At 53.0% G+C, this 56266-nt stretch carries 63 protein-coding genes and 2 pseudogenes (1 of these 65 cut by a window edge); 13 read left to right on the top strand and 52 right to left on the bottom strand.

Translation table 11 applies throughout. The features are described 5' to 3' along the window. A protein-coding gene (traG, locus tag V2154_RS23850) for a conjugal transfer mating-pair stabilization protein TraG (RefSeq protein WP_353504324.1) crosses the window boundary here: on the bottom strand, positions 1-2446 show its 5' portion. The gene continues 809 nt to the left of window position 1, outside the view; 2446 of the gene's 3255 nt are visible here — the first part of the coding sequence; the start codon lies at positions 2444-2446; its stop codon lies off the left edge, out of view. Beyond that, the gene (gene traH, locus V2154_RS23845) at positions 2439-3806 is read right to left on the bottom strand and encodes a conjugal transfer pilus assembly protein TraH (protein ID WP_353504323.1); all 1368 of its coding nucleotides are present in this window, start codon (positions 3804-3806) and stop codon (positions 2439-2441) included. Before traH ends, traG begins: the two co-directional genes overlap by 8 nt. A 212-nt stretch (positions 3807-4018) precedes the next feature. Between traH and V2154_RS23840 the strand changes: the two genes are divergently transcribed. Further along, positions 4019-5179: a hypothetical protein gene (locus V2154_RS23840; RefSeq protein ID WP_353504322.1), complete on the top strand. Its 1161-nt coding sequence runs from the start codon at positions 4019-4021 to the stop codon at positions 5177-5179. A 431-nt stretch (positions 5180-5610) separates the two neighbouring features. Here the strand turns inward: V2154_RS23840 and trbB are convergent, their stop codons facing one another. From trbB to V2154_RS23715, 25 genes are all read right to left on the bottom strand, one after another. Next, the gene (trbB, locus tag V2154_RS23835) at positions 5611-6252 is read right to left on the bottom strand and encodes an F-type conjugal transfer protein TrbB (protein WP_353504321.1); all 642 of its coding nucleotides are present in this window, start codon (positions 6250-6252) and stop codon (positions 5611-5613) included. Further along, positions 6249-6461, bottom strand: coding sequence for a hypothetical protein (locus tag V2154_RS23830; protein ID WP_353504320.1), 213 nt, complete (start codon positions 6459-6461; stop codon positions 6249-6251). The genes trbB and V2154_RS23830 overlap by 4 nt, the downstream gene beginning before the upstream one ends. Further along, complete coding sequence (locus V2154_RS23825) at positions 6454-6930, bottom strand: hypothetical protein (protein WP_353504319.1); 477 nt, start codon at positions 6928-6930, stop codon at positions 6454-6456. The genes V2154_RS23830 and V2154_RS23825 overlap by 8 nt, the downstream gene beginning before the upstream one ends. 39 nt (positions 6931-6969) lie before the next feature. After that, entirely contained in the window at positions 6970-7230 is a 261-nt protein-coding gene (locus V2154_RS23820; protein ID WP_353504318.1) for a hypothetical protein, read from the bottom strand. 13 nt (positions 7231-7243) lie between these two features. After that, a complete protein-coding gene (traF, locus tag V2154_RS23815; protein WP_353504350.1) occupies positions 7244-8041 on the bottom strand; it encodes a type-F conjugative transfer system pilin assembly protein TraF in 798 nt (265 codons plus the stop codon). Next, positions 8041-9879: a type-F conjugative transfer system mating-pair stabilization protein TraN gene (gene traN / locus V2154_RS23810; protein WP_353504317.1), complete on the bottom strand. Its 1839-nt coding sequence runs from the start codon at positions 9877-9879 to the stop codon at positions 8041-8043. Before traN ends, traF begins: the two co-directional genes overlap by 1 nt. Continuing rightward, positions 9879-10505 carry a type-F conjugative transfer system pilin assembly protein TrbC gene (gene trbC / locus V2154_RS23805; RefSeq protein WP_353504316.1) on the bottom strand — a complete coding sequence of 209 codons (627 nt, stop codon included), beginning with the start codon at positions 10503-10505 and terminating at the stop codon, positions 9879-9881. The genes traN and trbC overlap by 1 nt, the downstream gene beginning before the upstream one ends. A gap of 9 nt (positions 10506-10514) precedes the next feature. After that, entirely contained in the window at positions 10515-11507 is a 993-nt protein-coding gene (gene traU / locus V2154_RS23800) for a conjugal transfer pilus assembly protein TraU (protein WP_437342053.1), read from the bottom strand. Next, positions 11477-12040 (bottom strand): hypothetical protein, encoded by a 564-nt coding sequence (locus V2154_RS23795; protein ID WP_353504315.1) that lies wholly within the window; start codon positions 12038-12040, stop codon positions 11477-11479. The genes traU and V2154_RS23795 overlap by 31 nt, the downstream gene beginning before the upstream one ends. A 2-nt stretch (positions 12041-12042) precedes the next feature. Then, positions 12043-12438: a hypothetical protein gene (locus V2154_RS23790; protein WP_353504314.1), complete on the bottom strand. Its 396-nt coding sequence runs from the start codon at positions 12436-12438 to the stop codon at positions 12043-12045. Further along, positions 12425-13138, bottom strand: a complete 714-nt coding sequence (locus V2154_RS23785; protein WP_353504313.1) for a hypothetical protein — start codon at positions 13136-13138, stop codon at positions 12425-12427. The genes V2154_RS23790 and V2154_RS23785 overlap by 14 nt, the downstream gene beginning before the upstream one ends. Further along, entirely contained in the window at positions 13138-13413 is a 276-nt protein-coding gene (locus V2154_RS23780) for a hypothetical protein (protein ID WP_014695883.1), read from the bottom strand. Before V2154_RS23780 ends, V2154_RS23785 begins: the two co-directional genes overlap by 1 nt. After that, on the bottom strand, positions 13410-14030 hold the full coding sequence (gene traW, locus V2154_RS23775; RefSeq protein WP_213053023.1) for a type-F conjugative transfer system protein TraW: 621 nt from the start codon (positions 14028-14030) through the stop codon (positions 13410-13412). Before traW ends, V2154_RS23780 begins: the two co-directional genes overlap by 4 nt. Beyond that, positions 14027-14461: a type-F conjugative transfer system protein TrbI gene (gene trbI / locus V2154_RS23770; RefSeq protein ID WP_213053024.1), complete on the bottom strand. Its 435-nt coding sequence runs from the start codon at positions 14459-14461 to the stop codon at positions 14027-14029. Before trbI ends, traW begins: the two co-directional genes overlap by 4 nt. Beyond that, positions 14454-17123, bottom strand: a complete 2670-nt coding sequence (gene traC / locus V2154_RS23765; protein WP_213053025.1) for a type IV secretion system protein TraC — start codon at positions 17121-17123, stop codon at positions 14454-14456. Before traC ends, trbI begins: the two co-directional genes overlap by 8 nt. Before the next feature lie 109 nt (positions 17124-17232). After that, complete coding sequence (gene traV / locus V2154_RS23760) at positions 17233-17799, bottom strand: type IV conjugative transfer system lipoprotein TraV (protein ID WP_014695879.1); 567 nt, start codon at positions 17797-17799, stop codon at positions 17233-17235. A gap of 116 nt (positions 17800-17915) precedes the next feature. Continuing rightward, positions 17916-18590, bottom strand: coding sequence for an adenylosuccinate synthase (locus V2154_RS23755; protein ID WP_213053026.1), 675 nt, complete (start codon positions 18588-18590; stop codon positions 17916-17918). Continuing rightward, entirely contained in the window at positions 18587-18976 is a 390-nt protein-coding gene (locus tag V2154_RS23750; RefSeq protein WP_213053027.1) for a hypothetical protein, read from the bottom strand. The genes V2154_RS23755 and V2154_RS23750 overlap by 4 nt, the downstream gene beginning before the upstream one ends. A gap of 7 nt (positions 18977-18983) precedes the next feature. Beyond that, complete coding sequence (locus V2154_RS23745) at positions 18984-19187, bottom strand: hypothetical protein (RefSeq protein WP_213053028.1); 204 nt, start codon at positions 19185-19187, stop codon at positions 18984-18986. Positions 19188-19199: 12 nt separating this feature from the next. Then, positions 19200-19739, bottom strand: coding sequence for a transcription/translation regulatory transformer protein RfaH (rfaH, locus tag V2154_RS23740; RefSeq protein ID WP_353504312.1), 540 nt, complete (start codon positions 19737-19739; stop codon positions 19200-19202). A 14-nt stretch (positions 19740-19753) separates the two neighbouring features. Continuing rightward, complete coding sequence (traB, locus tag V2154_RS23735; protein ID WP_213053030.1) at positions 19754-21148, bottom strand: F-type conjugal transfer pilus assembly protein TraB; 1395 nt, start codon at positions 21146-21148, stop codon at positions 19754-19756. Next, a complete protein-coding gene (gene traK / locus V2154_RS23730) occupies positions 21145-21876 on the bottom strand; it encodes an F-type conjugal transfer protein TraK (RefSeq protein WP_353504311.1) in 732 nt (243 codons plus the stop codon). The genes traB and traK overlap by 4 nt, the downstream gene beginning before the upstream one ends. A 4-nt stretch (positions 21877-21880) precedes the next feature. Continuing rightward, positions 21881-22480, bottom strand: coding sequence for a TraE/TraK family type IV conjugative transfer system protein (locus tag V2154_RS23725; protein WP_213053032.1), 600 nt, complete (start codon positions 22478-22480; stop codon positions 21881-21883). Between the two features lie 51 nt (positions 22481-22531). Further along, positions 22532-22834: a type IV conjugative transfer system protein TraL gene (traL, locus tag V2154_RS23720; protein ID WP_037035618.1), complete on the bottom strand. Its 303-nt coding sequence runs from the start codon at positions 22832-22834 to the stop codon at positions 22532-22534. Positions 22835-22842: 8 nt separating this feature from the next. Then, the gene (locus tag V2154_RS23715) at positions 22843-23268 is read right to left on the bottom strand and encodes a type IV conjugative transfer system pilin TraA (protein ID WP_353504310.1); all 426 of its coding nucleotides are present in this window, start codon (positions 23266-23268) and stop codon (positions 22843-22845) included. Positions 23269-23467: 199 nt separating this feature from the next. Here V2154_RS23715 and V2154_RS23710 point away from each other — a divergent pair, with 199 nt between their 5' ends. Continuing rightward, positions 23468-24082 (top strand): Arc family DNA-binding protein, encoded by a 615-nt coding sequence (locus tag V2154_RS23710; RefSeq protein WP_014695869.1) that lies wholly within the window; start codon positions 23468-23470, stop codon positions 24080-24082. Between the two features lie 43 nt (positions 24083-24125). On the opposite strand, the gene V2154_RS23705 is transcribed toward V2154_RS23710, so the two are convergent. Then, the gene (locus tag V2154_RS23705; protein WP_213053052.1) at positions 24126-24515 is read right to left on the bottom strand and encodes a relaxosome protein TraM; all 390 of its coding nucleotides are present in this window, start codon (positions 24513-24515) and stop codon (positions 24126-24128) included. Positions 24516-25319: 804 nt separating this feature from the next. Between V2154_RS23705 and V2154_RS23700 the strand changes: the two genes are divergently transcribed. Then, a complete protein-coding gene (locus V2154_RS23700; protein ID WP_353504309.1) occupies positions 25320-25862 on the top strand; it encodes a lytic transglycosylase domain-containing protein in 543 nt (180 codons plus the stop codon). 127 nt (positions 25863-25989) lie between these two features. On the opposite strand, the gene V2154_RS23695 is transcribed toward V2154_RS23700, so the two are convergent. The 18 genes from V2154_RS23695 to parM all read right to left on the bottom strand — a co-directional run bounded on the left by V2154_RS23695 (position 25990) and on the right by parM (position 39253). Next, positions 25990-26280, bottom strand: a complete 291-nt coding sequence (locus tag V2154_RS23695; RefSeq protein ID WP_353504308.1) for a DUF5983 family protein — start codon at positions 26278-26280, stop codon at positions 25990-25992. Positions 26281-26337: 57 nt separating this feature from the next. Next, entirely contained in the window at positions 26338-27162 is an 825-nt protein-coding gene (locus tag V2154_RS23690) for a DUF932 domain-containing protein (RefSeq protein ID WP_213053036.1), read from the bottom strand. A 92-nt stretch (positions 27163-27254) separates the two neighbouring features. After that, the gene (locus V2154_RS23685) at positions 27255-27626 is read right to left on the bottom strand and encodes a hypothetical protein (protein WP_353504307.1); all 372 of its coding nucleotides are present in this window, start codon (positions 27624-27626) and stop codon (positions 27255-27257) included. Positions 27627-28317: 691 nt separating this feature from the next. Next, the gene (locus tag V2154_RS23680) at positions 28318-29118 is read right to left on the bottom strand and encodes an N-6 DNA methylase (RefSeq protein ID WP_353504306.1); all 801 of its coding nucleotides are present in this window, start codon (positions 29116-29118) and stop codon (positions 28318-28320) included. Then, a complete protein-coding gene (locus V2154_RS23675; protein ID WP_353504305.1) occupies positions 29115-29489 on the bottom strand; it encodes a hypothetical protein in 375 nt (124 codons plus the stop codon). The genes V2154_RS23680 and V2154_RS23675 overlap by 4 nt, the downstream gene beginning before the upstream one ends. Before the next feature lie 50 nt (positions 29490-29539). Next, a complete protein-coding gene (locus V2154_RS23670) occupies positions 29540-29785 on the bottom strand; it encodes a hypothetical protein (protein ID WP_353504304.1) in 246 nt (81 codons plus the stop codon). 88 nt (positions 29786-29873) lie between these two features. Then, the gene (locus V2154_RS23665; protein WP_353504303.1) at positions 29874-30230 is read right to left on the bottom strand and encodes a hypothetical protein; all 357 of its coding nucleotides are present in this window, start codon (positions 30228-30230) and stop codon (positions 29874-29876) included. A gap of 47 nt (positions 30231-30277) precedes the next feature. After that, complete coding sequence (locus V2154_RS23660; protein ID WP_353504302.1) at positions 30278-30652, bottom strand: hypothetical protein; 375 nt, start codon at positions 30650-30652, stop codon at positions 30278-30280. A 630-nt stretch (positions 30653-31282) separates the two neighbouring features. Continuing rightward, positions 31283-31963 (bottom strand): plasmid SOS inhibition protein A, encoded by a 681-nt coding sequence (locus V2154_RS23655; protein WP_353504301.1) that lies wholly within the window; start codon positions 31961-31963, stop codon positions 31283-31285. Between the two features lie 50 nt (positions 31964-32013). After that, positions 32014-32460, bottom strand: coding sequence for a conjugation system SOS inhibitor PsiB family protein (locus V2154_RS23650; RefSeq protein WP_353504300.1), 447 nt, complete (start codon positions 32458-32460; stop codon positions 32014-32016). 40 nt (positions 32461-32500) lie between these two features. Next, positions 32501-34549: a ParB/RepB/Spo0J family partition protein gene (locus tag V2154_RS23645; protein ID WP_353504299.1), complete on the bottom strand. Its 2049-nt coding sequence runs from the start codon at positions 34547-34549 to the stop codon at positions 32501-32503. Between the two features lie 72 nt (positions 34550-34621). Continuing rightward, positions 34622-34903, bottom strand: coding sequence for a DUF905 family protein (locus V2154_RS23640; protein ID WP_250981638.1), 282 nt, complete (start codon positions 34901-34903; stop codon positions 34622-34624). 727 nt (positions 34904-35630) lie between these two features. Continuing rightward, on the bottom strand, positions 35631-35855 hold the full coding sequence (locus V2154_RS23635; RefSeq protein ID WP_353504298.1) for a YubE family protein: 225 nt from the start codon (positions 35853-35855) through the stop codon (positions 35631-35633). Then, positions 35852-36535 (bottom strand): DNA methyltransferase, encoded by a 684-nt coding sequence (locus V2154_RS23630; RefSeq protein WP_353504297.1) that lies wholly within the window; start codon positions 36533-36535, stop codon positions 35852-35854. Before V2154_RS23630 ends, V2154_RS23635 begins: the two co-directional genes overlap by 4 nt. Before the next feature lie 539 nt (positions 36536-37074). Next, on the bottom strand, positions 37075-37308 hold the full coding sequence (locus tag V2154_RS23625; protein ID WP_200227390.1) for a hypothetical protein: 234 nt from the start codon (positions 37306-37308) through the stop codon (positions 37075-37077). A gap of 294 nt (positions 37309-37602) precedes the next feature. After that, positions 37603-37836: a hypothetical protein gene (locus V2154_RS23620; RefSeq protein WP_353504296.1), complete on the bottom strand. Its 234-nt coding sequence runs from the start codon at positions 37834-37836 to the stop codon at positions 37603-37605. Between the two features lie 37 nt (positions 37837-37873). Further along, positions 37874-38269: a plasmid partitioning/stability family protein gene (locus V2154_RS23615; protein ID WP_353504295.1), complete on the bottom strand. Its 396-nt coding sequence runs from the start codon at positions 38267-38269 to the stop codon at positions 37874-37876. Positions 38270-38287: 18 nt separating this feature from the next. After that, a complete protein-coding gene (parM, locus tag V2154_RS23610; protein ID WP_353504294.1) occupies positions 38288-39253 on the bottom strand; it encodes a plasmid segregation protein ParM domain-containing protein in 966 nt (321 codons plus the stop codon). A 269-nt stretch (positions 39254-39522) separates the two neighbouring features. On the opposite strand from parM, the gene umuD reads away from it, so the two are divergent. Beyond that, on the top strand, positions 39523-39945 hold the full coding sequence (gene umuD / locus V2154_RS23605) for a translesion error-prone DNA polymerase V autoproteolytic subunit (RefSeq protein WP_213052957.1): 423 nt from the start codon (positions 39523-39525) through the stop codon (positions 39943-39945). After that, positions 39945-41219 carry a translesion error-prone DNA polymerase V subunit UmuC gene (gene umuC / locus V2154_RS23600; protein WP_353504349.1) on the top strand — a complete coding sequence of 425 codons (1275 nt, stop codon included), beginning with the start codon at positions 39945-39947 and terminating at the stop codon, positions 41217-41219. Before umuD ends, umuC begins: the two co-directional genes overlap by 1 nt. Before the next feature lie 92 nt (positions 41220-41311). On the opposite strand, the gene V2154_RS23595 is transcribed toward umuC, so the two are convergent. Both V2154_RS23595 and V2154_RS23590 read right to left on the bottom strand, forming a co-directional pair. Beyond that, positions 41312-41596 (bottom strand): hypothetical protein, encoded by a 285-nt coding sequence (locus tag V2154_RS23595; RefSeq protein ID WP_353504293.1) that lies wholly within the window; start codon positions 41594-41596, stop codon positions 41312-41314. Continuing rightward, positions 41587-42234 carry a division plane positioning ATPase MipZ gene (locus tag V2154_RS23590; RefSeq protein WP_353504292.1) on the bottom strand — a complete coding sequence of 216 codons (648 nt, stop codon included), beginning with the start codon at positions 42232-42234 and terminating at the stop codon, positions 41587-41589. The genes V2154_RS23595 and V2154_RS23590 overlap by 10 nt, the downstream gene beginning before the upstream one ends. A gap of 329 nt (positions 42235-42563) precedes the next feature. On the opposite strand from V2154_RS23590, the pseudogene V2154_RS23585 reads away from it, so the two are divergent. Continuing rightward, positions 42564-43677: pseudogene (locus tag V2154_RS23585) on the top strand (IS3-like element ISRaq1 family transposase). Positions 43678-43818: 141 nt separating this feature from the next. Here V2154_RS23585 and V2154_RS23580 read toward each other — a convergent pair. Next, a complete protein-coding gene (locus V2154_RS23580) occupies positions 43819-44136 on the bottom strand; it encodes a helix-turn-helix domain-containing protein (protein ID WP_353504291.1) in 318 nt (105 codons plus the stop codon). After that, complete coding sequence (locus V2154_RS23575; RefSeq protein WP_353504290.1) at positions 44120-44518, bottom strand: type II toxin-antitoxin system RelE/ParE family toxin; 399 nt, start codon at positions 44516-44518, stop codon at positions 44120-44122. Before V2154_RS23575 ends, V2154_RS23580 begins: the two co-directional genes overlap by 17 nt. Before the next feature lie 419 nt (positions 44519-44937). Here V2154_RS23575 and repE point away from each other — a divergent pair, with 419 nt between their 5' ends. Further along, entirely contained in the window at positions 44938-45681 is a 744-nt protein-coding gene (repE, locus tag V2154_RS23570; protein WP_353504289.1) for a replication initiation protein RepE, read from the top strand. Positions 45682-46091: 410 nt separating this feature from the next. Here the strand turns inward: repE and V2154_RS23565 are convergent, their stop codons facing one another. Both V2154_RS23565 and V2154_RS23560 read right to left on the bottom strand, forming a co-directional pair. After that, positions 46092-46367 (bottom strand): hypothetical protein, encoded by a 276-nt coding sequence (locus V2154_RS23565; protein WP_353504288.1) that lies wholly within the window; start codon positions 46365-46367, stop codon positions 46092-46094. Between the two features lie 161 nt (positions 46368-46528). After that, positions 46529-47815: a hypothetical protein gene (locus tag V2154_RS23560; RefSeq protein ID WP_353504287.1), complete on the bottom strand. Its 1287-nt coding sequence runs from the start codon at positions 47813-47815 to the stop codon at positions 46529-46531. 413 nt (positions 47816-48228) lie between these two features. On the opposite strand from V2154_RS23560, the gene V2154_RS23555 reads away from it, so the two are divergent. From V2154_RS23555 to V2154_RS23530, 6 genes and pseudogenes are all read left to right on the top strand, one after another. Then, positions 48229-48819, top strand: a complete 591-nt coding sequence (locus V2154_RS23555) for a recombinase family protein (RefSeq protein WP_353504286.1) — start codon at positions 48229-48231, stop codon at positions 48817-48819. An 87-nt stretch (positions 48820-48906) separates the two neighbouring features. After that, positions 48907-49257 (top strand): TonB family protein, encoded by a 351-nt coding sequence (locus V2154_RS23550; protein ID WP_353504285.1) that lies wholly within the window; start codon positions 48907-48909, stop codon positions 49255-49257. A gap of 385 nt (positions 49258-49642) precedes the next feature. Continuing rightward, positions 49643-51199: a type I restriction-modification system subunit M gene (locus tag V2154_RS23545; protein WP_353504284.1), complete on the top strand. Its 1557-nt coding sequence runs from the start codon at positions 49643-49645 to the stop codon at positions 51197-51199. Continuing rightward, positions 51196-52434: a restriction endonuclease subunit S gene (locus tag V2154_RS23540; protein WP_353504283.1), complete on the top strand. Its 1239-nt coding sequence runs from the start codon at positions 51196-51198 to the stop codon at positions 52432-52434. Before V2154_RS23545 ends, V2154_RS23540 begins: the two co-directional genes overlap by 4 nt. Positions 52435-52520: 86 nt before the next feature. Continuing rightward, positions 52521-55637, top strand: a complete 3117-nt coding sequence (locus tag V2154_RS23535) for an HsdR family type I site-specific deoxyribonuclease (protein WP_353504282.1) — start codon at positions 52521-52523, stop codon at positions 55635-55637. Positions 55638-56058: 421 nt separating this feature from the next. After that, positions 56059-56205, top strand: a pseudogene (locus tag V2154_RS23530) (IS3 family transposase); the annotation flags it as partial. Positions 56206-56266 lie beyond the last annotated feature (61 nt).

Here is a 56266-nt window from a genome sequence, read left to right as displayed (position 1 = left end):
GCATAATCTCTGGTTCCAGACGCTCCTTCATAAACTCCGTGGCCGCTTCCCGCGCTGAGTTAACGTTGGTCAGAATACCCTGGGCATTATTACCAAACTTGGCCGTCGTCCAGTCCACAAATTCCTGGTTGTAGTTGGCATCCAGGCTGGCACTTTCGTTCTGGGCCAGTGTCGCCATCCGGCTGAATTCCTGGCTTTTTGTACTGCTGTCGGTGTACTGATGATACTGACTTTTCGCATCATTCAGCGTCGCAGCATACTGCTCAACCTGAGAGTTAGACTGGTTATCCGTCTGGTTGCCAGACTCGCTTACGCGGGCTGACGTCACCATATCCATACCCTGACGGAAATCTTTAACCGTCTGGCTGTTTTCGTCATGGCGGAAATCTTTCCCTTCCGAGTGAGTATCCTGCGTACCGTGTGCACTGCCAGAGGTATGTCTCCAGTCAGTATTGATATGCGCCTCACCGCCAACACTTACACCCGAGGCCCATTTGCCCAATTTCCCGACGAGCTGATCGCCAGAATCCACCTTAACATTCGCCGACATACCTGCCCCCCCTGAACCCTGATTGGTGATGTCCATCAGCTGGTTATAGGCCTCCTGGGTAGAGATGTTATGCGCTTTACCATAGCTTTCAGCGGCCGACATCATCATGCTCGCCCCCCGTGTTGCGTTGGTGGCCTGGGTGTTTTCACTGCCCTGCGTCATGGAGGCGCTGTTACCGCTTTGGCTGGTCAGCTGGTTCAGTTGCTGGAAGCCGCTGGTGACACTGTGGTTATAGCCATCGAGCGCCGTTTGCGCCTCCTGCTGTGCCTGCCGCGACTGCTCCTGGAAACCGCTGCTCGCCAGTGAACTGAGTCGCATGTTAACCGGCAGGTTAGAGATGGCCTGAGACGTGTCATAGACGTTGTGACCGTCCGCCGTCAGGGTGCGCATCCCGCCATTTTCCATCTGGTGGCTTTGTTGACCCATACGTTGCGACAGGTTGGTGTCAAATTTGTTGGCGTTAACGTTGTCCATCGACATGTTATTAAACGACCAGTTGCCGTCAGCGGTTGTTGATGCCTGCCCGCCGGCTGAGAACGCCGCCGAACTCATCACGCCACCCACCACCTGCGACGCCACCGAAGCTGCGCCTTTCGTCAGGAAAAAGGACAGTACCGGTATCGACATGCTGAGATAGCCTGCGATATTGGCCACGTCAGAATGCTGCAGGGCAATGCGATCCTGATTCGCCAGCACCAATGCCGTTGAACCGGTTTTCGACTGGAGGTAAAAGTTGGCCAGGGAATTCAAAATCGCAAACATCACCGGCCACATCTGGAAATACAAGAACCCGCCGGCGTACAGCTTGAGGGTATTCAGCCCGAAGATGGTGTGGTTGACCAGGGCCAGCGCAATCACCAGCGGGAAAAGGCCAATCAGGATCAGCATCATCAGGGACTGGAACATCGGTAACGTTTGTGAGGCAATTGCCCCGCCCGCCGCCCAGCTCAGACGCTGTTTGGTCAGGGTCGATTCGGTGGCCAGATTCACCAGGTTTGCCGTATCCGAGGAACGGGCGGCAAATCCTTTCCAGCCGTCGCGGATGGCGGCATTGGTCACGTTGTTACGCATAATCTGTGAGGCACTCAGTCCGCCTGCATAGAAAAATCCGTAGCTGTCGTTCATGGCATTGCTCAGCAACGCATCCGCATTCACTTTACTGCCAAACACGCGGGTTGCCATATCGTGCCAGCTGACGCCGCCCACCGAGATATCACTCCCCATCAGCGTTCTGATGGTGCCGGCGGCCTGCTGGCAGGTCACAAACTGCCTCACCCCGCTCACCGTCTGATAGATCCCCCGTAAAGGACTCGGGTTATTGGTGATCAGCGTCAGCGGGTCGGTGCTGTTCAGCAACTGGTTGATGGTGTATTTGTTGTTAAGCAAAATGTCACCAATCACACAGTTTTCGACATAGTCCGTCAGCATCTGTGCCAGCTGCGGGTTTTGCGTCCGAAAATCGGAGGTTTGCGCCACGATTTGAGAACCAAACAGCATGCCGCTCTTGGTATAGGTCAGCGAGTCCGGGCGCGATAAGGTGTAATCGTACAGCTGCGCCACCCCAAATCCCGCACTGGTGGTCAGCCCCGCGATCATGGCCAGCCCCAGCGGCACATTGTCCACCTCGTACACTGCAGCAGGGTCGGTGATATCGAGGATTTGCACAGACCGTTTTGGCACCAGTAACACGGACGTAATAAACATAAATACGGCCAGCCAGTGCATAAACACGCGCGGATCACGGGTTTTGATAAAGGACACCATCACCCCCAGCACGCCAAATGTGCTGACAATGCGAAGCAAGGTATCAAACGTATCGGCACCCAGAATGGTGACGACGCCGTTTAACACCTGCCGCCACATGTCCCCACCGAATATCGTATAGATTTCAGTCATTGCTGGTCCCCCAACGGTAGTTACCCTGATATGACGTTGAAATAATGGTTGAGACCTGTTGCTGGAGGTACTGCATGTTGCGGTCAATACCGTCCAGCGCGTTCTGATCGGCCGCCGACTGCAGCTTCATGTTGGCCAGCAGCTGCTGTGCCTGAGCCACGTTCTGCCGCAGCTCTCCCGCCGCCTGTTCCGGGAAGTTTTTCCCGGCCAGCGACTGACTGGCCTGCTTCACCAACTCCTGCAGGTACTGGATCATTAAATCCTGCGCAATGTAATCCGCCACCTGGATGAGGTAGGTCGGGCTTTGCCCCATACTCTGCGAGTTGGTCAGGTATTTCAGGACGGGGACAGAGGTGGTGTTGAGAAACCCCTTTTCCTGGTCGGATAAGCCGGTGTCATCCGTCAGCTTCTGGTTCATGGACAGCATGATGTTTTGGACCAGCGTGACCAGCGCGTTGTTGCTGCTGATGGTGACGCTGGCCACCGTCGGCCCGAGGCAAAGGTCGGGTTCATCACAGCCGTAAATCTTGGCGGTGCCGCCGCGCATCAGTACGGTGATCACATCCCGGTTATCCACCATCGGCGTCAGGATAGTCACCTGCCCGGCGCTGTTGAAAATGATGGATCCGACGATACTCATCACCAGCTCTTTCAGCTGGCGGTTCCCGTCGAAAAGATGATTGCGCCCGAGCGCATCCCAGATGAGATTTTTGTTCTTCAGCACCTGGTCTTTTTCATTGGCGTTGGCCCGACTCGTGACGCTGTCACCCTGCCCGCCTACCGTGCACCCCTGCCGGGATGAGGCCCAGTCGGAGAAAATATTGTCGTCACCGGCAATGTCCTGGCAGATTTTCTGGTTGGAAAGCTGGGACACGGGCCAGAGGCCCCCGATGATCCCCTGAGCTGCCTGGCATGAACTCATGTTGGCGGAGTTCACGTCGGAGGCGATTTTTTGCAGAAAGTCTTTGGCCTGTTTCAGTTCAGGCACCATCGTCTGTAACGCCAAATCGAACGCGTAGCCCGCCGCATTACTCATGATTTGCTTGGCAAAGCGCTGAATTTCCTCACCACTGATAAACGAGAAGGCGCCCAGATAGGCATCAATGCCCCCGCAGCCGGAATTCAGGGAAGGCACCTGCATCGAGATAAGTTGTACCTGTTTTACCGGATTTCGCAGATACACCGAACCACCGGTGATGTAGCCTGCGGCCTGCCCCTGCCATGCCTGCGCTTTGGAGACGTTGCCGTCATAGCCCAGACTGCCGAAAAAACCATTCAGGTCGCCCTGTACGTCGGCCAGCGCAGGGGTACTCATACCCATTACGGTTAAAATTGACAGAAGTAGCTGCCGAAATTTCATCGTGATGCCTCCTGATGAAATAGATTAATGTCGGTTGGCTCATACCCTCTATTTTCTAAAGGGAAATCGTTCCTTTTCAGAACCATTTTTGTCTTCATGGCTTTACCCGTTCTTTATTGTTAAAAGCATTGAAAGTCCGGCCGATAACGTGAAAGCACCCGCAAATTACCTGTGCATCATTTATCAGCTTGTGACGATGAGGGGATGGAAATTTGAGAAAACTGACGGCAGCATGCTTAATGGTCTGCTTGCTTATTGCTGCAACCGTTTATCCAATGGCACAAAACGCATATGACTCAGCCAGCGCCAATAAAAGCTACAAAAAATCTGCGCTTTCCCTGGGGGAGGTAACTGGCACCTTTGACGCCAAATTTCTGTCCCACCGGTTGATTAAATTTGATGAAGAAAACGGTCTGGCAACAGCAGAAAGGGCTAGCAAGGCTTATGGGAATACTGAGGCTTATTTTAATTCCACCAGAAGGGATTGCGCCTCAAACCTGAGTAACGTGCGTTTCCTTGCCTGCGCTAACAAGCTGCTCGGTAAATCCTTTTACTACACGCCTGTTGCAGCCGTCTCGGAAGGGTGGTCTGCCCGTTTTTCAGACTGTGATTTGAATGTCTATCTTCTGATGGATGCTATGCATATGGCAGGGAAAGAGGCCGAAGTTGTTTATGCCCCACACCATGCGTTCGTGGCCTACCGTGATGAGCAAACCGGCCAAATCGCGTATTGGGAAACTACAGATAATCACAATTCAGGGAAACTTGCGGATCTACAAGAAAGCTTTTACCTGAAAACACCCAGTCATTTTTATTATCAGCCGCAACCTTTCTCTTATGCCGAAAAGCTTTACCCCGCTTTGGTTGTTGATGAAATCGAATCACCCCAACGTCGTGATGCTCTACGTCAGTTTCTCAGCGTGAATTTCGCTGATAACCCAATCGTGCAGGATGACTGGTATGAAAATAAAAAACACATAACCCGTGAAGATGCTGAGACACTGCTTTTTCTGCTGAAAACCGATATTACGTCCGTATCGAAAAGGATCTTATTGGCAAAATACCTGAATGCTCATAATCAGCAGGACAAAGCCCAGTTTTTTCTCTCGCAGATAACAGACGATAACTGTAATGATGCCTGCCTGACGCTTAAGAGCCAATACTCTTTCAAATACAACTTCGCTCGCTGGTCTTTAAAACACGTCTCGCTCTCCCTGCAAGATTTCTTTATAAGCATCAGGCAGTCGTTAAAACTTTACTTACTCATTTTCGTTTGCTCCGTTCTATACACAGCAAACCTAAAAGTAACCCTACAAATAAGTAAAAGAAATGATCGTCTCCCGACACGACATCCGGATAAACACGCTGAGTAAAAATATAAAACGCGATTGCCAAACTGACGGCGCAGTAAATCCCGTATCGGTGCAGCCAGCCTTTAATTGTGGGTAAGCCTTTATATAATTGGTGGTCTATATAAAGGCACCCAATAGGCAAGAGGGTGAACAACCACCCTGGCAGACTGAACAACCTCATGTCTGCCAGATACCGCCAGCCTGCATCGGGGGGAAACGTGGGGATGGTATCGACACGGGTGCAGAAGAAAAACCACCAGGTTGTACCGCACCAGATAATGGCGCATAGCAGCACAAGCCTTTCAGCGGGTGTTCTCTTCGTCTTTACCGGCTGTGCGCACGGATCTGTTGTCTTCATCTTTTTTCTTCCTTTGGTATAACCACGACGTCACCGCTCAGCGGGCGGCGTTCTCAGGCTCGATGTTCATCTACTATCGGTAAACGGACGTTCGTTACTGCGGGGTAACGGCCTGACTGGAAGGCACCGGCCCCAGCGTATTGGAGGGCAGATTGTCAATATCTGCCTCAATCATCAGGGCCACACGCTGGCTCAGCGTGCCCATGTCGGTATCGCCCTGATAAAGCGGAAAGGCCGCAATGGTATTGTCCGGGCGCGGCGTGGCAACGTTAACCAGAAACGTGGTCGGCGTGGCGATGGGCAGACCGTTGCCAAAAAACGTCATGATTTCCCCCGCCAGCGGCTCATTGGCGCCGCGTTTACGGGGAATAAGGGCCACCGGAAAGGACGTATCGCCATAGCCGTCAAGCGTATAGGGATAAACCTTGATGCCGACCTCATCTGACCACTGCTTTAACTTCGGGTCGAATTTCGCGCTGTACGGACACCCCCGTTGCATAAACACCACGATGGCATAATTGTTCAGGTTCACCTCGCGCCCGTCGGTGAGCGTCATCATGTGCGGCGCACGGTCTGAGGGGGAGCGCGCCTGCGGTAATCCCAGGTCAGGCAGCGCCGGTGACCAGTTCGTTTGTGTCTTGGACTTTTCCAGCGCCGCTATCTGGTCGGCCACGGTTGCGTGCGCGGCCAGCGGAGCCATGAGGCAAAAGAAAGGCAACAGAAAGGTGAGTTTCACGGTTTTGCCTCCCGGTTCTTCCTGCGCGCCTTACGGTGTGCGAGGACTTCAGACCCGATGAGCACGACCAGCGACAGGATAAGGCAGGTGAAGGTTGAAAAAACCAACACCTGTCGCGTCAGCGTCGCCGAGTAGGCCAGCAACTCACTCAGGCAGTTAGCGATGATGCCAAGCAGAAATAACACGGCCACGACGGGCAAATTATTCATGTTTTTGCTCCTGTTTCCCGCCCTGAACCGCCATGCCAAAAGCCGCCACGGACATCCGGCCTTTACGTGCCACCATCAGCCAGCGTGCGGCCAAATAGACACACGCGTAAAGCGTGGTAATAAGCCCGTAGAGAGTCAGCAGGTTGTGGTTAAAGCCCGTGATATAGGTTTCACGGCTCACCTGTTCGGGGACACATTGATAAGGTGACGGCGTGACCGGTTGCGGTATCGCCCGTTCATTGACTGCCATACCCGCCGGGAGAGCGGCACATCCCCATACGTTGCCCGGCGCGGCTCCCTCCACCAGCCTTTCGGCCTGCCGGATGACAAACGCCCCCGGCGAAGGCCAGGCATTAACCACTATAAAGAGAGAGAAAATAAACACCGGCCCGATGACCATGATATCGAGCACGAGCCTGACCGCAGCCCAGCCGGCTGCGGCGCCCGTTTTGAGCGCTGAAAGTTGCATGAGAAATCCTCGGTTCTGAAGAATGGGTTAAACGGGGGGTTAGTCGGGGAGGTCTGCCGCGTAAGGCACGATACGTTCACCGACACTCAGAAAGGAGCAGAGCAAGATGAAATCGCCCGTCCCCTGCTGTGGGCAATAGTCAAAGTTCAGCATGTCGTCCCTGAAGTGCGCCTGTATCGCACTTTCCAGCGCATGACAGTCCAGCCCGGGGCGCGTTGAAAATGTCACAACGTCATACTCAATGCCGGTGAACGTTTCACCTTCCCTGAGGCTTTCAATATTAAGAATAATGCTTTGCATAATGACCCTCCCTTTAGAAGTTAGGTTTGAAACCCGTTGCCACGTTCAGAAAACGCCTGGCCAGGTCATCCTGTGTCATAAAGCCATAGGCCAGCGGACGAAAGTCGCGGGAGGCCGGGTTAACCAGGAATAAGGCGGGGAAATGACTGATGCCCATCCGGGCACTTTGCCCTTCGTCCTGGCGGCTGTCCGGCACCTGCGGGGAGATTTGGCCGTCCACGCTCACCGGAATCAACGAGATATGCCGCGTGCGGGCAAAGTCAGCCACCACCCCGGCCATCTGCGCATCAATCGGGTCACTGCCGCGATAGAAGTAAAACATCCCGTACTGGGCAGACAGTTCGCTGATGGCCTGTGCCTGTTTGGCCTGGTCGCTGGCCTGCTGCAGCGGTGCCGTACTGTTGTAGTGCGGGTGTTCGAGGTTGTAATCCAGATCGGGATGATCCAGCTGAGCCACCGCAAACGACTGGCTGAACATCGATGCCCTGTCCGTCCAGAACTTCTGCCAGCGCAGGAAGGTGGCGGTATTTTCGCTCGACGGGTTAAGAATGGCCCGGTCCAGCGCCTCCTTCGTGTACCGTTTGAGCACTGCCGCCTGCTCAGACGGTGACAGCTTGCTAAAATCCGGCACTTGCGGGGCCGGGGCCGGTTTGGGTGCCGGCGTGTCCGCCGGCTTCTTCGGTTCGTTGTACCAGTGCCAGCCGGTGAACGGATCCGCCGGTGTCACCACCGCATCAGCCGGTGTCTCTGTACCGTCCGCCCACGCCGGGAGCGCGAGACTGAGCAGGCAGGCAAACCACAGTGTTTTCATCATTTCCCTCCGCCCTGCGCGTTAACCTGCGCCGCAATCCGGTCTTTCACCTGCTGAACCATCACCGACGAGTTCGGGATTTTCTGGTTGGTCATCAGGTCGCTGTAGAAATCGGCAAAGTTAATCAGGTCAAAGTTGATGGCCTGCAGCTCAGGCACGGTGATCCCCCTGCAGTTCGGTGAATCACCGCTGCCAAAACTCACACCCAGCTGATCGCGCCGCCCCTGCTCCTGAATAATGCGGGCCAGCTTGCCCCCGAACACGCAATACACCTGTTTTTTCTGAATACAGACGCCCAGCACGGCGCGGTTGCACGCCTCACCGACGCTGACCACCACCTTTTTCGCCTTGGCCTTGCCGATGGCCATTTCATCACTGTTGCAGTTCGCCAGCCCGGCGTTGTTCCCCCAGCCGGAGTCCACGCAGCAGTTGGAGAAACCGGCCATTGCCTTGCGACAGGACATCGCCTGACCGGTAAAGGCTTTGATGTTGATCTGGTCGTTGACCACGTCGTCACCGGCTGAAGCCAGTCCCGCGAGTTTGGCCACCGCCGTGTCAAAACCGCTGTCTCCGGCGCCGTTGGTATCGTCACAGTCCCCGGACATGCACAGATAATTGCCGCCGCAGAGTTTGCCGGTAGAGGTGTAGGTCTTCTGGCACTGATATGTGACCTGTTGGTGCGAGCATTGCCCTGCCGTTTGTTCAGTACAGTGACTTCCGACGACGGTACAGCTGGCATCAGACATTAACGCGGCACAGTTACCGTTACTGGCCGGCGTCGTCAGATAGGTATCGGTGTACTGCCAGCAGTCGCTGTGAACGGTGTAGGTCTGTCCGTTCACGGTGGTTGTCCTGTCGCCGCCGCCCACCGTGCATTGCGTGCTGATTAACTGGCCGCCCACGCTCTGGTCATCACACGCCTGCTGAACGTTGGTCTGGGGTTGATACGTTTGTACGGTCGTGACAGCCGTCATGCTGAGCGTCAGGGACGCAGATCCGTTACCAAAACCACTAATGATGCCGTCAAGGAAAGTCGTCTGGTGATTCACTGAACCAATCGTTAAAGAAAGCGTGACCGTCTCTCCCTGATTCATGTGATAGCCCGAAACAGACAGATTCTTTTGCGTGGTTCCCGAAATCCTGTCCGGTACGACCATAGCGTCCCCTAACACGCTCCAGGTGACTGTCCGGGCCAGATACCCCGACATGTTGAAGTTCGCCAGCTGAAGGTCGCCGGTAAAAGGCGCGACAAAGGTGGCATAAACCGTCAGGTTGTTGCGGTAGTAGGTGAAGTCCCCGGTATTGATTACCGCTGTCTGATTGGTTTGCGTCGTCACATACGTCCCGCCTATCGTGACGGCACGGTTACAGCTTTGGGTCACCGCCACATCTTTGTCGCAGGTGTAATTCTGGAAGGTGCTTTTACTGACGACTTTGTCCGTACACTGATCGTAGGTGCCGTTGACGACCGTGCCGGCAGTGCTCTCAGCATCCTTGCCGTTGGTAATGAACGGTGCCTTGGGGTCAATAGTCACCGCCGGATTGGTCGTGCCGGCGCTGATAACCGCCTGCCCGGCGTTGTTCTGACCGAGTTCCGTCTGTCCTTTGTCACTGATACCGCCGTCCCCACCCTGCACGCCCCCGTAATACCCGCTCTGTGACGGACTGGCGGTGTACCCTGGAATAACGGTCGAGGGTGAGGTGTTTTTCATCCCCGAGGTGCCCTGACTGCTGTTAGATTTTCCGTAGCTGGAACCGGCATTAAAAGCATCGCTGACGGCATCGGCCTGTGCCCCCTGGGCACACAGCAGCAGCAGTGACAAAAGCAATCGCTTCATTATTTCCCCTCCGCCGTTTTCAGCAGCTGTGTCGCCGTGGTCGCACAATCTCCCCGGCGCACGACTTCTTCGAGTGCCTGCTTAACCGGCAGGCTGCCGTAAAGCACGTCATAGTTGCCCTGACAGGTGACCACCAGGGCGGGCACAGCTTTGATGCCGTATTGCTGATACAGCGTCGGGTCAATCTGCACCCCCGCCTCTTTATCTTTCTTGGACAGCTCAAACATCACCGAGGCCGTTTTGCGAAAATCGTTATCCAGCAGGCCGCGCAGCGTCGCCGGTATACCAAAGCGGCGGGCATCGGCGAGCATGGGCAGTAACCCTTCTTCCGGAATGCCCAGACTCACAAAATAGAGCGCCTGCGGCGTGGGCCGGTCGGCGCTGTTCTGGTCAGCCTGGGACGCGGCGATTTCGTTTTGCAGCTGAGACACCTTATTTTGCTGTGCCGGTGGCAGGGTAATGTTCATGCCCTTCAGCTGTGCCTGGAACTGCTCAAGCTCGGTTTGCTTTTGTTTCATGTACGCCATATCACCGGCGGACACGGTGGGCTGCTCGGCTGCCTGCACGGATTGCGCGCAGAGCAGCGCGGCGCTGAGCGTCAGCGCCGTCATCAGGGGTCTGTTCATGGAAGGTCCTTACAGATAAGCGCAGTTACGCTTTCGCCACAGGAGGTAGCCGAAGTTCTTTTTGGATGTCGGGGCGTTATGTACCGAACCCCACAGCTGCGTGGTCGTGCCAAAGGGGTGGCAGTCGCTGGCTTCGGGGTACATGTTGACCATCTGATATCGCCAGCGGGATTTCGGGATAATCGGGGACGGATACTCGTAGCACACCGCCACGTCCGCCCCGACCGTCTCCATCACGAGTCCCTCCCGGTGCAGTTTGAACGCCATCCGTTCGCTGACCAGCACCGACGCCTCAAGCGGCGAAAACTCGTTGCTGGTGTAGCCCGTGAAGGGGTACATCGACCCCTGCGCACCGGCGCACCAGAACAGCGGATCCAGCGGCACTCCGGCCGTGGAGGCAATGGAGTCGGCGGCGCAGGCCCCCTGTGCCAGCAGGTTAGAGAACAGGCTCACTTCCGGGTTGATGATCATCGACAGCGTGCTGTCATTCCACAGCGGGTCAACCTCGGAAAGGTAAGCAATATCCATGTCGCCGGTCTGCATGCAGCCGGTGCTGGTGATGATATTCAGCCAGTAAATCAGCGGGTATTTGTACCAGTGGACATGGTAGAACGCGCCGGGTGAAGGCTTGTCACTCTGCCCGCCCGTACCCGTACCGGTGCGTCCGAGGTCAATTTTAAACCCGCCCATATTGACCATTACGCCCGGTTCGCGCGTCACGTCCGTCAGGGCAACGGGTTCCCAGAAACCGATGGCCAGCCCCAGGCGGTAAAAAATGCCGTAAGGACACAGCTGGATAGGCGATGCCGGATTGGGGGTGTCCGGGTGTGAACCGGAAGCCAGCTGAATGCTGCCAAGCGTCATGGGAAACAGGCATTTCCAGCACACATCACTGATAGGATTCACCCAGCGGCCGTCTCCGGCGTTCGTACTGGCCGCCTGTGCCGGCATGCTCAGAAAGGTCATACAGATTAAGGTAAGGCAGAGAATGAGCTTGCGCATTCGTCCTCCGGTTCCCTGACCACCGGCATAACCTTCCAGCCCAGCCGTTCACAGCTGTCGATAAGCTGGATAAGAAACTTCGGTGCCCGCCCGGACTGCATCTGAAAACAGATATCGTCTTCAATGTTCGAACCCAGCACGGTCAGAAATTCCTGACGTGCTCTTTCGACTTCACGGGCCATTGCATCAATGGTACTGCCAGACAACAGCGGCGCTATGCCGGTTTCCCGGTCTGACAACGTGTAGCCTGCCCGCTGCAGACTGCGCAGAAAGGCAGAGAAAATGGCGTCAAAATAGGCTTCGTTCATCTGCAAATGTAAGGCTTTACCCGTGATGACGGCCGGATATCTGAACAGCATCGAGGTGTTGCCCTCAGCGTCCGGCGCCTCCAACGGGTGTTCTTCGGTTTCCGCTTTATTACGCAACCTGAAGTAGATGTTGATGACTACTGCGAGGAGAATAAAAATGAAGACTTCCAGTAAAAATAACTTTTGGTAAGTGGTCAGTGATGCGAAAAGATCAAGAATGCTCATGCTTATTCAACCTTCTGATAAGGTGCGAAAGAGGCCACGTATAATCCGCGCTGACGCAATCGCCTGAGCATCCGGTGCACCTTCTGTGCACTTTCACCGGCAGCGATCTCCATCCGGATTTGGGCAATTTTCTCTTCGGGTTTGATGTGGGCGGGCAGTGTGCCAATCCAGGAGTAAAGGAGCATGTTGGCCAGCTGTGTAAGCACGATTTCAGGCACAGGAACTTCGTATAAAGGATTGGTACTCAGGAAAAGCCCGTGGTCTTTAAGCAGGTGCTCCACATCGAGGGCCACCGCCAGGTAAAGCACCTCTTCCTGCCCGCCTGTATTTCCCCCGGCGTCATGCTGACCGATAACGCACGTCAGCAATGACTTTAGCCAGGCGCTAACCGCGTTCACAATGTTTGCCCTGGGCATATTCGCGATGTCGCTCAAAGGCAACGGCTGAGAATGCGCGAAAAGACCACCCCGCATCATCGTCATGCATCGTGCCTTCCGTTTTCCCCTGGTCTAAAAGTGTCGGGATATTGACCAGCCAGTCAGCCAGCGTGTCGTTCGGGGTCGTTCGGATCCCCTGAAGCAGGATGGCAAGGTGTTCTTGCGTACCGTCCCAGTCAATGCTTAACGGCGTAAACTCACGGGCAAAGGTGCCTGCTTGTGTTTCGCCGCCATAGGGATCTGCAAAAAAGGAGTTCCCCTCAGGCGTGACGCGATAACGAAGACGCCAGCTGACGGAACCGCGACTTGCGCCCGCAATATGCACGTCTTCATCACCTGTGATGTGCCCCGCCCTCAAACGGTCGGCGAGTTCACGCAAAACGGGGGGTAAATCAGTACGGGCAGTTTCCGGCTTCATCTCCACCAACAAGACCATTTGCTTTAATGGCCAGGCCTGTCTGAACCAACCTTCAGCGACATGATGTGGCGGTGTGGGCCGCGGCTGTTCAGGCAAGATTGCAGGGACGACGGGGGGTGAGTCCGTTTTTGTCCCCCTCCGGCGTATCGAGTCATACAGTAAGTAAATGAGCAGAAACACTTCGACCAAAATAACAAACTGTGCCTGATGGCTATGAATATCGATGTTCGTCAGGCTGTCCATCACACGCTCCTTTCTTTAGACAGAGGACCATGACGCTGAAGCACTGTGCGAATATCGTGCTCATTCAGTGATGCCAGAATCAATGAGGTGCGAAGCTCGGCGCTCAGGGCCAGCAGCGTCTGCAGGGCCGCGCGGATAACCACCGATTCGGTGTAAAGCGGGTGTTCTTCTGTCATGGCCCGCAGGCCGTTTTTATCGGTGTCGCCCAGCCGCACGGTGGTGGCAAAGCGTTTGATGTTATCCGCGTCGTGATTGTCTTTAACGCAGTGATTCATTTCAGTGCCACCTCCTCGACCTTGAGCGTCCTGTCGTCGCGGCTGATACGTACCGGCGTATGCTCGAAGCCAAATTTTGTTGTCAGGGTGCCGTACTGGTCGAAGTACACCGGTTCATCCAGCGCATTGCTGCTGTCCCGGATATTGCCGTTCACCAGAATGACTTTGAAATTAACCTGCCCGGCCAGCTGCTGTTTCACCCACTTCATCTGCGCGGGGTTGTCGCCGTCAATGAAGTACAGGGTTTCGCTAAACGGCACTTTATCCAGCGGATTGACCTGGTCACCGGCACGGGCGATCACGTTACCGCGCATATCGCGGATAGTTTCACGCACGGTAAACGTCGGGTCATAGTGCAGCGTTCGGTCAGCTTTCGCCGGGGTCAGGCCCGCCACCGGTTCGGGGCGAACGGCGTGGGCTTTCACCCTGGCTTCGGCTTCGCGCTGGATCCTGTCCATCTCACCGCTGTCTTTGATGCCCTGCAGGCGCTGACCGATAAAATCCAGCAAGTCAGGCTCGGCTATCGGAAACAAATGACCAATAGTGCCGAGATCCTTTGCCCCTGCTGACAGGCTGAATAAGCCTGCCAGCAGGCAGATAACCCACCGAGATGTCATGGTGCCTCCTGCATGCGGTGGGCAATGTCCGCCTGGATCTGAGGCGTGATGTCCAGTACGGGCATCACCACCGCCGGCGGCACCAGGATCAGGTCACCGTGCGCCTGCTGCCAGTCATTCAGGCTGGCTTTAAGCGCCTGATCAAACCGGGTGGTCAACACCCGTGCGCTGTTCTCATCCAGCTGCTTTTTAGCCGACTGCTGCATAAACAGATCGATAGTGCCCTTCATGTCAAAGACCACCGTCCGGCGCTGAAATTGTTGAGCGACCAGTGCACTGATACCTGCACACACAGTGACCAGCAGCAGTGTCAGCAACAGTGCCACCGCCCCAGCCCGCACGAATTTCTTGTTGAAAAAACCGGCCTTACTGGCCGGTGTGATGCTGATGCCCTGCCTGACGTTTTGCGCGTCGATATCGGTTTCATTCACGGTTGATTTCCTCGGTTTCTTTCACACTCAACCCTGCCCAAATTTCCAGCTCGCGGATCTCGTCCTGATACATGTCGGGTTCACAGGCCAGCAGGTAGGCCGCCTCTTCACTGGTGGCCCCCGCATCCTGCGCCTCGCTCATGTACTGGAAATCCTGCCCGCGCGTACTGAACATCGCCCGCGTGACCGGATCGACGAAAACGCGATGGAAGGAACTGTTTTCCCCGGTCGAAATCATCACCGAACTGAAGCCCGTTTCTTTCGCCGGCTGGAAGCCGCGAATGACCTGCGTTTCCAGCTCGGTAAATTGGTCAGGGTTGGCATTGAGGTAGGTTTTAAAGGCTTTGGCATCCTGCAACAGCGTCACCTTCGTCCCGCTACAATCCCAGGCTGCGGCCGCCGCCGGCGGTGCGGCCTGGTCTTTGGTACCGGTGAAGTCCTTAATCCCCTGCGTGATGGTGATGAAGGCCCCACGGTGGCGACGCACCGTCCGGTAGCCGGTTTCGATAAAGCGTGCGGCATGCGGGTTAGAGCCGCTGAACAGACGCCAGGCTTCGTCGATAATGGCCACTTTTTTCAGGTCACGCGGCGAGTGGTACATTTTTTCCTGTATGGCCAGAATGAGCGAATACAGGATGGCGGACAGCAGGTGTGGCTGATTTTCCAGGCTCAGCAGTTCCAGCACGGCAAAGCGTGTTTCGCCATCGAGCGTCGGATTGTCGGAGTTGAAGTATTCTCCGTTCGCCCCCCAGGTACACCAGCGGTCGAGCAGCAGAACCAGCTCGTTAATACGGTCACGGATGGTCGGCTGGGATTCGTAAGTGGTCGTGACTTCTTGCGAAATCATGTACGCCACCACGTCATCAATACGGGCTTTGTTGGCTTTCGCTTCCCAGGCCGCAACCACGCCTTTGAGCAGAATGGTTTCGCTGACCTTATCCAGCGGCTCGTTAGGGCTGGCCAGTACGGTCAGCAGGCCAGTGATGCCTTCTGCCGACTCTTTAATGTCCACCACGTTAGCAAAGGGATTAAAGCGCAGGGTGGCACCGTCCAGGTATTTCCCGCCGGCTTGTTTACAGAAGTTTTTGTAGCTCGCCCCCATGTCGATAACCCAGGCGAAGCCGTGGGAGTTCAGCACCTGTCGCAGGATTTCCTGAATAAAGAAGCTTTTGCCCGCGCCGGTGGTCCCCGTCACCGCAATGTTGTAGTTGGTGCTGCCACTGGTTTCGCTGAACATATCGAAAAATGCCAGCTGGTTGCGGTAGGTCGGCAACGGGCTGCCTATCGGTGACATTTGCCGCTCAGCCACCACCGGCATCAGGTTGACGGCGTTAAAGCTTTTACAGCGCAGCGTCGAACCCATCACCACCATGTCTTCCCACAGCCCCTCCTGCATCATGAAGGGGAAGGAGCTGATCCAGTTTCGCAACTGCTGAAAGCGCGGGGCGGAGATTTCCAGGTCATTTTTGCGAAAGACGTTGATGGCCGCCAGTTCACACGACTGTTGTTCGCTGGCATCATCCGGCGTGAACAGGGTCAGGTTCAGCGAGAAATTGCACATGGCAATTTCGTTACTGGCCAGCCCCTGCCGCAGGTCTCGCCATTCCTCATACGCCCGCTGGGTGCCGGGGAACAGTTTGGCGTAGGACGTGCCGGCTTTCTTACCCAGGTCCTGCTCTTTACGAAACGCGTCGTTCTGGCTTTTTACCTGATCTTCCACGGAGACCGTCCAGCTGAGGATGAACGGACAGGGAATACCCAGATCGGGAAAACGCATGTTCTGCAGATTGTCTGACGCCTGCCAGAGCGCAAACCTCGCCGGGGCTTTAGTCAGTTGCATATTCACAATACGGGTGCTGGCGACGGCGGTATCGCGGCTGTCTCCGAGGATTCGGTCCTCCGGCTGACGCGCGGTGGTAAGCCGCAGATAGCCCGGACGCACTTCCATTTCGGTACTGTGATCGACGCACTGGCGGTGCAGTTCCTGGTCGGTGTTCCAGTGATCGGGACTGCGGGTCACCTGTCCCGGCCGGTAGTTAAGCTGTTCCCGCATGATCGACAGAAATTCCGGGGCACCAACGCGGCGGGTTTCCATATGGGCCGCCATCAGTGAGACGCGCAGCGTCTCCCGCAGTTGCACAACGGCGTCCATCGCCCGGATACCGCCTCGCCCTGAGCGGGCATACACCAGAAACACGCGGTAGTTACGCAGATAAAGCGGGTATTCCCGGTCATTACTGAGTCCCTTCAGGGCCGCCCGCTCCCAGTAGGCTTTGGTGATGGCATTAAGCGGTTTCGCCATGCTGCCTTTCCACATGTCCTTGCTGAGACCATTGTCGAGCATCTCACCCACGCACTTACTGGCCACCATCAGCACGGTCACCGGCGTTTTGCGGGGCATTTTTTTGCGCAACAGGTCATCGAGCGCCTGCACAACCTGCTGATTGGCCCCGGCCAGCGGAGCCACTTCCATGATGAAGCCGATGGAGCGGCTGTTGATAAACAGTTCGGTTTTTTCATCATACATTCGGTAGGGCAACAGGCTGGTGATGGACGGATAGCTCAGGCTTTGCTGCAACATGTCGGCCGCCGTCTTTGCCCCGCCTTCATCTTTACTACCGGCAATAATGTTAGCCAGCTGGTCTAACCAGGAATCGCTCATGACGCCCCCATTTTTTCAATGCGTTCTGGATAACAAAGAGGATGCGGGGATGACGCAGGCACGGGCTGCGCATCAATAAATTCGGGCATTAAGGTCCGCTTCATTGGCCTCATTCCCCTTCACTGATCACGCGAAAATCGGCATCCCAGCGGGATTTGTTCTTCACGAACTCGACCACGGCGGGCTGATGAAAGCTGTCTTGCTCATCCACCCAGGGGGCGATCCACAGACGCTGCGTGGCATCGGGAATACGACGGGCGTCCACCTGTCCCGGACCGGCATAGTCAGCCGGCGTGATGGGGCGGATTGCCGAGAGAGATCGGGTGTTACTGCCTGCGACCGGAATGGTTGATGCCCGCAGCATGGCGTCGTTATTGGATACTGGCGTGCCGGCTATCGGCCGGGGGGCCAGACCGGCGACGCTGATGGGACGGTCAGGCGACACGTTGGGTTTGATGTTTGTTGTGGAAGCCAGTGACTCAGCGGCAGGCTTTGGGACGGTTTGCGCCTCCGCCGTCAGGTCGTCCAGGCTTTTGCCTTTGGCGGCCAGGTGACTGGCGTCTGACATGGACAAGCATTGATCAGTGGCTGTCTTGTTACAGTCGAAATCGGAATTCATACCGGCGCAGCCGGTCAGCATGCCGCACAGCAGCACGGCAGGAAGGACTTTGAACATGGTGTTTACTCCGGATGCGGCGATGCCGCCTTTTGTGAAAGAAAAAATGAGTGAATGGTAGGCAGTGCAGTGGGGGGACTTTCTGTGTTCTGAATTACGGGTGCGCGATTCTTAGGTTAACGGGATAATACATATGCGGGATTTGCGGGCAGAGGGCCGAACATTTCTTCATATCGTTGCACCAGGCGGCGGAGCGTATATGCTTCTGTTTCCGTTTTCTTCAGGTTTTGACGCAAATGGTCACACTCGCTGGCTAGCCGCGACTTTTCCCTGACCGCTTTTCGGACGACCTTTTTAGCGCCTTCTGGATCAGCAAAATTCGCCAATGCATAAGCCAGCATATCCAGTTCAAAACGCAGGTCTGCCGGATGTTGCCAGAACGGCGACAACTGGTGACCCAGATACCCGCATGCGAGACAGCCACAAATATGACCGGCCTTCACCCTGACATGTCCGCGTGTGTTCACCCACAGCAGTCCCCAACGGTCGGGAAGATCATCAAGGCCGATTAAACCTTCCGGACAAATGTAATACCGGTAAGTGCCCATGCCCGTTATCTCGCCACTGCGGTGGGGTTTTGCCCGGTCAGCCAGAAAATCAGAGCGGCTGACCTTGGACTCCACCACCACCGAACCGCCGTCAAACCCCCACCGGTACGCAAAGACATCTGCGCGCTCGCCACCGTATAGCCCGCCCACCTCCGTTAATGCCACCTGACAGCCGGGGCCGTTACCGCTCGCAGGACGCTTACACCACTTCGCCGCAATCGCGTTCAATTCGTCATGGTTCATACGCCATAAACCTCGTATAACTTTGCCATCACTCCCCCCGTTAACACGCAGCAGGCTTCTATCAAAAAGAGTGCGTTGATATCGTCAGCGTTTAATACGGGGAGACGCCAGGCCACGATGATCCAAAAGGTAAAAACCAACAGGCCCAACACGAGGGGGAACCCGAGTGCAGTCAGAATGATTTTCCCGTTGAAAGATTTTCGTCTGGCGGCGAAGAAAACACTGACAAGATAAATACCCCCCAAAAGCAGCGTGCACCGCCATATGTTCCATTCTGCCCGTATATGCGCGAACTGATTGATAGCGGCCCAGCCGCCAAAATAGGCGATAAACGCCAGGGCAAGAATGGCAAAGGGCCACCGGTTGTGTTTACTCAGCATCATCATGTTCTCCTCAATATTCCGAAGGGCAGGCTTCCGGCCCACTGGCTGGCTGCGTCGCGTTCCCGGCGTCAGCATCAGACTGGCCGTGCTCAAGCTTTTCAATGTCACTGAGCAGGGCCGACAACTCACAGGATGACGCTTTGCGCTTCCAGGCCTGGCGGTAACGCACTTTTAATGCGCCGAGCCGGATACGTTGTTCCCGATTTTTCACCACGTTCCCCCCTTTTTATGCCGCTGCTCCCCGCCCCAACACCCGGACACGCAGCGTTTCCGGTGCCCGACGCCCGCTGACCGGCACCCGTACAACCTGATTCATCAGCGTCAGCATCAGCATGGCTCGCCTGGCTCCGTTGGGTTCGTCCCAAACGGCTTCCAGCCCTTCAAACACCCCGCTGAGAACCTCCACCCGGTCACCGTGCACCGGCATCGTCGGTGCAGGTGACAGGCAGTCATGGGTTTTCAGCCGCTCCACTACCTCATCGGGCACCACTGATGGCATGCCGCCAAAACTGATTAAGGACGACACCCCCCTTGTGCTTTTGATGGTGGTGGTGTGAATAACCTCCGGATCAAAACGCACGAAGATGTAACCGGGGAAAAGTGCCTGAGGTGACACCGTTTTAATCAGCGGGCTGCCGAGTAACATGGGGGTGATGGCTTGTGCCGTATAAAGCGGCAGGAAACATGTCACCCCCTGATTGTCCAAATGCTGTTGTGCGCGTTTTTCCTGTGCATACTGCGTCTGTGCAACGTACCAGTGTTCCATATCCCTTCCCCCTGTCAGTTAATGGTATCGCCCAGCTTCAGCTGGCTCGCCTGACGCAACACTTCATCAGGATTGAGGACGGCGGCGCGGGTGACGTTATTCACCTGCGCGGAGGCATTACCGGCCACCTGCTGCACGTTATTTTGCGCGTCACCTTTTTTGTCTTTATCCGCTTCAATGTCTTCAATGGTTTCCAGACGGAAGCCCTGCTGGAAGACCACGGTCACGCTGTTGCCCGCGCCGATATCAATCACCGGGTGATACTGCTCAGCCCGTTTTATCCAGTACTGGCTGAGCGTGTCAGCCGCCTTGCTGGCACCGCCGCCAATCCCCTGCTTAAACACGTCGCCGGCACCCACTGACGCAGTGGCACCCAGTCCGACTGACGGCGTGGCGGCTGACTTGATGCCTTCCCCGAAGCCAGAGAGCAGCCCTGCCATACCGGCGTAGCCGATGATCTGACCGTTACGCATCACCGGCTTGCCGCGAATACCCTGCTTGCCCTGATAGGCCACGTGTCCGTCAAACGGCATGTCGATATGCTTGCCGTTTTTCAGGATGCAGCTGATGTTTTTGGTTCTGACCTCACCGCGTTCGCTGGAGATGTCCCCCCAGATTTCGCCGGTGACGCGGCACTGGTCCATGTTGTAGGTTTTACCGTTAGGCATGGAAACATCGCCAATCAAGGTGATGACCACGGGAGATGTGTTTTGCTGACCGGTCACGCTGGCGTTGGCATCCGCCCCCTCAATCATTACGGCTTCCGAGAAGGAGCCGGACGGTATCCACGGCAGTTTGGTTTTCTTAGCCTGCAGTGAGGTATAGCTGAAGGTTTTACTGGTCATGCCCCCCAGATGGCCCGAGCCGGTGCCGGGGTAAAAGCCCGCGCCCTGACCTTGTCCCGGATAAAACTGACTGCCCTGCCCGCCCCCCGGCCCACGGTTCGGGTCGGTGACGTTCCACTGCGCGGGGCTGGCCGGGCCGGTGGCGACCGGGCCTGTTGTGCCTGCGCCGGGGCCGCTGGCTGGCCCGGTTGACGGTGCGCTGGTCACAGGCGCAGAAGGCGGCTGACTTTGCAACTTACTCATGGCGTCCATGATTTTAGAAAGCTGTTGCTTGAGGGCTTCATTTTGCTGCTGCTGGTCGGTTTTAAGCTGGTTCACGCTGCTTTCCAGCGCCGAGGTTTTGTTTTGCTGCTGAGCCAGTGCCGCCGTGGCCAGGTTGTCGGTAAAGGAGCTGGTGACAACGCCGCCAGTCATATCGACAGCTTTGGGTTTGGTCGGGTTCTTCAGCGCTGACTGATGGTGAGCATAAGCCCATATCCCGCCCCCGACGCCGAGGGCCACCGCGACACACACGCCGGTCATGACCCACTGCTTGCGGCGGGTCGTGGTGTTGATGTTGCTCATACCCCGCCCTCCGTTGCCGTGGAGAAGATAACCCACACGTACCCTTCACCGCCGGCGTAAAGGTTATGGGTGGACAACATCACGGCACGGACACCCTTCTGCCAGAACTGTTTTTCTGACAGCGGGCGCGTGATGTAGCCGGTGTTTTTCATGCGATAGCGCATGACCAGCAGGTGCGAGCCGACCAGCTGGCGTTCAGGTGTCAGCAGGACGCCCGGCATCGGATTGTAGGCAGGTCCGCGCGCCGCTTTGGCTTCGATATAGCTGTCAGGTACGCCGCCGTTCACCACCGTGCGGGCCACGCTCACCAGCGTTTTCTCCCACGGCTGGCTTTCCTCCCAGGCTTTTGCATCCGGGTTGGCCTTCAGCGGTACTGAGGCGGGAATAAGGTGCAGCGTATGTCCGCTGCCCGGTTTTGGCGTCACGTCCAGAGAGGCGCCGATGCCGCTGGCCGTTTCCAGAAAGAGCGTGAAGTTCTGACCGGTCAGCGGGGTGATAAGCAGCGCCCCGTCTTCGGTGTTCTCCTGGGTAAAGGCCCCGTCGGGGCCGGTGACGCGGGTGATAAGCTCACCCTCAATGACAATTTTGTTCGGGCTGGTATTGCTCAGCTGCGCTTTCAGGTGCGCATCGTTTTCAAATACGGTGCCCGCCGGGCCGCTGACGTCGGCCATAGCCGCCGGTGTGAGGCAGAGGCCGGCGACGAAAGCGGCAAGAAGTCGTGCTTTCATGCGGTTATCCCTGATGCTGTTTTGACACGGGTTGAGGGGGCTGCACTTCGGGGAAGGCGGTCAGACGGATGATGCCGTCCACATATTTCACGTTGAGCCGGTAGGCTTTATGCACATCGGGGATGTCTAACTTCAGGCTGCCGTTAGAGGTGCTGGCAGAGAGCGTGCCGCTGACGATGATGTCACCGGTCGCGGGGTCGAACGCCTCATCCTCGATGCGAAACACCGTGGAAATGCCGTTCTTCTTGATGTAATCCGCCTCGACGGCCAGCGCTTTTTTCAGCTCAGAGCGGGCTTCGGGCGGTACCCAGCGCAACAGGGCGGCGTGCTGACTGTCAACGGTGTCAGGCGTCACGCTCAGGCGTAAGTTAACAAACGAGCGCACCAGCATGTTGTTCAGGTTGGCATCCCCTTGCGACGCATCGGAGGTGAATGACCGGTCAAATAACATCGGGGTGGTGATGGTTTTTTGCGTGGTCGCAAAATGCCAGGCCATTGCGCCGGTGATGCAGGTACCCACCAGGCTCAGAGCAAGGAGCGAACCGAGTGACGCCAGAGCCAGCATCGTCACCCGGTTTCGCGTTTCTTTCACTTGATACTTCATCGTTTCTTCCTTCGGGCAGGGAAAAGGCGCCACCCGAAAGTGGCGCACACGTTACTGCATCCAGTGACGGTTGCCTGAATCAGGCACCCGCCTGAATTGCACCCGGAAAAGCACCGTTGGCAGATACCAGTAAAGAAGGTTTAAGAGCCACCATGAGCCCTGGCCTTTTTTAAGGTGTCGGATAAGCAGCCACAGAACGGCACCCACGCACAGCATCACGATAAAAATGTCGCAGAAGAACCCCGTCACCCCACAGGCTAAAAGCACAAAGGCTTCTTCGGGTGGCAGTCCGGCAACGCGTTTTTGCTGATTGAGAGTTTCCGGGAATCGATATTTCAACGAGTCCTGGTCCATAGGAGGAATTAATTGATGAGGGCGAAGAAAGCGCGGGTGATAAGGATGAGCATAATAAGGCCGGCGAATACCATCGGGTTACGGGTTTTAATAAAACCGGTCACCGACACGATAATTTCCGCCACGTATAACACCCACTCCACCGTCGAGCCGTGACCAAAAGTATCATTGGCATCCGCTTTTTGCGTGGCCATTAAATCCGTTGCGTGAACCAGGTGAGGGGAAATAACAACCGCGAGGGCCAGCGCAAAGAAAATAAGATTTCGCCGGGCGGCGGGAGACTGCGAAATAACGGGTTTAATACGGTGAGAATAAAAAGCACTAAAGTAAAATGGGAGGTTGCCGATACCCCCTTTCTGGAGATTATGTCCCCCTTCAGGCAAAGCTACCGCTACCCCTTCCGTCATACCGGAATCGTTCATCACTGATTTCATTATAAAAAACCTCGATTTGAGAAATAAAAATGTCAGCGTGCGTAAACAGACGTAACGCCCGCCTATCTTACATTGAGTCAAAAAAAAAAAAACTGTGACACATATCACAGTTTTTTCAGTTTCTAAGATATTTCTTATCATTCACCGGTAGTAGGCTCACACTCTCATTTCCTGTGTTATTTCAATCAGGCACAAAAATATGAAAGTAAAAGAGAAGATATACGAACGGCGCGGCCGTCCGAGAAAATATACGATGGGCGAAGTGCGTTACCGCGTACTCTGGGCGCCTGAAAATCTGCTGCTGGAGTTGCGCATTGCCGCCCGCGTTCGCGGGGTCAGCATGAACGATGAGGTGGTGGGCCGGTTGATTCAGTCGCTGGATTTCACCCCGAAAAAACCCATTATTAAAACCGAGGAGGGAGAGCGATTATTAGCCCTGGCCCGTTTGTTTGATGAGTTTATTCAGGCGCACCTGGATATGCTGCGGGAAAAATATGCCCAGGAAGCCACGGTGGTGGATGATAAGCGGCAGTTTGTGGCCGGTAAAATGCGCCGCTTCAGCAGCAGTTTCCCGGTGAATTTAAAAAAGGACATGGAAATCAGCGCGCGGTTTAATCAGCGCAGTATGAATCAGGAAATCGTTCAGCGCCTGTTAGGGTCACTCAATTATTTCACTGAGCAGCAGTTGCCCGAAAATGAGGAAATAAAACGACTGCGTTCGCTGGCGATGCTGTTCGATGAATTCATTGTGTCTAAGGTGGCGGTGGCGGAGAACCCGTTAACGAATAAGGAAAATAACGAATTGGGATCTTAGTTATCCTGACAAGGTATGCCGGGCAACCAGCCCGGCATAAACTTCACTCTTCTGCAATAAAATGTTTTGACTCTGACCTGTCTTCGGCAGCGCTCATACCGGAGAGGTTTCTGTCGAGCAGTTCCTCCAGTTTTTCATTCCCGCTCTCACCGCGCAGCTGCAAATATATTTCTGACATCATGGCCATCATAATGCTGATGCCTTCACGGCTGCCGGAAACTTTGCGCATTAAATCCCGGTTAAACCCTTCCTGGTCAAAGCTATTTCCTTCTCCCTGGTGTTTTTTTACCATCAGCCCGATGTTAACCAGTTCATTGACCACGGAGGAAAAGTTCACCTCGCCGTGCGTGGCACCGTTTTGCAGCTCAATCTGCACCAGCTCCAACACTTCCCTTTCGGTTTTTTCTTTGAAATAAATATTGCGTCTGGCCATCTCTTTTTCCTGTGTGTCCGGCTGGGGTTTATTGCCGGTGATGTTCGCGTTATTTCCCGAGGTATTAGGCAACCGCATGGGTGAGATAAAGCGAAAGGTGTTATTCTGTTGGTGGCGATTATTCTGCCGAAACTCAGTGTGTGTCAATACGGCACTGCAAATTAACATCGTCCGTTTTGGTTGGGGTGTGTTAATCCAGCGCTGTGGAAGAATTTCATGTGTGTGAATCAGGCACTGCACGCCATTTTTAGGCGTATTTGCCAGCACTGACGGGTATTTTGATGTGTGTTAATTAGGCACCAATCCAAAAAATGGGTGTGTGGATTAAGCACCACACACCATTGTGAACTATTTAATTTATTGATATTTAACAAAACACACCATTATCACACCATACGGTGCTGGTTAGAGTGCCGAATTAACACACCATCAGGCACTGTAAACACACACAATACGGCACCTCATTAACACACCATTCAGCACTGCAGAGTGTGCTAATTAGCACACACTTTCCGGGATGCTTGTAAAATTACATTAAAAATCACGGTTAACACCATGAATTACAACAACAAAACTGCAAGATGAAATCTTGCGTGGGGTGTGATGTAAGTTGTAAGAAAAAGCGGCCTGGTGAAATATCCCTATTCTGTTGATTTATTTAATTCCGTGGTGACATCAGAAGGCGTTCGCAGAGCGCCCTGTGCGCGTCTGTAACTAATTATCTTGCATCGGGAAAGGTGAAAGCGTATTTTCGCCAGAAATCACGCCGCGCTTATCCGGCGCATTCCTGGGGAATATAAAATAATGAAATTGTGTGCTCTGCTTACGCTGGCGGCGGTGTTTTCTGCCCAGGCCAGCCCGGAAATGTGTTTTAACAAGGCGGGACGCGATTACGGTATTGACCCGCTTTTACTGACCGCAATTTCAATAAAAGAGTCGCGGCTCAGAATGGACGCCATTAATGACCGTAACCGTAATAAAACAGAAGATGTCTGCGGCATGCAGGTTAACAGTTCACATTATGCGGCGCTGCGAAAATTTGATATTACCCGTGAACGGTTACTGAAAGAACCCTGTACCTGTATTTACACCGGCGCCTGGGTACTCGCGCACAATTTCCGGGCTTACGGTAAAAACTGGGACAGCGTCGGGATGTATAACACCGGTCCGTCACCGAAGCTCATCGTGCAGCGACGCGCCTACTCAACCGATATTAAAAATATATATCGCATCCTGCTGGCTACACAAATGATTCAAAATAAACAAACCGCCCAGCGTGACGAAAATCCGCTTCTGGTCAGGTCATCGGCATCCGTAAATACAGACACAAAAGAAAATAATCAATAATGGAATTGTGAGGCATTCGTATACGTTTTCTGATTTTATGGCACGGGAAGGGAAATACTTCGGGGGGAGTATCGGGTAATGATGGGAAATATCCGGCGCTTTTCGATTGCGCCGGACAGATAAACCGCTACCATTCAAAAACTTTGTACCCGTCAAGAGTATCAGCGTCCGGGTCAAAACAGATCATCCCTATTTGATGTTGTTTGCGCATACAAAACACCAACTTCCTCACGGGCTTTGAAATCCCCATTTCTTTTAATTTCAATACCGGATACCGGTATTCACGCAGCATTAAAAGATAGCCATAGCCGGTGTCAAATACCCAGGGGAATTTTTCGTTAACGTATTGCGATAAAATTTCCCCATCGCCCGGCGTTATATGTGCCGTGCTGCATGTCATGCCGTGAATCTTTTCCATACTGTTGACCTTATGCACAGGGAGAGCGAACACTCTCCCTAATGTAAATGCAAAATGTTACGCCTTCATTTTTTTAAACTGCTCGGCAATCATCCACAGCGCCCGGTTTAATTTCACGTCGCCGTCAATACCGTTAATCGCGCGCGTCGTGGTGCGTTTTCCTTTTTCGTTGCGACCGGTTAAGCCGCCCTTAATCATATTTTCCTGCACCCGCTGAAAGGTCACCCACAAATCATTTTGGCAGTCTTCTCTGCGTCGTGGCATTAATACACTCGCCGGGGTAACGGGGATTTTTTTATCGTCTTCCCCGTAGCGATACATGAGCGCCGCCTGGGCAAACAGGTCTTGTTCATCCCGGTTGAGGGGCATGTCTTTCATGATATTCATGTGCTCATCGACCTTGTCAAAGATGCCGAGCACCTCATACGCCCCCTCAATAACCTGCCCGGTGACGTCGCCTTTGTGGGGGACACGCACCTCGCCAAAGTCCTCACCGCACACCATGCCGTTCGAACAAACAAAGCGGAAAATGCCGGGCAACATCTGATAACTGCTGCTGCCGTCGTGTGAATTGAGCAGGATAATTTCCGGCACTTCGCAGCCGTTGATTTGATTTTCGCGGCGCAGCCGCAGCATGTGTTTGGTATGGCCTTTCCTGGCCTCATCCCGCACGCGGGTCTGACAGGCAAAGAACGGCTGAAAGCCTTCTTTGCGCAGGCTGTCGAGCAGCTGAATGGTCGGAATATAGGTATAACGGTCACTGCGGGAGCCGTGTTTTTCTTCTGAAAACACGCTCGGGACGACGCTGGCCAGCTCGTCATTGGTCAGCGGACGGTCACGGCGGATCTGATTTTTGGCACCAAAGCGAGACGCTAAACGCATAATATTATCCTCGATGTTGATCATGTTGTTGGGTCAGGTGTGAGTCATGAAAAGCGCGCCGGGCAGCTGACGTTCACCGCCCGACAAAGACGCTATTCCTCTTCAAACAGTTCATTGCGCAGGTCGCAATAGGCGTTTGCGGTGCGGACAACTTCCTCGTCCGTGAGCGTCAGGCCTTTCTTTTCCGCCGCCTGCAAAAACACCGTCTGGTCTTTTTCCGGCAGGCGTTTCAGGTGCGCGACGGCGCTGGAAATCAGGGTGTACTCGTAAATTTCGGCATGCTGGCCGCAGGTGTTGCCTGCATAAATTTCCAGCCGGGAAATCACCACGTCGGCGCGGATCACATCAAACGGATGAGACGACGAAATGTCAGTAATGAAACCGCCCCTGCGCAGCGTCGTGGTTTTCGCCCCCCATCTTTCGGAAGATTCAGGAGCGGCGGTCTTGACGTTTTGTGTGTGCATTCTTCAGGTCCCCTTCAGGTTAAATGTCATCTCTCGGTGAGTTCTTTCGCGGCAAAGGGCGAAGTAGCGACGACGCATGGGGGAACGCAAGGGCGCCGCAGGCGTGCATTTCACCCTTGCGTTAACCTGGGCGGCGGTGCTACACCCAGCCCTCCGCGTAAGAGCTGGCCGTGAGATGTGAAAACCGGAACACGCAGAATGCACACACCCGACGGCGGGGAACGCGCCGGCGACCTTAGCGGCCAGCGTCGCTGGCCAGTGTCCGTGCGGCGGCGCAGCCGGCTGCGGGGGTTGACCTGGTTTTTTACCATCAGACCCTAGCCGTCAGGCCGTAACCCCACAGGGGTTACGCGGAGCTTACCGGCTTGCCGGTTAGCGTAGTCGGGCTCGACGATTGACCAGCTTGCTGGTCATGAGCCGAAGGGGGACAGGTTCCAGCCCTGGTGATTTGTTGTGGAAAAGAAAAGCCGGACACAGATGACCAGGGAAAAGGGTCAAAGGAATAGTCAGAGGAAGAAGAAAAAGAAGAAGAACAGGGAAAGCCAGGAGAGGAAACGTACGAAAGTAATGAAAGAGAGAAACCGGAGAAACAGGCCGGAGAAGCAGCATGACCGCCGCGGCGCAGCCGCAGCAGTTTGACTGCTGAGAGTGTTTGGCGGGCTAAAAGCAGGGATTGCTCCCTGCCCTCTCCTCAGAATGTCCGGCAACTGCCCTTAATGCGATACCAGAATGGCGTGTACATTTCTCGGGTGATTTTCTGGCTCAGCGAGTTGCCTATCCTGACACAGGCGGGAATGCCCAGCAGGGACAGCTGCACAAAGCACATACGCGCCGCCACCGGATCCAGATCGGTGCACTGCACTAACAGCTGCGTCTGCGGGTTATAGCCACGGTCAAGCAGCACTTTAGCGGCGGCGATCACCATACCGCCTGCGCCGCAGGTCGGCTCATCGAGCGTAACATAGGGCGCACCATCCGCCAGCTCCTGCACGCGCTGCCCCATGACCAGCCCCGCGATCAGCTCGCTCAGGGAAAACGGAGTGAAAAACTGCCCCATGTCCTTGCTGCCGATCTCCAGCTCCATAAAAATGGAACCCAGAAAATCACACATACCGGCATCAAGCCCTTCCGTGACCAGAGCCAGTAAGCGTGCCATGCGGTTCAAATCGTCTTTTTCGTAACCGGCTATCGTCTGAAAATATTCATTTTCCAGCTCGTCACACTGCAAAATGGCATTTTCCAGAGCCACGGCGGCCATCGTCACAAAGTCCCTGAACACCTGATACCGGTTGTGATAGCGAGCCGTTTCACGAAACAGTTTCACAAAATCTTTGCGGTGATTATCCAGCGGCGAAACGGCGCTGTCGCGCACAGGCCGGGAAGGTACAATCACGTCAGCGTGCGGTACGGCTGTCACGAAAACCGGTTTAACTGCACTGGACTCCGGTATTTCAGGCTGAGAAAACAGCGAATCAAAAGATAACTGGCTCATGCTGTTTTGCCCGTTTCACACACCGCCGCCCTCAGGGAAAATTCACCGCCATCAATGCTCACCGTCAGATCGGCAACGCGGCTAGTCAGCAGTTCCAGCATCTCAGGTTCAACGTTCAGAACTTCCAACATTGCCCCCTCAATGCCTGTCGCTTCATCCATTGCGACAAACAGCTCCCCGATATCATCCCAATGCTCGAGATCAAACCCTTCGGCATAGGCAATAGTGCGTTTTGCCCCCACGTAAGACGGTTTTTCAGCGGTCAGAAAAATGCCTTCCTCACCGACCAGCAGCAACGCGCCGCCGTTCGTTTTCAGATCCATCATGACCGGCTTCAGCGTTTCCGCTCTGAACATCAGTTGTTTACTCATACGGCCCCCAAAAAGTCATTGAATTGCCGCCCCGCAGGGCGGCAAAGGGATCAGGCGTAAGCCCGTTTCAGTTCCAGCGTGCGCAGCACCTGACCGAGTTCACTGCCCCGCATGGCAGGCACCCTGACGGACTGGCGTTTGCGCTGACATTTGGCGATATGACGTCCCAGCGCCTTAAACGACACGGCGATGTCCTGACTTTTCAACGGTTCCCGCACAATGCGCGGGTGTTTTTTTGCCGTCTCAGACTTTACAAACGGCGCGGGGGATGCAATTATCTGCGGGTCGATATTCATAGCATTAACTCCAATCGAGTATTGATAGCCGGTCAGACCTTCCTAGGGGAACAACCGGCACGAGAGAGCAGACGAAAGTCTGCTTTTTTCATTTCTGCGATACGGTTTCTTTGCCTAACACCTCCTTAATACGTCCCACAATGTCGGCATGGCTCAGGGTGCATTCATCGCATAGCTGGAAATACCGGCCTTCGACTTTCGCGTAAATGTCCGTCACGCTGCCGCACATCATTTCGGCAAACTTGAATGATTCGCTGTCCCGATCGCCCTGCCAGTCCAGCGGCGGTAACGTCCCCAGCACGTCCATATATCTGTGCAGGTCGATTTCCACCGGCGCGGTCACATACGATCTTGCCCGTGCCTCCCAGTAAGCGGCCTCCGCGCCTGCGCTCCATTCGAACCGGTTTTTACCCGCGTCGCCGGTGATGATGTCAGGTGTGTACATGGTTTTTCTCCTCGATGTTGACGGCGGGACAATCCCGCCGTCGGCTGTTATTCCTGCTCTGCCGCAATCTCTGCCATTAATTCGCAATAGGCGTTTTGAGCCTTTTCCTCTGCCGCCCACGTCAGCGCGATCCCTCTGCGGTCTGCCGTGCCGATAAAGACCGGACGGTCTTTCATCGGCAGACGGGAAAGATGATCTAACGCACTGCCGATCAGGCGGGATTCGTAAATCTCGTAATGCAACCCGCACCCTGCATGAGCCTGCTTTTCCAGACGGGAAATCACTACGTCCGCGCGGATCACGTCAAACGGATGGGACGACGAAATATCAGTAATGAAGCCGTCCATGCGCAGGGACGTGCTTTTCGCCCCCCATCTTTCGGAAGATTCAGGAGCGGCGGTTTTGACGTTTTGTGTGTGCATTCTTCAGGTCCCCTTCAGGTTAAATGTCATCTCTCGGTGAGTTCTTTCGCGGCAAAGGGCGAAGTAGCGACGACGCACGGGGGAACGCAAGGGCGCCGCAGGCGTGCATTTCACCCTTGCGTTAACCTGGGCGACGGTGCTACACCCAGCCCTCCGCGTAAGGGCTTGCCGCGAGATGGATAACCGCATCCGGCAGAATGCACACACCCGACGGCGGGGAACGCGCCGGCGTCCTTAGCGGCCAGCGTCGCTGGCCAGTGTCCGTGCGGCGGCGCAGCCGGCTGCGGGGGTTGACCTGGCTTTTTACCATCAGACCCTAGCCGTCAGGCCGTAACCCCACAGGGGTTACGCGGAGCTTACCGGCTTGCCGGTTAGCGTAGTCGGGCTCGACGATTGACCAGCCTGCTGGTCATGAGCCGAAGGGGGACAGGTTCCAGCCTTTGTGGTTTGTTGTGGAAAAGAAAAGCCGGACATCGATGGACAGGGAGAAGAATCAAAGAAATAAGCAAATGAAGAAGAACAGGGGAAGCCAGGAGAGGAAACGTACGAAAGGAATGAAAGAGAGAAGCCGGTGAAACAGACCGGAGGCAAAGCAAATCCGCCGCGGCGCAGCCGCAGCAGCTTGCGGGTTTATCTTTCTTTTCTCTCCAGGTCAGACAGACGATTCGGCAGCATCAGGCGATCAAGGTAGACCTCAAACTCACTCTGTTCGTCAGCGTGGCGGTTTACTTCCAGCATCACCACCCACAGCGGTTCATACCGCAGAAAGTACCGGTCAAAATGCCCGAGACTGGGAAAGCGTGAAAACCACGCGTAAACCAGTTCGCCTAAATCGTGGAGTAGCAAGTCTCTGCGCGACCAGTTGTCGTACCACGGCCTGACCGTGCTCGGGGTACAAAATGCCAGCTCGATCTCAGCCTGCCCCAACAGCGTTTCATAGCGTATCCGCTTCTGTTCCCCTGCTTTTGCTTCAACATTTTGCCTGCGGTTAGCCTTCAGACGGGCACGCTGTTCCCCCCGCTGCCGCTCTCTGCGTTCAACTTCAGGGAACAGGCTGTGCCCTACTCCGCCCGACAACGGAGAGGGGCACGATGCGCCCCGTGTCGAAATAAGCATATCGAGGGCGGCTATATATCGCTCCTTACCCGGACGCCCCCGCTGGCTGGGGTCAAAAGTACCGTCGAGCATCCGGATGTCGTCTACGCCAATAGCCGGTTTGCCCATAAACCGGAAAAAGGCATGGGCATAGGGGTATCTCCCCATCCGGTGGGCCGTCTCACTGCGGCTTTCAACATAACCAATGGCCTGCATGGCTGCCCGCCGCTGAGGCTGTAACGGGACTAACGCATGTGAGCGGGGGATCATACGGCCACCCCCGTAAACCGCAAGGCGGCGGCCAGTCTGCCCGCGCCGGTATATCCCGCATGCACATACTCATCGATGCGCTCAATTTCGCGCCCGATAGCCGCTATTGCAGCGTTATCGATAACCTCAGACACAAATAACCACGCGACCGATAAATCGTTGTCAAACAACAGCCCCATCGACCAGAAGGGGGCATCTGCGCCGCCATGCCCGAAGATAAGCCGGATATCAGGCGCCGCCGTCAGTACGCAGCAGCTCGACAGAAACCCCTCTTCGCAGGGCGCAGGCACATCAACAGACCATGCAGCGGGCAGATCAACGTTTTGCAAAACTGAATCCGTAAACATCTGACGGACGTTGCCACGCAGTTCGGGAGACATGTCTGCCCCTGCTGGCTGGCAGCCCAGAAGGTTGGCAAGAAAATGAGGTTGACGGTTTTTCATGGTGTTATATGCCGCTCCTTCACGGAGCGGCGTCTCCTTATCAGGCGGCAATGGCTGCGGCGGTGTGAGTGTCAGTATCCGTACCAGCGTCCGGCTGCTCACAGACAGCCATCAAGCATTCAGGCACCCAACTGGTCAGTGTGATTTTGTCTTCAGCCAGTTCTGCTGCCTCGGCTTTTTTCATTTTGAGGGCGTCCCGTGCCGTGCCGTCCAGACCGGCCTGCGACAGGCTGTCGGAAATCTGCTCTTTACTGATACGCCCGAAGAAATTGGCCTTCGTCGGCAGCCACCAGTCACGCAGCGTGAAGCCCAGCATCGCCTCCACCGGCTCGAGTTCTTTTCCTGCCTTGCTGTCTTTGTGGCTCAGGCGTTCTGATGCCCCGTTGAGCGTTTTGGCAAGGCAGTAGCCCATGACAGAAATCAGCTGCTGCGTATCCCACTTCAGTAACCAGTCCCAGCTTTCGTGCCAGTTGTCCGGCAGCTGTGCCTGCCACGCTTCGTGCATGGCGTTAAGATGCTGCATCGCCAGTCCGTCGTTTGCGGTCGGGGCATTGTCGAGCAGGTTGCCGGTGTGAGCATGCAGCGAAACTTTGAGGGTGGATGCCACGAAGGAGTGGTAATTGAAGGTGGATTTCAGGCAATCGTGCACAAAAATCACCAGTGCCATTTGAGGTTGTGCCGCCAGTGCCGCCTGTACGGCTAAGGTGCGCTCGCTGGACAGGCTTTTGACCAGTGCGGCGCTCAGCGGTTTGGCCTGTGGTTGCGCAGATTCTTCTTCGCTGCCTTCAGTGCGGATACTGCTGAGGTGCTGATTAACACCGGTTTTATCATCTGCGGCAATTTCCGGCAGGTCGCTGCGCAGCATCACGCCGCGACGGACAGAAATCGCCCCGTGCAACAGTGACACCACCACGCCGCCGTGGGCACGAACATCGGCATCCCATGCCCGGATGTTTGCGGCGGCTTCGATGGCGTCCATTTCGGCCTGACAGCCATCTGCGGCCAGTTCCAGTGCGTCATGGTCTGCGTCTTCGTCATCATCCTGCTCAGACAGCGTTTCCAGCTGCTTACCGAGGGCATCAAACCGCGCACGTTCCTCGGGAGTCAGTTCACCGGCAGGCTGTTTGAGTAACAGATAACGCTCTGCATCTTCACCGTAGGTGCTCACCCCCTCGGTGCGCCCCTCCGACCATAACCAGCCTTCGGCCTGCGCAATGCCGGCGGCAATATCTGTCAATTTCTGACGGGCGACGGTGTGGAGCAGCACGGTATCACCGATAAAGCCTTCATCAGAGAACAAATCGTAGCGGAACCCGCCGCCTGCCTGTTCGTAAGCCTCACGCCCGACAAAGTCGAGCAGGCGGTTGCCTGCAGCGGGCACCTCGCCCTTCAGCACTGCTTCCCGCAGTTCCTTCGGGTTGCGGTAATAGCCGAAGGCATTTTCCCAGACGTTCAGCTGGCGTTCCTGATCTTCACTGGCCGACAGGGCCTGCAACTGGTCAACGTTGAGCTTGTCTTCGGCCAGCGCCGCAAGCAACGCCGGAGCCATGCCTGCCAGCCGCATGAATTTCTGAACGTGTTTAGTGCTGTAGCCGAGCACACCCGCGATTTGTGCCGCCGTTTTCCCTTCGTGGCTCATTTCACCAAACACCGCAATCTGGTCGGCAGGGTGCATCTCTTCATGCTGAAAGTTCTCCGTTGCGGAGACGATTTTTGCCATATCTTCGCTGACGGTCTTCACCGGCACCGCGTAATCTGCGGTGATCATCCCGTTATTCAGCAGGATGTTCAGGGCACGAAAACGGCGGCCACCGGCGGCGGTACCCAGCAGACCATCCGGCAACAGATGTACGATCAGGTTCTGCAACACGCCCACGGCGCGAATGCTGTCTGCCAGTTCCTGCAATTTCACCGGATCGGGGGACACTTTACGCACATTCAGCGGTGACAGTGCCAGCTGGCTCAGGGGCACCATCTCGACCGGCGTATTTTCCAGTGCCTGCTCCACGGCGGCGCTCTGCGCGGCGTTTTTAGGATTTTTTGCCGCTTTACGGGTTGTAGATGCTGCTTTAGACTCGGTTACTGACATAGTTTGATACCTCGTAAGTGTTGATTTATGTCTGCCGGACGACCCAATCGTCCGGCACCTCACTTCACTGCCTTACTGCTTTCTCACACCGTTGCTGACGATGAATTTGTTAAACTCTGCCCCCGCATCAGGCTGGAAATTCCACGCCCGCCAGACCATCTGCCCGAACACGCGCAGGACAAGGCGGAAATGCGTCCCCTGATCGTCCTCAATAGCGATATTGCTGTATGCCGCTGCTACGGCCTCCGCCTGCTGACGGGTGAATTCACCGGCAGGCAACAGGACGCGTTGTTCTTTCGCCCCCCATCTTTCGGAAGATTCAGGAGCGGCGGTCTTGACGTTTTGTGTGTGCATTCTTCAGGTCTCCTTCGGGTTAATGGTCATCTCTCGGTGAGTTCTTTCGCGGCAAAGGGCGAAGTAGCGACGACGCACGGGGGAACGCAAGGGCGCCGCAGGCGTGCATTTCACCCTTGCGTTAACCTGGACGGCGGTGCTACACCCAGCCCTCCGCGTAAGAGCCGGCCGTGAGATGTGAAAACCGGAACACGCAGAATGCACACACCCGACGGCGGGGAACGCGCCGGCGTCCTTAGCGGCCGGTTTACCGGCCAGTGTCCGTGCGGCGGCGCAGCCGCCTGCGGGGGTTGACCTGGCTTTTTACCATCAGACCCTAGCCGTCAGGCCGTAACCCCTGTGGGGTTACGCGGAGCTTACCGGCTTGCCGGTTAGCGTAGTCGGGCTCGACGATTGGCCAGCCTGCTGGTCATGAGCCGAAGGGGGACAGGTTCCAGCCCTGGTGGTTTGTTGTGAAAATCAGGAACCAGCCATCGATGACCAGGAAGCGGAAGATAAATCCAGGCCACAGCAGGTTGCGGAGAAGCTACCTCACGAAAATCACTCGACAGCACAGGCCCGGTCGTCCCGGTACACCGGCTCCCGTCGTCATGTATATTGCGCATTGAGCGGGCAGCGGCGGTGGCGAAGCCACAGCAGCGCCCTGTTCAATGTCCTTTGACGTTCGGCCTGGCAAACAATCAGGCTATAGCCCCGCCGCTCAAATGCGGGGCCATGCTTTCCGGGGTCAGTCTTTGAAGGCGTGGTCGAGTTCGTTCACCTGTTTATAGATTTCCAGCATCTGGCCGCTGAGCTGGTTCACCACCTGCCCGGCCAGGCGCCGGGTTAACTCGTCGCTGCCCCAGAAGTATTTTTTCTCAAACGCCCGGAACTGCTCGCGAAGTTCATAGGTCGCGTTCGCCAGCGCCGCCACGTCCACACGCAGGGCAATATTGTCTGCATAGTTGCTCATATCAGGCTCCCGTACTGCTGAAAGGCTGCAACCGGCGCCGCCGGACGCAGACGCTGAAATTCCGCCAGGCGACGCTGCCCCGCCGCGTGGTACTCCTCCATTAACTCGATGCCAATCCAGCGTCGCCCGCACTGCGCCGCCGCGACGCAGGTCGAACCGCTTCCGGCAAAGGGGTCGAGTACTATCGCCCCCGGCTGCGTGAAGGACTCAATCAGCGGCCGCAGGATAGAGACGGGCTTTTCCGTCGGATGGTGACGGTTGCCGGTGTACTGCCAGGGCATGACGTCCGAGAGCGGTTTTTCCGGCAACGGCGGGCGCCCTTTGGCGAGGACATAGGCGCTTTCGTGCTGATAGCCGACGAATGCGGATTTCGAAGCATAGGTCTTGGTGAAAACAATGTGGCCTACCACGCGAAAGCCGGCGGCTTTCCATGCGGCCATAAACTGATCCACCCGGTTCCAGCCGTAAAAACTGACCGCCAGACTATCGTTTTTCAGCACCCGGAACATCTCGCGGCTGGCCGGCTGTAACCAGTCCCCCTGTTTATCGTTGGCAATAGACCGCCCTGACCGGTCAGTAAACCCCACCAGGTAAGGCGGATCCGTGAGGATAAAATCCACGGAACGGGACGGAAATGTTGACATGACCTGCTGACAGTCACCCTGGATATATCGGGACATAGTGTTACTCACAGAGAGTGCCGGAACCGGCCGGCGCCGTGCCCCCACGACAGACGGGCGCAAAGCGGAGCAGGCAGGTGCGTCCCCGGAAGCCGCAGCGCAAACCCGGAACGGGCTGAATGCGCCGTGACGGGTGCGAACGGGTGAGGAGACGACGGAGTGAACACTTGCAGGCGCAGCGGCCCGGCTACAGTGCGGGCACGGGGTCGGCGCTAACGTTAAGGACGTGGAGGGATAGCACGGAAGTGAGCAAATCAGGGCGGCACCGCGAGGTGCCATAAATGTGGAGCAACGCGACATCCTTGGGCAAAAGGCCACCAGGTACAAGACCGGCGCAGCAAGGTCCACCGACTTATCCCCCGCGAATACCGAAGTTACTCAGTGAATCTGTGGATAACCGAAAGCGGTTTGAAATGAGACGGTAGCCTGCGACGACCGGGGCGGTACGCGAAATGAATGGCAGCAGGACAGACACCGGACAGGCCGGCCCCTGAGGTCAGACGATGAATGAGGATGACATTCTGTTCGTCGCGGGCGGTTCAGAGGTGGCCACGATGCTCTTCAAGCAGGTCAATCGCCTGCTGCATCACGCCGGCCGTATAGTTGTCTTCAATAATTTTCGCATAAGCCAGCCGGTCGGCCAGGCATTCCACCAGGGTATCGTGGCAGATTTCTTTACCTGTCAGAAAAATGCGGGTCGCTGCGTCAGCGACGGCATCTTTGACGTCCGAGAAGAAAATCAGCTCTTTGGGAAAGCGGGGATTAATGACCATGTCATGCCTCCAGCGTGGTTAGTGCCCCTTATCATGCGTCCGGGTTCTGATGCCATCCAGCACGACCGGGCCGTCGTCTTGAGAATGTCGAAAAGCGGAAAAAAAGTCCACCCTGGAAAAACCCGCAACGCTCGCCGCAGACTCGGCTGAGGCGTACCGCAGCACCGCGAGGAACGAACAGCCGCGACGAGGAAGCGTCATATCGTCTGCAGCTGATGTGAAAACCGCACACTCCCGGCCTGATGTAGCCATAAAAAAACCGGCACGCGGGCCGGCGGAAAACGATGATCGGTTTTACTTACGGTTTTTCTTCCAGGTTTCAGAGGCCAGAAAGGCCGCGCGTACCACCACGATCGCCCAGCACAGCTGCAGGAGTATCTTCACGGGTACACTGAATCCGTCAAATATCAGCAGCGGCACAATAAACAGGCAGCTGATGAGAAAACACCACTCCGCCGCGCTTTTGCGTGCCCTGCCCGTCAGCGTCTCCAGTCCGACTATCCCTTTGCATAACAGCATAAATGACATGGTTCTCTCCACAAATCTTCCGGCACGCCGGAGGGCTTCAGTCTTTTTTCAGCATGCGTTTGAAATTTGTTCGGGCCTGCCCTTCCCCTTCCGTACTGCCGGTGGGTTCCGGGAGCACTGTGGGGGCAGGCACCTGGCCAGCGCAGGCGGCAATGACATCCTGAATGCTGGCCGTCGTGGGCTGCCATCCCGTCGTTTGCTGAATAATACCCACCAGCTGGTCGGCGGTCAGCTGGCCATCGAACAGCATGGACAACAGATAAGGCAGACGCTTATCCAGCTGGTATAACGCGCTTCCGCCCACGATCGCCGCCCGGAAAAAATCACCACGGGTGCGCAGGGGAACTGACTCGATAATCTCCATCGCCCTGGCATCCTGACTGTCGTCTTCAGGGTGCAAATAGACGGTCAGTTTCTTACGTTTGTCGGTCACGGATAGCGCTCCTTGGAATTAAAGTAAAACAAGTTCGCGAACCAACGCCGTCTGGGGTTCATTGACCACCACAATACGGTCGGGGGCCAGTTTCCAGGCACGGCGCACGGCAGCCTCAATCAGCGACGCCCCGCCCCCCACCAGCCAAACCCGGTTCACCTGGCGGTACGCCGACAGCTCATTGACCACCCGTTCCCCGAGTCGCTCGATGGACGAACTTATCATGTCCAGCACATAGTCCACTTTTGACTCATCGTTGACAACTGTGGCGGCAAACTCGCGGTTATGCCGTCGCTGTATCAGTTGATCGGCCACAAAGGCGCTGGTGTCGCTGTTGGCCATACGCAGTGCCGTGAGTGTGGCCTGTGTCACCATCGATACCCCGATCGTAGAATTGCCCTGAATGGCACTGACATCTTCAAACTGCCCCACCAGAACACCGGCATCGAGCGTCGTTCCCCCCAGATCAATCACCAGCGAGGTTTCCAGCGCCCCTACCCCTGCATGTTCCAGCGGCGATATCACGGCAGGCAACGATTCCGGCATGACGTCAACATGCGCGATGGAGAAGGTTTCGCGCTTGTTCAGCGTTACCGGCCGCAGCAGGTTGTCAATTTTACGCTGTATGTTGACGTCATTGTGCTGACAGTCGCTGGTGTAGAACTCACTGATAGGTAAGGTGACCGTCAGGCTTACCGACTGTGGCGGCAGGCCACTGGTGAGCAGTGCATGATGTACGGCCAGCAAATTGGTGTCGCCATACTGATATTCAATGTTGGTGGTATTGATCGCCTGATGGCTGACGCTGTCAAAGGAGTACTTCAGCCCGTCAATTTCATAGTTGTACGTTTCACTGCTGCCGATCCCGGCGACCTTCCACCCCGCTTTAAACGAATTCGGCGAGACAGAGGTACAGATTTCATCGCCGTCCCGCCAGGCCAGTTTTACGTTCGTCGAACCGTCGTCACAACCCATCTTTTTCATGACACACCCTTATATTTACTCAATTAGAGTAACTATAATACCCCAAAAAGGACTAATGGCAATTAATAATACTCATTATGAGTATTATTAAATCATCAAAATGTGATTAATTTGCGGTGAAATGCATTTTGTTCAAAGAATGTTCCCACGAATTATTTCCGCCTGAGAAAACAGAGAGCTAGTTAAAAGAAGCCATACGGCGCTTGCAAGTCTGATTTTTCACAACAATAATACTGTAATTATATACAGCATTATTGAAAGGAGTTGCCATGCTACATATCACTCCCGTCGCCGTTGATCCGGTGAAGGTTTCGTTGCCCCTGTTTATTGAACGATGCCCCGCCGGTTTTCCCAGCCCTTGTGCCGACTACGCTGACGCAGAACTGGATCTGAACGATTACTGTATAAAGAAAAAATCCTCCACGTTCTTCGTCCGGGCGATTGGAAATTCGATGACAGATATCGGTTTGCACAGCGGTGACCTGATGGTCGTAGATAAGGCAGAAGAGGCACATCATGGTGACATTGTGATAGCGGAGATAGACGGTGAATTCACGGTAAAGAGACTGTTACTGACACCTCGCCCCGGGCTTCAGGCCATGAACCCTAACTTTCCGACAATCTATCCGGAGGACTTGCAGATTTTTGGAGTCGTGATGGCTTTTGTGCATAAAACCCGGGGCGGTGAATGATGTTTGCCCTGGCGGACGTAAATTCATTTTATGCAAGCTGCGAAGCGGTTCTTAACCCAAAACTTCGCGGCAAACCTTTGATAATATTGAGCAATAATGATGGTTGTTGCGTGGCGCGATCCGCAGCAGCCAAAAAATTAGGCATAGAAATGGGCATGCCGTGGTTTCAGATCCAGCAGATGTCGTTCCCTGAGAAGGTGTACGCGTTCTCCAGCAACTATTCCTTATATCACTCATTTTCCCAACGGGTGATGAGTCATTTAGAGGAACTTTCGCCACGCGTGGAGCAATACAGCGTCGATGAAATGTTTATTGATATCAGAAGCATCGATAACTGCATGGATTTTGAAACCTTTGGCCACCAGCTGCGCGCCCACGTTCTGAAGGGAACTGGCCTGACAATCGGTGTAGGGATGGGACCCGGCAAAGTTTTGGCCAAAGCCGCTCAGTGGGCCTCGAAGGAATGGCCACAATTTAAGGGTGTACTGGCTCTTACGCCGGGTAATCCCCGGCGGACTGAAAAATTGTTATCGCTGATGCCCGTTCAGGAAGTCTGGGGCTGCGGAAGCCGGATTTCAAAAAAGCTAAACCTGATGGGTATTCACACTGCCCTGCAGCTCGCTCGCGCAAATCCCACTTTTATCAGGAAGAACTTTAGCGTTGTCCTGGAAAGGATATGTCGGGAACTGAACGGCGAAAGCTGTATCAGCCTGGAGGAAGCCCCGCCTGCAAAGCAGCAAATTATCTGCAGCCGCTCTTTCGGCGAGAGGATCACAACCTATGAGGCGATGCGTCAGGCTGTCTGCCAGTATGCCGAACGGGCAGCGGAAAAGCTCAGGGGTGAACATCAGTACTGCAGGCATATTTCCGTTTTCGTGAAAACATCACCTTTCGCAGTCAACGAAATCTATTACAGCAACGTGGCCACTGAAAAGCTCACCACACCGACACGAGACACCCGCGATATTATTGCGGCCGCAATGAAGGCACTCGATCGTATCTGGGACGATGGCCGCCGGTACGCAAAGGCCGGAATCATGCTCAATGATTTCACACCAAACGGTGTATCACAGTTGGATTTGTTCGATGAAGTCCAGCCCCGCCCTGCCAGTGACGCGCTGATGCACGTCCTCGATGGCATCAATAATTCTGGCCTGGGAAAAGTATGGTTTGCGGGAAGAGGGATTGCTCCCGAATGGCAGATGAAACGTGACATGCTCTCCCCGGCTTACACCACAAGATGGTCAGACCTGCCGACAGCATCCATACGCTAGGCTGCGCTATCCAAACATAACTCCTTTGATATTTTGATATTTTGATATTTTGATATTTTGATATTTTGATAAAATATCATTTTCATAGAAAATCATTCTATCAAATTATTTTTTTTACGCCGTTCAAGGTATTGCTCTAAAGCTTCACGGATAACTGCGCTCGTATTTTGCGGGCCAGTACCGCTAAGTTTGTTTTCGGCAGATGCTCTAGTAATTGCCTGGTCAAGCGACTTTGGTAGAGCAAGACTGCGCTGTACTTGCTTTTCAGTCTTCGTATCAGGAGACATGCCGCCATACTGTTTATCAGTAAGTTTGTCAGCAAGAGCTGCTACCTCAGCATCAGATGGTTTTTTTGCAGAGCGTGGTCTTAGAGCCATTGAGCGTAAACCTCTTCAATTAACTGATTAACTTCATCGATTGCAGTGTTGTTGGTGGCTTCCAAAACAGATTTACCTAATGGAACAACATCTCGATATATTTTACGTTCGCAATTGATGGCATTAAGAGGCGATAGAGTAGGAAAATCTTCTAGATATGTGAGGAATTCGGCACGTTCTTTACCACGAAGCACAGGGTTAGTCGTGGCCCGCGTTTGATACATATAAAGTACCAAGTCTGGATTGAGGTCTTTCCAAGCCTCAAGCTGACTTTCGAGTTCTTCTAAAGTATCCAGGTCAAATTGCGAACAAAGATGAGGCGCGATGATGATGTCTGCTACAGCTCCAGCATTGGCTAGTTCTCGGCTGTTACGGCCAGCAACATCGACAATTACATGATCAAATTTTTCATCGAGCTGACGTAAAGTCTGACTGATGTTGCCGTACTTTTGGATAAGGGTAATACGGGGCTGTAAATCATACTCCTCACGCGAAGCATGCCACTTAGCCGCTGATGACTGAAGATCAGCATCTAGCAGGCATACGTCTTTACCTCGCAAAGCCAAAGCAATCGCAACATTAGTCGCAGTTGTGCTTTTTGAAGCCCCACCTTTGTTTGAACCTATCACCGTAATCATAGGAATTCTCACCTGTATGTGTATAGTTTTAATACTTTATCATAAAATTAATTTCATAATATAATATTTTATTTTTTTATCATTTTAATAAAAAGATAAAATATCAAAACAAATAAAATCATTAAGTTATGATTTTTTAAAGAAATCTAACGAAGGGAATATCCACCAAAATTGTAGGATTTTCCAATGCGTCTTGTTTGTGTTTTGCAAAACCACTCAGCACTTTAGTTATGGTAAGTATTTTCACTTTGGCGGTACTGACCTGCTCCCCGTTGATTAATACACCACGATGTTAGTAATGTCTTCATAAGCCACATGAGGACATCCCCATGAAGAAGCGTTTTTCCGACGAACAGATCATCAGTATCCTCCGCGAGGCTGAAGCCGGGGTTTCTGCCCGTGAGCTCTGCCGTAAGCACGCCATTTCCGACGCCACCTTTTACACCTGGCGTAAGAAGTATGGCGGTATGGAGGTGCCCGAGGTTAAGCGCCTGAAGTCGCTTGAGGAAGAGAACGCCAGGCTCAAGAAGCTGCTTGCCGAAGCCATGCTGGATAAGGAGGCGCTTCAGGTGGCTCTGGGGCGAAAGTACTGACGACAGACCAGAAGCGGGAAGCCGTGATGTTGATGTGTGATGCGACCGGTCTGTCGCAACGTCGTGCCTGCAGGCTTACAGGTTTGTCCCTGTCGACCTGCCGTTATGATGCTCAGCGTCCGGCTGCTGATGCACATTTATCAGGGCGTATTACCGAGCTGGCGCTTGAACGCAGACGTTTTGGTTATCGGCGTATCTGGCAGTTGCTGCGTAGGGAGGGCCTTCACGTCAATCACAAGCGGGTATACCGTATTTACCACCACTGAGCGTAAAACGCAGACGACGCCGTAAAGGGCTGGCGACCGAACGGTTTCCGCTTCTTCGCCCGGATGCGCCGAACCTTACATGGTCGATGGATTTCGTTATGGACGCACTGGTCAACGGTCGCAGGATCAAGTGCCTGACCTGTGTGGATGATTTCACGAAGGAGTGTCTGACGATCACCGCTGCTTTCGGTATTTCAGGCGTTCAGGTCACGCGTATTCTGGACAGCATCGCGTTGTTTCGGGGCTATCCGGCGACAATAAGAACCGATCAGGGCCCGGAATTTACCTGCCGCGCGCTCGATCAATAGGCCTTTGAGCATGGTGTGGAACTACGGCTTATCCAGCCAGGTAAGCCAACGCAGAACGGATTTATTGAGAGTTTTAACGGACGCTTTCGCGATGAGTGTCTGAACGAACACTGGTTCAGCGATATCGTTCACGCCAGGAAAACCATTAACGACTGGAGGCAGGATTATAACGAGTGTCGTCCACATTCGGCACTGAATTATCTGACGCCATCAGAGTTTGCAGCACGGTGGCGAAATGGAAAATGTGAAGGTAAACAAACCGACATTACTAACTGACGGTTGTATCTAATCCTGGGGGCAGGTCACAGTAACAGCCGCTGATGCAAGCAAAGAGGCTGTAAACCAGAATGAGGTTTACTGGAGGCATTAAAAAAGCCGCTTACGCGACTTTCATTGGTTTGGTATGGCTAAGTGAGCTTATACCATAAACACTTCTGGCCCTTTAGCATCGAGGATATTGATAATCCTCAAAGCAGCATTGTTAGGTTTGCTTTCGTTTCTTTCCCACTTTGAGACGCTTTCTACAGACATTCCGAGAGTGATTGCCAGTGCTGCCTGAGACAGGTTGTAGCGAGTGCGGACCTCTCTAATCTGGCTGCCTGTCATTACTCGAATTGCAGGAATATTACGGGCCGCGACTGCTGCATTGATAGCAGTCACTGTGTCATCTTTTACAACTCCCAATTTGTTGTAACGTTCAGCCATGCTCTGAATGCGTTTAAGTCGTTGTGTCATTACAAATTACCTCGATTAGTTCTTTTTCATCCAGCAAATCTTCTATGCGCTCCGGAGTCATTGCTATAAAATCTTTGCCAATTTTGCAGTAAGCCTCGATTTCGTCATCTTCAATTTCTTTTCCCTTCTTTTTTGAAAGCTCACTTTTCAGGTACATATCGAAGAAAAAAACGTTATTGCCATTATTGAAGAAAATGATCGATCTAGCCCCATCGCTGGCTCCTACACTGGGCAAACTAAGCCGCTTTTTAAAGGTGAATTTACCTAGTTGATCACCAGGTAAACCGTTAAAAATAGCCTTTGCTGCTTTACACAAAATACTGTCGCTGATGCGTGCTTTTTTCCGATCATTTTCAAATTCAGGTGTTAAATAAATTCCCATGAAAATCTTCTCATCCCCATACCCGTAAGCATTACTATAGTCTTTGTTACGGGTTTTTTCAACTTTTCAGTGTTCTGAGATATGTGTCATACAGAAATTGCATTTCTCAAATGAGAATCACTTGAGCTGAAAAGTTATCCACATATACATCAGATATTTTTAAAATACGTTTTAGGTTTTATTTATAAACCTTTTTAGCAGCACGAAATCTAGGACTGGCGTGGCCTGTAGGGGTGTAACCGTGACAACTTGCCCTTAAATTGTGACAAATTGCCCTCAACATGCCATCAAGCCGTGACAACTTGCCCTTAAAACTGTGACAAATTGCCCTCAAAAATTGCTTAATTCACAGGTTTATTGACTCGTATCATATCCCGTGACAACATAAAAACTTGTCACAGTTACTTATGGGAAAAGCTATGCTTGAATTGGATATTGCATTGGTTAAATCGCGCAAAATAGGACAACGGATTGTTCAATCCAATGAACTAACAGAAGCTGCCTATAGTTTATCTCGTGACCAAAAACGGATGCTGTATCTTTTTGTAGATCAGATACGTAAAGCTGATATTTCATCAGGTGAGGGGACTGAACCTTCGCACAACGGCATTTGTGAGATTACAGTGGCTGAATATGCAAAGACTTTTAATTTGACTTCAGCTGAAGCAAGTAAAGACATACGAAATGCATCGAAAAATTTTGTTGGTAAAGAGGTTATTTTCTTTAGACCTGACGAAGACCAAGGTGATGAAAAGGCTTATGATGCCTATCCTTGGGTCATCAAACGAGCCCACAGACCCTCCCGTGGACTTTACATCATCCATCTAAATCCATACCTCATTCCGTTTTTTATTGGTCTACAGAACCGTTTTACGCAATTCCGACTTGGTGAAACTAAAGAAATTACCAGTCCTTATGCCATGCGCTTATATGAATCATTATGCCAATACAGAAGTACAGGGGTCGCTATCCTGAGTATTGACTGGATGATCGAGCGCTATCAATTGCCACAAAGTTACCAACGTCTTCCAGATTTCCGCAGAAGATTTCTCATTCCAATGGTTGCAGAAATTAACTCTTGCACCCCAATGAGAGTTGATTACACAGAGAAAAAATCAGGTAGAGTCACTTCTCACATCATTTTCAATTTTATGGAACTGTGACAAATCACCCTTGATTTCTTATATCTCAGTATCACCTCGCCAATTTGCCAATCATAAGTGGCTCCAACATCAAATTGCTCTTCAAACCATAGTATCTGAGGGCAGTTTGTCACACTTGGGGCTATGGGAATGAATTTTGAGGGCAGATTGTCACATTTTACTGTTCAAAATATCCTAGCCGACTTTGACTAACTCATACCCTAAAATGAGGGCAGTTTGTCACATCTCTAAAGAAAAGAATCGTTGAGTGACCTTCTACTCATAGTGATGTGCTTACCGATACTGCCATAAACAGAACCAAGGCGGCCAAAGCCTAAAGTGACGCCGTCTTTTCATCATTCTCAGTTTATATATCTTCCGTAGCACCATGTTGTGTCCTTAAGCACGGCAGATAAGCTCTGAAAACGACTTCAGGTAATATCCACCCCGATAAGCCGATGATAGCAGCTTTTTACCTGCACGATATTCCCCTGCACCGCGATCCGAACGCAGTCCCCCGGCTGTAGGAAAGCAATAATTTCAGCCAGCCGGATATCGTCTGTAGCGACCCGAAGCCACCCATCATCTTCGCTGAAGAGGACACCAAAAAATATAACTTCAGACGTACTGGTCATCACATGCGCTGTTCGTTTTATCGTTCCCGTGAACATGCTTTTCATACCCGTAGTCATGCTTAATAATCCCATACAGTCTCCTTCATCGCTCTTTTCTAAGGGCCTTGCACAAAGCGGACCTTCATTACGCCAGCGCTCCGTTCGCAGCTAACTGACCCAGTCTTCCAGCGTCAGAACCTGCACCTGCTCTAACTCCCTGAATAGGGCAGCGGCAGAGAACAGGCGCTGTTACGTTAGCGGTAACAGAAATTCCCGCTTAGCAGGCCAGCTTCTTCCGGCGTCAACCACTGCGATGTCATCTCCGCAAAGCGTGCCGCATCGCCTATTTCACCAAAGCTGCCAAATTCGTCGCGTATTTGACGCAATACCGTATCCGGCAGTTTACAGGCAGCCCGCCAGGCGTAATTGTAGGGTGTATTCGCACCGACAGGGCTATCCACGAAAGCTCGACTCACGTAGGGCAGATATTTCTCCAGCATTTCCTCGGCGTAGCGGACGGCCATTCCCTCATCGAGGGCACAGGTTCTGAGCGTGCCAGTGGGCCAAACTTTGGGATTCAGGAGATGGACTGCTTCATGGGCAATCTGGTAAAAAAACTGCTCCCAGCTGTCATATCGCCAACCAATACAGACCCCATACTTGTAATCTTTTGCGAGAGGGTGCTCAGGATGAAATGAGATCACCTGGGAATTCGCCACCCCATGTTCTTCACGCAGGCGGTTGTAGAAGGGAATCATAAAGGTGGTATCCGAGGATTGCCTATCACCGTAACGGTTCTGAAGATCAATCATCATGAAAAAGAGAATAAACCTACGCAGATTATTGCAGTTTTCATTCCACTCACGGGGGGAGAGAACCAGAGTTTCTGGTGCCTGAGCCAGGATGTCCTTCGCCTGTTGCTGGATCTCTTCTGATAACTCTCCAGCATCTTGGCAGAGATGTTCAAGCATCATCAGAAAGCGGTAGTTAATGTTCGCTGCTCCGATAGACTCGCGGACCTGCCGGAGAAAGGCAGCAAAGGTACCGTCTTTGACGCTGTAAATGAGCCTCTCCTGCCAGCCCGGATTTTCTTCTGTCCATTTAATCACGTCTTGGCTATTGGCCGTTCTGCAGAGATTGTTGATGGCTTTGGCCGGAAGAGATTTCAGCACATAATCCAGGCTGCTTGGGTAGACCTCGGTATAAATGGCGACGGCAGGTGCCACTTCAGATGTCATGCCATTTTCTAGCAGGGTGGTCAGAAAGGTACTGAAAGCACCATGAGGAGTGATGTATTCCGGCGAGCCCTGCAGAAGTAAAACTTGCTCCAACGCTTCCCGGACCTGGGGAGAAAACGCATTCATTTCATCCGCACCGGACAAGTGTACTTTGACGAATCGGGTGAGTTGCTTTTGTAATAGCTCATCCAGTTCACGGGCATCTTCATCGGTTCGAAGAGACACACGCTTGTCGTTAATTCCGGCATTTCTTGATAATGCACGTTTACGTTTTGACCTTTCAACGGCCGACTTAATGTTCATTTGAAATTCCTCGATTATGTATAAAAAAACTAATGGTGCCACGGTTTTATAGCTTCTATAAGTAACCGTGTCACCAATTAAATGATATTTTTGATAATATATCTTATATGCCATTTATTTATTTATAACCATTAATTGATACCAAATAGTTATATAAGTGTATGTTCTGCAACAAAGATCAGATTTCAGAGATAGCCGGAGATTTTGCGGGGGCAACGGTTTTAAGCTTTAAAGGCGCACTGTTTTAGCACTCACCGAGATTTCCCCCTTAGTCAGATAATTTTGTTAATAAACATTGTCCGCAAAACGGTCGTTAAACGGAATACCATAAATCGTCCGTAAACAGGCTTGTTTTATGAGTAAACGGACAATATGATTTATGGACAAGTTAACGGACATTTTGAGCGAAAATTATGGCATTGATCGGATACGCCCGGGTTTCAACAGACAATCAGCATATCGATTTGCAAAATGACGCTCTGCGGTCGGCGGGTTGTGAAAGAATTTTTGATGATGTCATCAGTGGTTCGAAAAGCGAACGTCCTGGACTGGATGCTGCGTTGGCCTATCTACGCGAAGGAGACATTCTCGTCGTGTGGAAACTGGATCGGTTAGGTCGTTCTATGGCTCACCTGGTTAATACGGTGCAAGAACTGGCCGGTCGCGGTGTTGGCCTCAAAGTACTAACGGGACAAGGTGCGGCCATCGATACCACAACTGCTCCGGGTAAGCTGGTCTTTGGAATATTTGCAGCACTGGCAGAGTTTGAGCGTGATCTCATTCGCGAACGAACTAAGGCGGGTCTTTCTGCTGCAGCTGCCAGGGGACGAAAGGGTGGACGTAAGCCCGTCGTAACGACAGAAAGTTTGCAAAAGGCGCGGAGTTTGATGGCACAAGGATTGAGTGTCCGGGAGGCGGCTGGACGACTAAAAATTGGTAAAACAGCGCTTTATGATGCTTTGCGCGCAATCAATAACAAAGATGATGACATATCTCCAGTGTAAGTATCTCGCATAGATCCATACCGCCCCTTTATTCCCTTTATTCCCTTTATTATCGATGGATATGAATACAATACGGAGAAAGCATGGATGATACGGAAGACTAGGCTCGTATTTATCTCATTGCTGCTGATAGCCTGTGCGTCAAAGGGAAAAGTAGAACCGAATGGTCATGTTATACCCTCAGATCGCGTTTCTTCGGCTGATACGGTGGCCACAACTCACGAAAAGGATGAAAAACTTCTACCGAATTCTATGCGTATCAAATTTGATGTTGATGAAGATGGACGGGTACAGAATATGCAAATCCTTGAATCGACAGCTACTCAAGAAGTTGAGCGCAAAGTCATCAGTAAGATGAAGAATGAATGGCGTTATGAAAAAGGAAAACCGAGAATGGATCTCAGAATAATCGCCACGTTACGTCCCCTAAAACGGTAGCACCGCCATGATGGGGGCTGCGCCGAAGAACCTGATTGTAATGAAACGGCGGCGTTGCGGCGGTTCTTCCTTATTCTGCCACACAGCCATACCAGGTTGACTCTCTCTCTCTGGCCGAAAGACTACCATTGGATAACACGGATTCATTCCACTAATAGTTGGTTCTAGGCTGTGCCCCTTAATCACCTGAGATATAGTAAATATTTGTTTTTAAATCATATCAATCATAACTGGCTACAACCTTCCTGACGAAGCATGGACCATCTAGCCCTTGTTGGGGGTAGTTTGGATACTCGTTCCTTTGTCATTTTAAGAGCAGCGGCGGTGAACTTAAGATAAAATCGCCTAAATAACAGAAGCTAAGCGCCCAATAACAGGATAAATAATGACAAGTCTTCAGCAGCGCGCAGAGTTACACCGCCAAATATGGGCAATCGCCAACGATGTACGAGGTTCGGTCGATGGGTGGGATTTCAAACAGTACGTCCTTGGCGCGCTCTTCTATCGCTTTATCAGCGAAAACTTCTCCAGCTACATTGAAGCCGGTGAAGAAAGCATTATCTATTCATCACTTGATGACAGCGTCATTACGGATGACATTAAAGACGATGCCATCAAAACCAAGGGCTATTTCATTTACCCGAGCCATCTGTTCTGCAATGTCGCCGCGAAAGCCAACACCAACGACCGACTCAATGCCGATCTAAACAGTATCTTTGTGGCGATTGAAAGCTCGGCATACGGCTATCCGTCTGAGGTCGATATCAAAGGTCTGTTTGCTGACTTTGATACCACCAGTAATCGCCTGGGAAACACCGTTAAAGACAAGAACAGCCGCCTGGCTTCCGTCCTGAAAGGTGTGGAAGGCTTGAAATTGGGCGATTTCGATGCTCACCAGATTGACCTGTTTGGCGATGCCTATGAGTTTCTGATTTCCAATTATGCGGCGAATGCCGGCAAATCAGGTGGCGAGTTCTTTACCCCGCAGCACGTCTCTAAGCTGATTGCGCAACTGGCAATGCATGGGCAAAACCAGGTTAATAAAATCTACGACCCAGCGGCAGGCTCGGGTTCACTCTTGCTGCAGGCGAAGAAGCATTTCGATAACCATATCATCGAAGAAGGCTTTTTTGGTCAGGAGATTAATCATACGACCTTCAACCTGGCCCGTATGAATATGTTCCTGCACAACATTAACTACGATAAGTTTAATATTATGCTGGGTAACACCCTGACTGACCCACACTTCAAGGACGATAAGCCCTTTGATGCCATCGTCTCAAATCCACCGTATTCGGTGAAATGGATTGGCAGCGATGACCCGACGCTGATTAACGATGAGCGCTTTGCACCGGCCGGCGTGCTGGCCCCGAAATCGAAAGCCGACTTTGCGTTTGTGCTGCATGCCCTGAACTACCTGTCAGCCAAAGGCCGCGCGGCCATTGTCTGCTTCCCTGGCATTTTTTACCGGGGTGGTGCTGAGCAAAAAATTCGTCAGTATCTGGTTGATAATAACTATGTTGAAACCGTGATTTCCCTTGCGGCTAACCTGTTCTTTGGCACCACCATCGCGGTGAATATTCTGGTGCTGTCAAAACATAAAACCGACACCGATGTGCAGTTTATTGATGCCAGCGGGCTGTTCAAAAAAGAGACCAACAACAACATCCTGACTGATGCGCATATTGGGCAGATTATGCAGGTGTTCGACAGCAAGGCTGATATCGACCATCTGGCGAAATCCGCGCCACTTGAGGCCGTTGCCGCCAATAACTACAACCTGTCCGTCAGTAGCTATGTCCAAGCCAAAGATACGCGTGAAATTGTTGATATCATCGAGCTAAATGCCGAACTGAAAGCCACGGTCAGCAAAATCGACCAATTACGCAAAGACATCGATGCCATTGTGGCCGAAATTGAAGGCAATGAGGCGCAGGCATGAGCGAGTTGAGTTATCTGGAAAAACTGCTGGATGGTGCCAAGGTTGAATGGAAACCATTAGCTGAGGTTTGCAGATTTATAAATGGCCGTGCTTATAAACAGGAAGAATTGCTATCTAAAGGAAAATATCCTGTCTTAAGGGTTGGTAATTTCTTTACCAATCAGAATTGGTATTACTCGGATTTAGAGTTAGACCCAGATAAGTATTGTGATAATGGTGACCTTTTATACGCTTGGTCTGCATCCTTTGGTCCTAGAATTTGGGAAAATGGAAAATCTATTTATCATTATCATATCTGGAAAGTAGTTCCGGACTTCAATCTTGTTTGCAAGCAATTCCTGTATTATCTGTTGCAGTGGGATACTAAAGCACTAAAAGATGCACATAGTACAGGCTCCACGATGATGCACATAAGCAAAGCCGCAATTGAGAAAAGATTAGTCCCAATTCCTTGCCCTTCCAACCCAGAAAAGTCCCTTGCCATTCAGTCTGAAATCGTCCGGATTCTGGATACATTTACTGCCCTTACCGCTGAGCTTAACGCTGAGCTTAACGCACGTAAAAAACAGTACAACTACTATCGCGACCAGTTGCTGAGTTTTGAAGAAGGAGAGGTTCAGTGGAAGACCTTGGGGGAGGTTGCCAAGTATTCTAAAACTCGTATTGGTTTTGATAAACTTGATAAAACAAACTATGTGGGTGTTGATAATCTTCTACAAAACCGCGCAGGAAAAACACAGTCTAATTATGTGCCGACATCTGGTAATCTTACAGAGTTCCTTGATGAAGATATATTAATTGGGAATATTCGCCCATATTTGAAGAAAATTTGGCAGTCTGACTGTATTGGTGGCACAAATGGCGATGTACTGGTTATTCGTTGTTGTGATGGTTCGGTTTTTTCACGATATTTATATCAAGTTTTAGCTGATGATAGTTTTTTTGAATATAACATGCAGCATGCCAGGGGGGCCAAGATGCCTCGTGGAGATAAAGATGCAATATTAAAATACCGAATTCCTGTACCTGCATTTGATGAACAAAAAAGCATAGTGAGTATACTAGATAAATTCGATACCCTCACCAATTCCATCGAGGAAGGCCTGCCCCGCGAAATCGCACTACGTCAGCAGCAGTACGAGTACTATCGTGACCTGTTGTTCAGCTTCCCAAACCTGCAGGCGCCGCTAACTGACAAACCTGAAGCAACTGCCCGCTCAGCGTTCTGTTTCTGACCGGGATTATCGATAACCACTTTTCCGCGCCGGTAACGTTGTATGCTTTTCTGCCGGTTTTGCCCCACTGGCACATAGGATGCGCTATGACCCAACAGACATACACCGTCGCCGAGACCAATAACTTTATTGTCCTGGATAAATATACCAAAGCCTGGGAAGCCGCTGAGAGCTACCAGAGCGAATCGGACCTGGAGCGCGAACTGATTCAGGACCTGCGCAATCAGGGCTATGAGTTTGTCTCGCTGCCCTCGCAGCAGGTAATGTTGGACAACGTGCGGACGCAGCTTCAGGTCCTCAATGGTGTGGCGTTTAACGACGGGGAGTGGCGGCGCTTCTGTGAACAGTATCTGGACAGTCCGAGTGACAGCAGCCTCGACAAAACCCGTAAAATCCATATCGACTACATTTGTGATTTTACGTTTGATAACGGGCAACTGGAAAACATTTACCTGATTGATAAAAAGAATCTGGTGCGCAACAAGATGCAGGTTACCCAGCAGTTTGAGCAGGCTGGCACGCACGCCAATCGCTATGATGTGACGATACTGGTTAATGGACTGCCGCTGGTACAGGTCGAATTAAAAAAGCGCGGCGTGGCCATTCGTGAAGCCTTTAACCAGATACACCGCTACAGCAAAGAAAGCTTTAACAGTGACACCTCCCTGTTCAAATACCTGCAGCTGTTTGTCATTTCCAACGGCACCGACACCCGCTACTTTGCCAATACCACCAAGCGGGATAAAAACAGCTTCGACTTCACCATGAACTGGGCGAAGTCCGATAACACGCTGATAAAAGACCTCAAAGACTTTAGCGCGACCTTTTTCCAGAAACATGCCCTGCTTAATATCCTGTTTGACTACAGCGTGTTTGACAGCAGCCAGACGCTCCTGGTCATGCGGCCCTATCAGATTGCGGCGACGGAGCGCATTTTATGGAAAATCAACAGCGCTTTTGCCGCAAAAGGCTGGTCAAGGCCGGAGGCGGGCGGGTTTATCTGGCATACCACGGGTTCAGGCAAAACCCTGACCAGCTTCAAGGCCGCGCGGCTTGCCACCGAGTTGGACTTTATCGACAAGGTGTTCTTCGTGGTTGACCGTAAAGACCTCGATTACCAAACCATGAAGGAGTACCAGCGCTTCTCACCGGACAGCGTCAACGGCTCGGATAACACCGCCGGTCTGAAGCGCAACCTGGAGAAAAATGACAATAAAATCATCGTCACTACTATTCAGAAGCTTAACAACCTGATGAAAGGGGAAGCTAACCTGCCTGTGTACCGCCAGCAGGTGGTGTTTATCTTTGACGAGTGCCACCGCAGCCAGTTCGGCGAAGCGCAGAAAAACCTGAACAAAAAATTCAAACGCTTTTATCAGTTTGGTTTCACCGGCACGCCCATTTTCCCGCAAAACGCATTGGGTGCAGAAACCACGGCCAGCGTGTTCGGTCGCGAGCTGCATTCTTACGTGATCACCGACGCCATTCGGGATGAAAAGGTCCTGAAGTTCAAGGTGGACTACAACGATGTCCGGCCGCATTTCAAGGCACTGGAAACCGAAACCGACGAGAAGAAACTCTGCGGAGCTGAAAGCCAGCAGGCATTTTTACACCCGCGCCGTCTTGAGGAAATCACCCGCTATATCCTGACCCACTTTCGTCAAAAAACGCACCGCATCTTCCCCGGCGCAAAAGGCTTTAACGCCATGTTTGCGGTCAGCAGCGTGGATGCCGCTAAAGCCTATTATAACGCCTTTAAACAGCTACAGCACGACGCCTCCTTGGACAGCGACACTCCTAAGCCGCTGAGAGTGGCCACCATCTTCTCTTTTGCGGCCAATGAGGAACAGAGTGCAGTCGGAGACATTACCGATGAGAGCTTTGATGTCAGCGCCATGAACAGCAGCGCGAAGGAGTTTCTGGATGCGGCAATAGACGACTACAACGGCCACTTCAAAACGAACTTCAGCACCGACAGCAACGGTTTTCAGAACTACTACCGTGATTTGGCGCAGCGCGTGAAAAATCAGGACATTGATCTCCTTATCGTGGTGGGCATGTTCTTGACCGGCTTTGACGCCCCGACGCTGAATACCCTGTTTGTCGATAAAAACCTGCGCTATCACGGACTGATGCAGGCCTTCTCGCGCACTAACCGTATTTATGACGCCACCAAGACCTTTGGTAATATCGTCACGTTCCGCAATCTTGAACGCGCAACCATTGATGCCATCACGCTGTTCGGTGATAAGAACACCAAAAACGTCGTTCTCGAAAAAAGCTATACCGAATATATGGACGGCTTTAAGGATGTGATAACCGGCGAGGCCAGACGCGGCTTTATGGATATCGTTACCGCACTGGAGCAACAGTTCCCAGACCCGGCTGACATTGACAGCGAGAAAGAGAAAAAAGCTTTTGTGAAACTGTTTGGCGAATACCTGCGTGCCGAAAACATCCTGCAAAACTACGATGAGTTTGCCAGCCTGAAAGCCCTGCAGCAGGTCGATACCAATGACGCTGCAGCGGTAGAGGCCTTCAAGGCCGCGCATTATCTGGATGATGAAAAACTCGCTGAACTTCAGACCATTCGCCTGCCGGCAGAGCGCAAAGTGCAGGACTATCGCTCGGTGTACAACGATATCCGCGACTGGCAGCGCCGCGAGAAAGCCGCCGGGGACAAGGATAAGTCCATGACCGACTGGGAGGACGTGGTGTTTGAGATTGATTTGCTGAAGTCACAGGAAATTAATCTGGACTATATCCTTGGCCTGATATTCGAGCATAACAAGCAGAACAAGGGCAAAGCGGCCCTGACTGAAGAGGTGCGACGGCTTATCCGCTCCAGCCTGGGTAACCGCGCCAAGGAGGAGTTGGTCGTTGATTTTATCCAGCAGACCAACCTCGATGACATGCCGGATAAGGCCGGTATCATTGATGCGTTCTTTACCTTCGCTCAGCGGGAACAGCAACGTGAAGCGGATGAGCTGATAAAAGAGGAGAACCTTAATGAAGAGGCCGCCAGGCGTTACATCCGTACCTCGCTGAAGCGCGAGTATGCGACGGAAAACGGAACTGAGCTTAACGCGACGCTCCCCAAACTCAGCCCGCTAAATCCGCAGTACAAAACCAAGAAACAGACCGTATTTCAGAAAATCGGAGCATTCATTGAAAAATTCAAAGGCGTCGGTGGCGGGATTTAATTCACGTTTATGGTCGTGCACGGATACCCTGGGACAGCAGTCGGTCTCTGTTGCTCAGTTAGCGGTTTCCGAGCGCTGTAATGAAAGCGTTCGGATAGGCATAAAATCGTTTTTTACTCGAACTGGTGGAAAAGGCTGGATGCGTGGGGGGAATTGTCCAAGATTCGAGCGGTAATAGCATAAAAAAAAGGCCGAGCGTCGGCCTAAATAAGGTGGTAATTCTATTTATTACTAATGGTTTACATGGATGTAACTGCCATATTTATATGGCATTTTTCGTGTAAATGAAAGTGCTTTTACGGCCAACGCTACTTACTGGTGAGAGCTACTCTTAATTTTACTTTTGTCGTTTTTTTTGAAAATAAGATCTGAACCGCCCCGGTAATCCTGGAGACTAAACTCCTTGAGAGAGGTAAACAGGATGACTAAAAATACGCGTTTTTCCCTCGATGTCCGTCAGCGGGCCGTTCATATGGTTCTGGATAGTCGGGACGAATACGACTCACAATAGGCTGCTCTCAGCTCCATCGCACCGAAGATAGGCTGTACCCCGGAGACTTTGTGTATCTAGCTGCGTCATTATGAGCACGATGCCAGCACTGGTGATGGTAGACTCACCACATCTGAAC

This window comes from Ewingella sp. CoE-038-23 (genome assembly GCF_040419245.1).
In the GTDB taxonomy this organism is placed as follows: domain Bacteria; phylum Pseudomonadota; class Gammaproteobacteria; order Enterobacterales; family Enterobacteriaceae; genus Ewingella; species Ewingella allii.
The sequence above is the reverse complement of the archived record's forward strand: the minus strand, read 5'-3'. Positions and strand labels throughout refer to the sequence as shown.

Coding starts and splice junctions, on each gene's coding strand:
- traH (WP_353504323.1), bottom strand. CDS start 3,806: ATGAAATTTCGGCAGCTACTTCTGTCAATTTTAACCGTAATGGGTATG.
- V2154_RS23830 (WP_353504320.1), bottom strand. CDS start 6,461: ATGAATAATTTGCCCGTCGTGGCCGTGTTATTTCTGCTTGGCATCATC.
- V2154_RS23825 (WP_353504319.1), bottom strand. CDS start 6,930: ATGCAACTTTCAGCGCTCAAAACGGGCGCCGCAGCCGGCTGGGCTGCG.
- V2154_RS23820 (WP_353504318.1), bottom strand. CDS start 7,230: ATGCAAAGCATTATTCTTAATATTGAAAGCCTCAGGGAAGGTGAAACG.
- traF (WP_353504350.1), bottom strand. CDS start 8,041: ATGAAAACACTGTGGTTTGCCTGCCTGCTCAGTCTCGCGCTCCCGGCG.
- traN (WP_353504317.1), bottom strand. CDS start 9,879: ATGAAGCGATTGCTTTTGTCACTGCTGCTGCTGTGTGCCCAGGGGGCA.
- trbC (WP_353504316.1), bottom strand. CDS start 10,505: ATGAACAGACCCCTGATGACGGCGCTGACGCTCAGCGCCGCGCTGCTC.
- traU (WP_437342053.1), bottom strand. CDS start 11,507: ATGCGCAAGCTCATTCTCTGCCTTACCTTAATCTGTATGACCTTTCTG.
- V2154_RS23795 (WP_353504315.1), bottom strand. CDS start 12,040: ATGAGCATTCTTGATCTTTTCGCATCACTGACCACTTACCAAAAGTTA.
- V2154_RS23785 (WP_353504313.1), bottom strand. CDS start 13,138: ATGGACAGCCTGACGAACATCGATATTCATAGCCATCAGGCACAGTTT.
- V2154_RS23780 (WP_014695883.1), bottom strand. CDS start 13,413: ATGAATCACTGCGTTAAAGACAATCACGACGCGGATAACATCAAACGC.
- traW (WP_213053023.1), bottom strand. CDS start 14,030: ATGACATCTCGGTGGGTTATCTGCCTGCTGGCAGGCTTATTCAGCCTG.
- traC (WP_213053025.1), bottom strand. CDS start 17,123: ATGAGCGATTCCTGGTTAGACCAGCTGGCTAACATTATTGCCGGTAGT.
- traV (WP_014695879.1), bottom strand. CDS start 17,799: ATGTTCAAAGTCCTTCCTGCCGTGCTGCTGTGCGGCATGCTGACCGGC.
- V2154_RS23755 (WP_213053026.1), bottom strand. CDS start 18,590: ATGAACCATGACGAATTGAACGCGATTGCGGCGAAGTGGTGTAAGCGT.
- V2154_RS23750 (WP_213053027.1), bottom strand. CDS start 18,976: ATGATGATGCTGAGTAAACACAACCGGTGGCCCTTTGCCATTCTTGCC.
- rfaH (WP_353504312.1), bottom strand. CDS start 19,739: ATGGAACACTGGTACGTTGCACAGACGCAGTATGCACAGGAAAAACGC.
- traB (WP_213053030.1), bottom strand. CDS start 21,148: ATGAGCAACATCAACACCACGACCCGCCGCAAGCAGTGGGTCATGACC.
- traK (WP_353504311.1), bottom strand. CDS start 21,876: ATGAAAGCACGACTTCTTGCCGCTTTCGTCGCCGGCCTCTGCCTCACA.
- V2154_RS23725 (WP_213053032.1), bottom strand. CDS start 22,480: ATGAAGTATCAAGTGAAAGAAACGCGAAACCGGGTGACGATGCTGGCT.
- traL (WP_037035618.1), bottom strand. CDS start 22,834: ATGGACCAGGACTCGTTGAAATATCGATTCCCGGAAACTCTCAATCAG.
- V2154_RS23715 (WP_353504310.1), bottom strand. CDS start 23,268: ATGAAATCAGTGATGAACGATTCCGGTATGACGGAAGGGGTAGCGGTA.
- V2154_RS23710 (WP_014695869.1), top strand. CDS start 23,468: ATGAAAGTAAAAGAGAAGATATACGAACGGCGCGGCCGTCCGAGAAAA.
- V2154_RS23705 (WP_213053052.1), bottom strand. CDS start 24,515: ATGGCCAGACGCAATATTTATTTCAAAGAAAAAACCGAAAGGGAAGTG.
- V2154_RS23700 (WP_353504309.1), top strand. CDS start 25,320: ATGAAATTGTGTGCTCTGCTTACGCTGGCGGCGGTGTTTTCTGCCCAG.
- V2154_RS23695 (WP_353504308.1), bottom strand. CDS start 26,280: ATGGAAAAGATTCACGGCATGACATGCAGCACGGCACATATAACGCCG.
- V2154_RS23690 (WP_213053036.1), bottom strand. CDS start 27,162: ATGCGTTTAGCGTCTCGCTTTGGTGCCAAAAATCAGATCCGCCGTGAC.
- V2154_RS23685 (WP_353504307.1), bottom strand. CDS start 27,626: ATGCACACACAAAACGTCAAGACCGCCGCTCCTGAATCTTCCGAAAGA.
- V2154_RS23680 (WP_353504306.1), bottom strand. CDS start 29,118: ATGAGCCAGTTATCTTTTGATTCGCTGTTTTCTCAGCCTGAAATACCG.
- V2154_RS23675 (WP_353504305.1), bottom strand. CDS start 29,489: ATGAGTAAACAACTGATGTTCAGAGCGGAAACGCTGAAGCCGGTCATG.
- V2154_RS23670 (WP_353504304.1), bottom strand. CDS start 29,785: ATGAATATCGACCCGCAGATAATTGCATCCCCCGCGCCGTTTGTAAAG.
- V2154_RS23665 (WP_353504303.1), bottom strand. CDS start 30,230: ATGTACACACCTGACATCATCACCGGCGACGCGGGTAAAAACCGGTTC.
- V2154_RS23660 (WP_353504302.1), bottom strand. CDS start 30,652: ATGCACACACAAAACGTCAAAACCGCCGCTCCTGAATCTTCCGAAAGA.
- V2154_RS23655 (WP_353504301.1), bottom strand. CDS start 31,963: ATGCAGGCCATTGGTTATGTTGAAAGCCGCAGTGAGACGGCCCACCGG.
- V2154_RS23650 (WP_353504300.1), bottom strand. CDS start 32,460: ATGAAAAACCGTCAACCTCATTTTCTTGCCAACCTTCTGGGCTGCCAG.
- V2154_RS23645 (WP_353504299.1), bottom strand. CDS start 34,549: ATGTCAGTAACCGAGTCTAAAGCAGCATCTACAACCCGTAAAGCGGCA.
- V2154_RS23640 (WP_250981638.1), bottom strand. CDS start 34,903: ATGCACACACAAAACGTCAAGACCGCCGCTCCTGAATCTTCCGAAAGA.
- V2154_RS23635 (WP_353504298.1), bottom strand. CDS start 35,855: ATGAGCAACTATGCAGACAATATTGCCCTGCGTGTGGACGTGGCGGCG.
- V2154_RS23630 (WP_353504297.1), bottom strand. CDS start 36,535: ATGTCCCGATATATCCAGGGTGACTGTCAGCAGGTCATGTCAACATTT.
- V2154_RS23625 (WP_200227390.1), bottom strand. CDS start 37,308: ATGGTCATTAATCCCCGCTTTCCCAAAGAGCTGATTTTCTTCTCGGAC.
- V2154_RS23620 (WP_353504296.1), bottom strand. CDS start 37,836: ATGTCATTTATGCTGTTATGCAAAGGGATAGTCGGACTGGAGACGCTG.
- parM (WP_353504294.1), bottom strand. CDS start 39,253: ATGAAAAAGATGGGTTGTGACGACGGTTCGACGAACGTAAAACTGGCC.
- umuD (WP_213052957.1), top strand. CDS start 39,523: ATGCTACATATCACTCCCGTCGCCGTTGATCCGGTGAAGGTTTCGTTG.
- umuC (WP_353504349.1), top strand. CDS start 39,945: ATGTTTGCCCTGGCGGACGTAAATTCATTTTATGCAAGCTGCGAAGCG.
- V2154_RS23595 (WP_353504293.1), bottom strand. CDS start 41,596: ATGGCTCTAAGACCACGCTCTGCAAAAAAACCATCTGATGCTGAGGTA.
- V2154_RS23590 (WP_353504292.1), bottom strand. CDS start 42,234: ATGATTACGGTGATAGGTTCAAACAAAGGTGGGGCTTCAAAAAGCACA.
- V2154_RS23580 (WP_353504291.1), bottom strand. CDS start 44,136: ATGACACAACGACTTAAACGCATTCAGAGCATGGCTGAACGTTACAAC.
- V2154_RS23575 (WP_353504290.1), bottom strand. CDS start 44,518: ATGGGAATTTATTTAACACCTGAATTTGAAAATGATCGGAAAAAAGCA.
- repE (WP_353504289.1), top strand. CDS start 44,938: ATGCTTGAATTGGATATTGCATTGGTTAAATCGCGCAAAATAGGACAA.
- V2154_RS23565 (WP_353504288.1), bottom strand. CDS start 46,367: ATGGGATTATTAAGCATGACTACGGGTATGAAAAGCATGTTCACGGGA.
- V2154_RS23560 (WP_353504287.1), bottom strand. CDS start 47,815: ATGAACATTAAGTCGGCCGTTGAAAGGTCAAAACGTAAACGTGCATTA.
- V2154_RS23555 (WP_353504286.1), top strand. CDS start 48,229: ATGGCATTGATCGGATACGCCCGGGTTTCAACAGACAATCAGCATATC.
- V2154_RS23550 (WP_353504285.1), top strand. CDS start 48,907: ATGATACGGAAGACTAGGCTCGTATTTATCTCATTGCTGCTGATAGCC.
- V2154_RS23545 (WP_353504284.1), top strand. CDS start 49,643: ATGACAAGTCTTCAGCAGCGCGCAGAGTTACACCGCCAAATATGGGCA.
- V2154_RS23540 (WP_353504283.1), top strand. CDS start 51,196: ATGAGCGAGTTGAGTTATCTGGAAAAACTGCTGGATGGTGCCAAGGTT.
- V2154_RS23535 (WP_353504282.1), top strand. CDS start 52,521: ATGACCCAACAGACATACACCGTCGCCGAGACCAATAACTTTATTGTC.